The organism is Arthrobacter oryzae, from assembly GCF_037911235.1.
Taxonomy (GTDB): domain Bacteria; phylum Actinomycetota; class Actinomycetes; order Actinomycetales; family Micrococcaceae; genus Arthrobacter; species Arthrobacter oryzae_E.
Map to the genome: position 1 here is coordinate 1 of NZ_JBBLYW010000052.1, position 57,671 is coordinate 57,671.

The following is a 57,671-nucleotide window of genomic DNA, read 5'->3' on the forward strand; positions in this document are numbered from 1 at the left end:
GTCAAGGGCTACGGCCTCGGCCCGCACTTCGAAGGCCGCAACGCCACCCACCAGATGAAAAAACTCACCCTGGACGACCTCAAGTCGTTCCGGGACCACCTGCGCATCCCGATCACGGATGATCAGCTCGAAAACGATCTCTACCAGCCGCCGTACTACCACCCCGGCAACGACGCACCGGAAATCGCCTACATGATGGAGCGACGGGCCGCCCTGGGCGGTTCCGTTCCGGAGCGTCGCAGCAAGCATGACTCCATCACTTTGCCGGACGCGAAGACCTACGAGGTGGCCAAGCGCGGTTCGGGCAAGCAGCAGGCAGCCACCACCATGGCGTTCGTCCGCCTGCTCAAGGACCTCATGCGGGACAAGGAGTTCGGCAAGCACATCGCGCCGATCATCCCCGATGAGGCCCGCACGTTCGGCATGGACGCGTTCTTCCCCACGGCGAAGATCTACAACCCGAAGGGCCAGAACTACCTGTCCGTGGACCGGGACCTGGTCCTGGCCTACAAGGAATCCGCCCAGGGCCAGCTGATCCACCCCGGCATCAACGAAGCCGGCGCCGTCGCAGCCTTCACCGCCGCCGGCACCGCCTACGCCACCCACGGCGTACCGCTGATCCCGGTCTACGTGTTCTACTCCATGTTCGGCTTCCAGCGCACCGGCGACGCCTTCTGGGCCGCCGCGGACCAAATGACCCGCGGCTTCATCATCGGCGCCACCGCAGGACGGACCACCCTCACCGGCGAAGGCCTCCAGCACGCCGACGGCCACTCCCCCATCCTCGCCGCCACCAACCCGGCAGTGGTCACCTACGACCCCGCCTACGGCTACGAAATGGGCCACATCATCCGCGACGGCATCGAACGGATGTACGGCCCGGATTCGACCGACCGCAACCTGATGTACTACATCACGGTCTACAACGAACCCATCACCCAGCCGGCCGAGCCGGAAGAGCTGGACGTTGAAGGCGTGATCAAGGGCATCTACCTGCTGGCACCGGCCAAGATCGACGGCCCCCGCACGCAGATCCTGGCCTCGGGCGTTTCGGTGCCCTGGGCGCTGGATGCCCAGCGGATCCTGGCCGAGGACTGGGGCGTCTCCGCGGACGTCTGGTCCGTCACGTCCTGGAACGAACTGCGCCGCGACGCCATGGCAGCGGAAGAGGAAGCCTTCCTCAACCCCGGCCAGCCGGCGCGGGTGCCGTTCGTCACGGCACAGCTCGAAGGGGCTACTGGCCCCATCGTGGCAGTCACGGACTACATGAAGGCCGTCCCGGACCAGATCCGCCAGTTCCTCCCGAACGAGTTCGCCTCCCTCGGCGCGGACGGATTCGGCTTCTCCGACACCCGCGCCGCAGCCCGCCGCTTCTTCAAGAACGACACCCACTCCATCGTGGTCCGTTCGCTGGAGATGCTGGCCCGCCGCAGCGAAGTGGACGCCCAGGCTCCGATCCAGGCAATTGAGAAGTACCGCCTGCACAACGTGAACGCAGGCTCCACCGGGAACGCCGGCGGCGAATCCTGACGCACCGCCCCTGACCCGGGATATAACGACGGCGGTCCTCACCACAGGTGGGGGCCGCCGTCGTCGTATGCGGACACTGACGCGAGGACTGCGCCGATCTGTGACGCAGCGCAAAGCAGGTTGTAGCCTTTGCACAAATGGAGCTTGGACTGCGCGCACCGTATGCTCGATGCATGGCAGAGCCCACCCCCACTCCCGCAAAGCGCAAGCCGGCCTCGCGCGCCCTGACGCCGGAAAAAGCCCAGACGTTGAAGAAACTCCGGGCAAGTGTGGGCCAGCTGTCCACCACCACCATGCGCGAGCTGGAAAAGTCGCTGCCCTGGTACAGCCGCCTCAGTTCCGACGAGCGGTCAGCGCTCGGGATGGTGGCGCAGAACGGCATCGCCGCTTTCGTGACCTGGTACGAGCGGCCCAGCTCGCCGTCGTGGATCCTTACCGACGTCTTCGGGACCGCACCCACTGAACTGACCCGCTCCATCAGCCTGCAGAAGGCCCTCCAGCTCATCAGGATCGTGGTGGAAGTAGTGGAGGACCAGGTTCCCGTGATCGCTCCGGAGGCGGACCAGCCCGCCCTCCGCGAAGCCGTGCTCCGTTACTCGCGCGAAGTGGCCTTTGCCGCCGCCGACGTCTACGCCCGGGCCGCCGAGTCGAGGGGGTCCTGGGACACCAGGCTGGAGGCCCTGATTGTGGACGCGATCCTGCGGGGCGAGAATACGGATGCCTTGCGGTCCCGCATCGCCGCCCTTGGCTGGAAAGCGCAGGAGCGTTTTACCGTCATGGTGGGCAATTCGCCGTCGGAACCCAGCGCCAGCTACGTGAGCGAGCTGCGCCGGACGGCCGGACGGTTCGCCGAGGACGCCCTGGTGGGAATCCAGGGCGACCGCCTCATCCTGATCCTCGGCGGCGTCCAGGACCGGGAGAGCGCCTACCTGAAGCTCAGCGAGCTTTTCGCCCCCGGCCCTGTGGTCTACGGACCGGAAGCGGGTTCCCTCCTCGAAGCGAGCGGTTCGGCTCAGTCCGCCTTCGCAGGGCTGACGGCGGCGCGCGCGTGGCCCTCCGCGCCGCGCCCGGTAGCTGCTGACGACCTGCTGCCTGAGCGGGTCATTTCCGGGGACGACGCCGCTCGGAGGTCCCTCATCAAGAACATCTACCGGCCGCTGGTTGCCGCGTCCAACGGGCTGGTGGAGACGCTGGGTACCTACCTGGAGCTGGGCCACTCGTTGGAAGCGACGGCCCGCGAGCTCTTCGTGCACGCCAACACCGTCCGTTACCGGCTCAAGCGCGTTTGTGACGTCACCGGCTGGGATCCCCTCCTTCCGCGGGAGGCGTTTGTGCTTCAGGCGGCACTCGTGGTGGGACGGCTTTCCGTTCCGCCGAAGGCCCCCACGGAGCGCCAGCCGTCCCGGAACGGCAACTGAACCGTTGTAGACTTCCTACAAACTGACCCAGTGAGCTTGGTGCATGAATACACCGAGAATCACGCGGTAATTTGGAAAGCTGGATACGTGCTTGCAATCGTCTGCCCTGGACAGGGCTCCCAGACCCATGGTTTTCTGGCCCCTTGGCTGGAACTGCCTCCCGTCGCAGGCCATTTGGCCTCCCTCAGTGAAATAGCAGGCATCGACCTCACCGCACACGGCACCACGTCGGATGAGGAAACCATCAAGGACACGGCGGTGGCACAGCCGCTGATCGTGGCGGCCGGACTGGTGGCCGCAAAGTCGCTGTTCGACGTCGAACTCAGCACTCTTCCCGTGGTCCTCGCTGGTCACTCCGTCGGTGAGATCACGGCGTCGGCGCTTGCCGGTGTCCTGACCGAGACCGAAGCCATGACCTTCGTCCGGGAGCGCGCCAACAGCATGGCTGCGGCCGCTGCCGTCACACCCACTGGCATGAGCGCTGTGGTTGGCGGAGATCCGGCCGAGGTACTCGCGGCCATTGAGGCAGCCGGCGCCACGGCCGCCAACGTCAACGGTGCCGGCCAGACCGTGGCCGCGGGGACGTTCGAACAGCTCAAAGTTCTCGCGGAGAATCCCCCGGCCAAGGCCCGCGTGATTCCGCTGAAAGTCGCCGGAGCCTTCCACACCTCGCACATGTCCCCGGCCGTCGCGGCGCTTAAAGCGCTGCAGCCCTCGCTGCACCCCCGGAACCCGCAGGTGCCGCTGCTGTCCAACTTTGACGGCAAGGAAATTTCCGACGGCGGCGCAGCAGTCGCCAGCCTCATCGCCCAGGTCTCCCGCCCGGTCCGCTGGGACCTCTGCATGGAAACGCTCGTACAGCGCGGCGTCACGGGCGTCATCGAACTCGCACCGGCCGGAACCCTGGCCGGACTCGCCAAGCGGGGCATGCCCGGAGTCAAGACGGTTGCCGTCAAGACTCCGGATGACCTCAGCGCTGCCTTGGCCCTATTCGCAGAACTGGAGGGACAGGCATGAGCGCTCCCGCACTCAAGCAGGCACCGCTGCGGGAACACACCCGCATCCTTGGACTCGGCGCCTACCGGCCCGACGTCATTGTCACCAACGATGATGTCTGCCAGTGGATCGATTCTTCGGACGAATGGATCCGGCAGCGCACGGGCATCGTGACGCGCCACCGGGCCCCTGCGGACGTCAGCGTCATCGACATGGCCGAAGGTGCCGCCCGCGAAGCCCTGGCCAAAGCAGGCATCGAGGCCAGCCAGCTGGGCGCGGTCATCGTCTCCACTGTTACGCACCCTTACGCGACGCCCTCCGCTGCCGCGAGCCTGGCAGACCGCCTTGGCGCAACGCCTGCCCCCGCATTCGACATCTCCGCCGCGTGCGCCGGCTATTGCTACGGCATCGCCCAGGGAGACGCCCTCGTGCGCTCCGGGGCCGCTGACTACGTGCTGGTGGTTGGTGCCGAGAAGCTGTCGGACGTTATCGACAACACCGAACGCACCATTTCGTTCCTGCTTGGCGACGGCGCAGGCGCCGTGGTGATCGGCCCCTCGGACACCCCCGGCATCGGCCCGTCGGTCTGGGGTTCGGACGGCAGCAAGTGGGACGCCATTGGCATGACCCATTCCCTGCTCGATGTCCGCGAACTCGCCCTTGCCGCGAACAAGTCCGGAGCACTGAGCAACGCGGAGGCGGACGTCACAGACGCCGCGATCTGGCCCACCCTGCGCCAGGACGGCCAGACTGTGTTCCGCTGGGCGGTCTGGGAGATGGCCAAGGTGGCCCAGCAGGCCCTCGACGTCGCCGGCATTACGGCGGAAGACCTCGTAGCCTTCATCCCGCACCAGGCCAACATGCGCATCATCGACGAGATGGTCAAGAAGCTCAAGCTCCCCGAGACCGTCAAGGTGGCCCGGGACATCGCCGAGGCCGGAAACACCTCGGCAGCCTCCATTCCGCTTGCCACCCACCGCCTGCTGCAGGAAAACCCGGAACTCAGCGGCGGACTCGCCCTGCAGATCGGATTCGGTGCCGGCCTGGTGTTCGGTGCCCAAGTGATTGTGCTTCCGTAGCCGAACCCTTTACCCACAACTGAATACGTACTGAACAGCACGGATTCGCGAACCAAGCCGTAACCGCGGCTTGACTCATTTCCGGCAGCACCTGCCGGCAACAACAAGAAAAGGAGCCATCAATGGCTAGCAACGAAGAGATCCTGGCCGGCCTGGCTGAAATCGTCAACGAAGAGACCGGCCTCGCCACCGAAGCCGTCGAGCTGGACAAGTCCTTCACCGAGGACCTGGACATCGACTCCATCTCGATGATGACCATCGTGGTCAACGCTGAGGAAAAGTTCGGCGTGCGCATCCCGGACGAAGAGGTCAAGAACCTCAAGACCGTCGGTGACGCTGTCAGCTTCATCTCAAACGCACAGGCCTAGTCCTGGCTCCTGCCGGCAACGGCAGAACCCGGTTGCCGGTCCGGGTCGCTGACCAAGCGTCCCGGACCGGGCACCGCTGAATGACCTCAAGTTTTCCCCACGCATTCCCGGCCAGGCATCCCCCGGATACGGCATGCGCACCGATAGAGAGTGATCCCATGGCACGCAAAGTAGTCATTACCGGTCTGGGTGCCACCACGCCCATTGGCGGCGATGTCCCCACGATGTGGAACAACGCGCTGAAGGGCGTCTCCGGCGCACGCACGCTCGAGGACGACTGGGTAGCCAAGTATGAACTGCCCGTTCATTTCGCAGCCCGCGCCTCCACCCCCGCGCTGGATGTCCTGAGCCGCGTAGAAGCGAAGCGGATGGACCCGTCCACGCAGTTCGGCGTCGTGGCCGCGCGCGAAGCCTGGGCCGACTCCGGTATTACCGAAGTGGACCACGACCGCCTTGCAGTGGCCTTCGCGACGGGCATCGGCGGCGTCTGGACCCTGCTGGACGCCTGGGACACCCTGCGCGAAAAAGGTCCGCGACGCGTCCTGCCCATGACCGTGCCTATGCTGATGCCCAATGGCGTGGCAGCAGCGGTGAGCCTGGACCTTGGTGCCCGTGCCGGTGCCCACACCCCGGTATCCGCCTGCGCATCCGGCACCGAGGCCCTCCACCTCGGCCTGGACCTTATTCGCTCCGGCAAGGCTGACGTCGTGGTTTGCGGCGGAGCCGAAGCGGCGATCCACCCGATGCCGATTGCCGCGTTCGCCGCGATGCAGGCACTTTCCCGCCGCAATGACGATCCCGAGCACGCGTCACGCCCCTACGACACGGGTCGCGACGGTTTCGTCATGGGTGAAGGCGCCGGTGCCCTGGTCATCGAGGCTGAGGAACACGCGCTTGCCCGTGGTGCCCGGATCTACGGCGAACTCGCCGGAACCTCCGTGACTGCCGACGCGTACCACATCACCGCCCCGGACCCCCAGGGCCTGGGTGCCACCCGCGCCCTGAAAGCGGCCATGTTCGACGGCCGCATCCAGGCTGAGGAAGTGGTCCACGTCAACGCGCATGCGACGTCCACTCCGGTGGGCGACAAGCCTGAGTACACTGCCCTTCGCGCCGCCCTGGGATCGCATGTGGACAACGTGGCGGTTTCCGCCACGAAGTCCCAGATGGGCCACCTGCTGGGTGCCTCGGGTGCCGTTGAAGCCGTCCTGACAGTACTGGCCGTCTACGAGCGCAAGGCGCCGGTGACCATCAACCTGGAAAACCAGGATCCGGAGATCCCGCTCGACGTCGTCACCAAGACTGCCCGCGACCTGCCGTCCGGCAACATCGTGGCGCTGAGCAACTCGTTCGGCTTCGGCGGCCACAACGCCGTGATTGCGGTCCGCAGCATCTAGCGTCCGCGCTTGACATCGCAGCATGAGGCCCCTGCCGTCCGGCGGGGGCCTCATGCGTTATGGAGGTTTTTGCGATGCGGCCGGCGGATGGGTTAGCCGTGGAGGGGTTAACCCGTGGCGCTAGCCCACCTGGTGGAGCCACCGCACGGGCGCACCCTCGGCGGCATGCCTGAACGGCTCCAGTTCCTCGTCCCAGGCTTCACCGAGCGCCAGCGACAGCTCGTGGTACACCGCGGAAGGGTCACCGGCACCGGACTCGTAGGCGTAGCGGATCCGGTCTTCAGAGACCATGATGTTTCCGTGCACATCGGTGACCGCGTGGAAGATTCCGAGCTCCGGGGTGTGTGACCATCGTCCGCCATCCACGCCCTGGCTGGGCTCCTCAGTGACTTCATAGCGCAGGTGCGCCCAGCCGCGCAGGGCGGACGCCAGAAGGGCGCCGGTACCCGGGCTGCCGGTCCAGGACAGTTCCGAACGGAACATTCCGGGCGCAGCAGGCTGAGCAGTCCACTCCAGGTCCGTACGCTTGTCCACGACAGACCCGATGGCCCACTCAACGTGGGGGCACAGGGCGGTCGGGGCCGAGTGAACGAACAAGACACCGCGGGTCATTGCAACAGACATTCCATCCTCCATAGCTGTAGGTACGTCTTCCCCAACGACCTCTGCCTGAATGTGTGTCTGCCGCGCCGGGTCCGCGTGCTGCCGGTGGTCCCTGCAAGGCTATGAAATTAGTGCCGGCGCCGCCTGAAACTGCTTGAGGGCGAGCTTCAAGTCAGACTTGAAAGTTGCCGGACATGACTCTTATTGTGCCGTACCCCGCCTAATTACGCCAGTGCAATTCGGCGCGCCGGAGGTGAACAGAAAACTTGCGTGGCCGGCGGAGTGCTCCCCCGCGGCGGCTGGCAGCGGGCGGCGGAGACTTCTTCAGGCGCGGGGATGCGCCTGCTGGTAGCTTCGCCGCAGGCGGTCAACCGAGACGTGGGTGTAGATCTGTGTGGTTGCCAGGCTGCTGTGGCCGAGAATTTCCTGCACGGCCCTGAGATCGGCTCCGCCGTCCAGCAAATGGGTGGCGGCGGAATGACGGAGTGCATGCGGCCCGGTGGCAGCAGTGTCTCCCAGAGCGTCGAGCAGGTCCGTCACCACCGCACGAACCTGCCGCTGGTCCACCCGGCGGCCCCGGGCCCCCAGGAAGAGCGCCGCGCCGCTTCCGTCGACTGCCAGCAGGGGCCGTCCGCGGCGCAGCCAGTCGTCGACGGCGACTGCGGCCGGGAGCCCGTAGGGCACTGTCCGCTCTTTGTTGCCCTTGCCGACTACCCTGAGCGTCCGGCGGTCTGGGTCGAGGTCGTCCACGTCCATGCCCGCCAGTTCTCCGACCCGGACCCCCGTGGCGTAGAGCAACTCCACCATGGCCCGGTTTCGAAGGGCCAGCGGGCCGCCGTCTTCCGCGGCGGCCTTCAGCCCGTCCAGGACGCGGACAACCTGCTGCTGGTGCAGGACGCCCGGCAGGGATTTCTCCCGCTTCGGCGCCTTCAGGCGCAGCGCCGGGTCGGCCTCGAGAAGTTCTTCGCGCACGGCCCAGGCGGTGAAGGACCGGGCCGTGGCAGCGCGCCGCGCCAAGGTGGAACGGGACATGCCCGCCTCACTCTGGACGCCGAGCCAGCGCCGCAGCGTGGAGAGTTCGATCCCTTCGAGGTCGGTGGCGCCGTCCGCTGCCGCAGCCGACAACAGACTGTGGACGTCGGACAGGTAGGCGCGCACGGTGTGCGGGGACCGGGCCCGTTCGCCTTCGAGGTAGCGGCCGAAGCCGTGCGCGGCGCCAGCGAGGGCTGCCGGGAGATCTGGGGTGTCCACGGTCCAACTTTCCCACCATTCGGCCGCCAATCAAGGAACCACGCAGCTTCGGCGTTCAGTTCAGTTCACGAAACCCGCAACCCCTGCCGCCCCCGGGCTGACCGGCAGCAGCCCACTCAGCACGCCTTGCGGGACCTTTTCCAGCCCCCGCGTTCGGATTCGGCCAGCCCCAGCAGTCCCAGCCGGCCGAGTCCTGCCCTGACCGACTCCGCGCTCAGTCCGGCCACCGACGTCAGCTTTTCGACCGAGCTCGTGGACCGCAACGGCAATGCATCGAGCAGGATGAGGTCTTCCAGGGTAAGGCCATCGTGGTCAGCGCGCTTCCCCGCGGCCGGGTCGGCCAGCGATTCGCCGCTGGGCGAGGCGAGTTCGGCGATTTCACCGGCGTCCGTGACGCAGATGGCACCGCCTTCGCGGATCAGCCTGTGGCAACCGGCCGAATTGGCGCTGTGCACGGAGCCGGGGACGGCCCCGACGGCCCTGCCCAGGGTTTCAGCGTGGTGTGCCGTGTTCAGTGCACCGGAGCGCCACCGCGCCTCCACCACGACGGTGACTGACGACAAGGCGGCGATAAGGCGGTTCCGCTGAAGGAACCGGTACCGGGTGGGAGCGGAACCGGGCGGGACCTCCGCCAGGACCGCCCCCTGGTTCGCTACAGTCCTCAGCAGGTCTTCGTTCCCGGACGGATAAAAGCGGTCCACTCCCCCGGCCATGACGGCGATGGTGGGCATGGTGTCCCCGGCGCCCGCCAGCGCAGCCCGGTGGGCATGCGCATCGATCCCGTACGCCCCGCCCGAAACGATAGTGAAGCCTCGTTGGGCCAATGAATAGGCGAGGTCGCCGGTGACGGCAGCGCCGTAGCTTGTGCTGTCGCGGGACCCGACAAGGGCAACAGACTTCGACGCTGCGGGCAGGGGATGCTCCACACCTCGCCACCAAAGGCAAATGGGTTCATGAAGGTCCAGGTCAGCCAGCTGCCCGGGCCATAGTTCGTCGGACGGCATGATCATGCGGCCGCCCAGCCGGTGTATAGTGGCCAGGTCCCGTTCAGGAGACAGGTCTGGGACGCGCGGGGCCCAGCGCTTGAGCGAGGCGTTCATTCCCGGCCAGCTGACGGTGCCGTGCTCCGACAATAACGCGGTGATGTCCTGTTCAAGCTGAGGACCGGACGCCAGCTGGCCGGTGGCGATTCGGAGCGCATCCACTGCGCCGGCGGTTCTTACGAGCGCCAGGCCCACAGCATCCTGCGGCTCCATTAGACGCGACAGGGCGGCCCGCGCAATGCGTTCATGGTCAGTCATCGTTTTCCTTTCAGGCGGCAGCCGAGGCGGCTTGCCGGAGTCCCAGCGCCTGCCCGATGTCGTTGAGGTCCGGGGTGTCACGGCAAGCCAGGTCCGCCAGCGTCCACGCGAGGCGCAGGACGCGGTCGTAGCCGCGGGCAGTAAGGACGCCGCGTTCAAGCGAGTGGTCCAGGATGCGCGTGGTGGGTGCCGCCAGGCGCAGTGCTCCGCGAAGGACACGGCCCGGGACCTGCGAGTTGGTTTCCAGCCCCAAGGGACGGAGTCTTTCCAGCTGGCGCACCCGGGCGTCACGGACCCGGGCGGCGACAGTAGGGGTGTCTTCCTCCGCTCCAGTGCGTCCAAAGTCGGCAAGCGAAACCCGCTCCACCTGCAACTGGATGTCCACCCGGTCCAGCAACGGCCCGGACATCCGGGCCAGGTAGCGGCGCCTCATCATGGGGGTACAGGTGCAGTCCAGACCTTTCCCCGAAGCTTTCCCGCAGGGACAGGGGTTGGCAGCGAGCACCAGTTGGAACCTTGCCGGATAGGCGGCGGTGCCGGCGGACCGGTGGATCACCAGTTCGCCGCTTTCCAACGGTTGCCTGAGCGCATCGAGGACCCGCCGTTCGTATTCCGGAGCCTCGTCAAGAAACAGCACACCACGGTGGGCCCTGGAGGCGGCGCCAGGCCGCGGCAGCCCTGATCCGCCCCCGATGATGGCCGCTGCAGTAGCGCTGTGGTGCGGATTTTCAAACGGCGGCCGGCGCAGGAGCTGCACGGAGGAAGACGGCAGCGCACACAAGGAGTGAATGGCGGTCACTTCCATGGCCTCGGTGTCAGCAAGGTCCGGCAGGAGTCCCGGGAGCCGCTCGGCAAGCATTGTCTTCCCGGCCCCGGGCGGGCCGGACAGCAGCAGATGGTGGGCACCGGCGGCCGCAACTTCGAGTGCCCGCCGCGCCTCGCCCTGGCCGGAGACATCGCACATATCAGGCGCCGCCCCGGCACCGGCTGCAACATCGCCGGCGGAGTCATCGTCTTCTGGTTCGAAGTCCAGGGCGAGCTCCTGCGGATCAGCCCCGAAGTCGCAGGCGAGGCGCGCGAGGGTCCTGTACCCCCGGACCTTGGCGCCCGGCACAAGCATGGCCTCCGCGGCATTTGCCTGCGCCACCACAATGTCCGGGTACCCCGCCTGCACGGCGGCCATTACGGCCGGAAGTATGCCGCGCACCGGCCTGAGCCTGCCGTCGAGGCCCAGTTCGGCGATAAAGACCGTCCGTGCCGTGGAGCGGATGTCATTAGCGGCGCGAAGGACGGCCATGGTGATGGCCAGGTCAAAACCGGACCCTCGTTTTGGCAGCGATGCCGGTATCAGGTTCGCGGTGATCTTACGACGGCTCAACGGAATGCCCGAGTTTTGCGCGGCGGACCGGATCCGTTCCTTGGCTTCGTTCAGTGAGGCGTCCGGCAGGCCAAGAATGACGAAGGCGGGCAGAGTTTGCCCGATGTCAGCTTCGACCTCCACGATGTACCCGTTGAGTCCTACAAGCGCCACTGAATATGTCCTGCCCAGTGCCACTTACCCCACCCCTTTGAGGTGCTCCACCCGCGGCTGGCCGGCGCCGTCGTCCAGCACGGCAACTACGTCGACGCGGCGGAAGGGCATGCGGAGTTCGTGATCGCGACACCATGCCGACGCGAGCCTGTGCAACCGCGCCAGCTTGGCGACGCCGACGGCTTCGAAAGGATGCCCGTAGGCGAGGGATTTGCGCGTTTTCACCTCGGCGATGACCAGCGAATCGCCGTCAAGGGCCACGATGTCTATTTCACCCTCGGAACACCGCCAGTTGCGGTCCACGATCCGCATGCCCTGTGATTCCAGATATCCGGCAGCTAGTTCTTCCCCGCGCCGGCCAAGCAAGTCTTTGGCTCTCATTCTTACCTCCGCAACCAGCCTGCGCGACGGGCGGAGACAGGCATACCGGCGGAGGGCGCTATGTGTGAAACCCCGGCAAACAGATGCTGTGGAGGAGAAGTTGCCCCATGGCGGAAGCCGCTTGGCCAGGGTTGCGCATCTCAGGCAGTGCGCAGACCGCTTCAGCGGACGCGAGACCCCGCCGCATCGCGGTAAGCCGTCGGAACAGAACCAGGAATCAATCCCTCACAGCAACCTCAGGCGACTGCGTCATGCGCCTGCGCTAGTTGCCCAGGTCCACATCCTTCGGAAGGGCCAGTTCCTCGTTGCGGGGCAGCTCTTCCACGTTGACGTCTTTGAAGGTGATCACCCGCACGCTCTTGACGAAACGGGCGGAGCGGTAGACATCCCACACCCAGGCGTCCTGGAGCGTGAGGTCAAAGTAGACTTCGCCGTCGGCGCTGCGCGCCTGCAGGTCCACATGGTTGGCAAGATAGAAACGCCGTTCGGTCTCGACTACGTAGCTGAACAGCCCGACGACGTCACGGTATTCGCGGTAGAGCTGCAGCTCCATGTCGGTTTCATAGTTCTCAAGATCCTCGGCACTCATGGTTCCATCTTGCACTATTCAGCGCGGCACCGCGGCCAGGTCAGGGAACACACGTCAGAGAATCTGCCAGCTGACCCGGTGGTAGGGCGTGGGCCCTGCGGCCTGGAGGGCCTCTTTGTGTAACGCCGTGCCGTAGCCTTTGTTTTCATTCCAGCCGAAGGAGGGGTATTCCTCGTGCAGCGTCCGCATCAGCCGGTCCCGTTCCACCTTGGCCAGAATGCTGGCGGCGGCCACGCTCAGGCACTGCATGTCCGCCTTGACGAGGGTGTGCACCGGCGCGTCGCAGCCGGGCCCGGCCGGAGCGTCGTCGAAGAGGGAGGGCTGAGTCTCCGGTGATAGCCAGTTGTGGCTGCCGTCGAGCAGCACCACGTCCGGCGTGATGCCGGACGCCAGGATCTGGAACCAGGCCCGCGTCCCCGCAGTCCGCAGGGCAGCGATGATGCCCATTGCATCGATTTCGCCCGCGGAGGCGTGCCCTACCGCCGACGCGATGCTCCAGCTCCGTACCAGGGGCTCCAGCCGCTCCCGGTCCGATTCCTTCAGGAGCTTGCTGTCGCGGACGTCGTCGAGCAGCACCGGCCGGCTCAGGTCCACGACGGCGATTCCGACGGTCACAGGCCCCGCGATGGCTCCCCGGCCGACCTCGTCGATGCCGGCCAGCAGCCTGGCACCGGAGCCGAGGAACCGGTGCTCGTAGTCGAGGGTTGGTGCAATGGACATCTATTTCCCAGTCGGTGCAGGAACGTCCCGGAACACGTCCGGATAATTGCCAAGCGCTGTCAGCCGGTTGAGGGGCCAGGCGATGACAGCCGCCTTGCCCTCGATGTCCGGCATATCGATAAAGCCGCCGTTGCTGTCCTGATGGGCCCGGGAATCGGCCGAGTGGTTCCGGTTGTCCCCCATGACCCAGATCTTTCCTTCCGGGACGACGACGTCGAAATTGCGGAGGTCGGGCACCTCGGCGGGGTTGACGTAAGTCTCGTCCACCGCCTTGCCGTTGATGGTGAGTTTGCCCCCGGCGTCGCAGCAGACCACGTGGTCACCGGGGAGGCCAACCACTCGCTTCACCAGGTGCTGCTCCGAATTGTCCGGAAGGAGTCCGACGAAAGTCAGGCCGTCCTGGACCCATGTGAACGGCCCGTCCGCTTTCTCCGGCGAGGGCACCAGCCATCCCTTGGTGTCCTTGAAGACCACCACATCACCGCGCTCGAGGGCAAAGGGCTCCGGCACGAGCAGGTTGACGAAGATGCGGTCGTTCACGTCGAGCGTGTTAACCATGGATTCGGAGGGGATATAGAACGCCCGGAACAGGAATGTCTTGATCAGGAAGGACAGGACCACGGCGATGGCCACCACCGTGAGCACCTCCTTGACCCAGAGGTACAAGGGGCCGTGGGCCTTGCCTTCTTTGGCCGGCTTTGACGGCCCGGCCTTGGAATGGGCGCCGTGCGAACCGACAACCCGGCCGTCAGTGCGGTGAGCTCCGTCCGCGGCAGTTCCCGCGAACTCGCCTCCGGCGGGGTTTTGTACCGCGGAGTCCCGTCCTGTGTGGTCGCCGCCGGTGTAATCACGTCCCGTGGAGGCACGCTTGAGCGGATCAGGAGTCCGGGGGTCGCTCTCGGGCATCTACTGTCCGTCCTTAGTTGTCGTGCTGGTTTCTGCGGGCCGAGGTACGTCCGCAAATCTGTCGAGTGGCCAGATGACCTGGACCGGCCTGCCGATCACCCGGTCCACGGGCACCATGCCGCCACCCGGCGCGCCGAGCAGGCTGCGGGAGTCGGCGGACATGGACCGGTGGTCTCCTAGCAACCATAACCGTCCGGCCGGAACGATCACATTGAACTTGTGTTTGCTCGCAACGTCTCCGTTATAGAGGTATGGTTCCTCAAGCGCCTGACCGTTCACTGTGAGCCGCTGCCGGTCATCGCAGCAGACAACATGATCGCCGGGCAACCCGATAACCCGCTTTATGTAGGTTGTATCACTGCCTGTAATGCCAAGCCAGTGGCCTGCCGCCGCGGCGGCGTCCTGCAGTGGCCCGTTGCCGCTGTTGAGCGGGGCGAACGTCCCGCGGCCGTCGAAAACCACAACGTCGCCGCGCCGGACCGGCTCGGACCGGAAGTCGGTGCGCGAGACCAGGATCCTGTCGCCTGCCCCGAAGAGAGGCTCCATCGAAGCGGACGGAATGTAGTACACGTCCAGCCAGAGGGCGCGGACCAGACCGCTGATGAGCAGGGCCAGCGCGACGGCCAGGAACGCAAAACGCCAGCCCAGTTTCCTGGGCTGGCGTTCTGACTGGTCCATGATCCGTATCCTGTGGCGCTGTTGCGGAAAGCTCCGGCGCGGGCCGGATCCGGGTTCTGGACCCGCCGTGGAAGTCCGGAGGACTTACTTGGCGGTGCTGAAGTCGCGCTTTTCCTTGATCTTCGCAGCCTTACCACGCAGTGCACGCATGTAGTAGAGCTTGGCGCGGCGGACGTCACCCTTGGTGACGACCTCGATCTTGTCGATGATCGGGGAGTGCACCGGGAAGGTACGCTCTACGCCGACACCGAAGGAGACCTTGCGGACGGTGAAGGTTTCGCGGATGCCGTCGCCCTGGCGGCCCAGGACGAAGCCCTGGAAGACCTGGACACGGGAGTTCTTGCCTTCGATGATGTTCACGTGAACCTTGAGGGTGTCACCCGCGCGGAACTGCGGAACATCGGTGCGCAGCGAAGCTGCATCTACGGTATCGAGGATATGCATTGATCCACTCCTGGTGAACGCCACAGGTCATCCACTTTGGGTCACGGCGGCCAAGCCCGGGACGCGCCCGGAAATCACCGCCGAAAGTTTCTGATCCGGCACCATCACTGATTGAAAGTACCGGGGTGCCGGGCTGTTGGTAGCGCTCCCCCTGTGGCAGGTGCGCACCCAGCAGGCACAAGGACTAATTTTGCCACATCCGGAGGATTCCGGCTAATCCGGACCCCCGGTGCCAGCCCCCGGACGGCCCGGCGTCAGCGTGCTTCCCGCGTGCCGTTCCCGTCCGCCTGCGGGCGGAGCCGGAGGTGACCGTCGACGACGTCGTACCCCAGGTCCCCGAGCGCGGTGCGGTCCGCGCGGGGAAGACTTCCGGCGTCGAAGACCTCAAGGAGGTCGGGGCGCCGTTCCGCTGTCCTGCGGTACTGCTGGTGGCGGCGCCACTGGGCAATCTTGCCGTGGTTGCCGCTCAACAGCACCGGCGGAACTTCACGGTCGCGCCAGGTGGAGGGCTTGGTGTAGACCGGGTATTCCAGCAGGCCGTCCGCGTGTGATTCCTCGACGAGGGATTCGGGGTTTCCAACGACACCCGGAAGGAGCCGGACGATGGCTTCCGTCATGGCCAGCACGGCCACTTCTCCGCCGTTGAGGACGTAGTCCCCCAGGCTCATGGGCCGGACGGTGAAATGCTCTTCGGCCCACTCGATGACCCGCTCGTCAATGCCCTCATACCGGCCGCAGGCGAAGACCAGCTGATCCTCCTCCGCCAGTTCATGCGCCAGCGCCTGGGTGAAGCGCTCCCCCGCCGGGGACGGGACAATCAGTACCGGCTTGCGGCCAGCAGCGCCGCCTTCGGCCGCGGCCACCGAACCCAGTGCCTGCGCCCATGGTTCCGCCTTCATCACCATTCCGGCTCCGCCGCCGTACGGGGTGTCATCCACAGTGCGGTGCTTGTCGGTGGTGAACTCCCGGAGGTCGTGGACGTTCAAGTCCAGGATGCCGTCCTGGCGGGCCTTCCCGATCAGGGAAAGTTCCAGGGGCGCAAGGTACTCCGGGAAGATGCTGACGACGTCGATCCTCATTTAGGCGTTGTCTCCGGCGTCGTCGACATTGATGTCGAACAGCCCGGGGGGCGGCGTGACCAGGAGGTACTTCTCGCCGACGTTGACCTCAGGCACGATCTCCTCGACGAAGGGGATCAGGATCTCCTTGCCGTCCGGCGCCTCCACCTCGATGAGGTCCTGGACCGGAAGGGTGCGGAGCCCGGTGACCTTGCCGACGACGGCGTCGCCAACGCGGACGTCGAGGCCGACCAGCTCGTGTTCGTACCAGCCCTCGTCGTCGTCCTCGTCGAGCTCTTCGGTCTCGATGAAAAGTTTGGCGCCGCGCAGGGCTTCTGCCTGGTTGCGCGTCTCCACGCCCTCAAAGCCCAGCAGCAGGATGTCCTTGTTCCAGCGGGCACTGTCCACGGTCAGCGCGCCCACCGACGCAGGCTCAACCACAAACTCCGTGCCCGGAACGAACCGGTCCTCCGGCGCGTCGGTCAGGACCTGGACGGTCACCTCTCCGCGGATGCCGTGCGGTTTGCCGATTCGTGCCACCTGAAGCTGCATCTGTTCCTCTGTTCCGGAGTAGTTCTGTTCTGGTTCTGCTGCGGCTGGTTCTACTGCGCAGGTCATGCAGGGGGTCAGTCCCTTCGGCGGTTTCCCGCTGAAAACAGTCCGGCCCCTCCACCATTATCTGGTGAAGGGGCCGGACCCTGAGGCAGGTATTGCGGGAGCGTTTACCGGCGGCGGTCGGTGTCGACGACGTCGACCCTGACCTGTTCGCCACCGGCCAGCGCAGCCACGACAGTGCGCAATGCGCGTGCCGTGCGGCCCTGACGTCCGATCACCCGTCCGAGGTCGTCCTGGTGAACGCGCACCTCGAGGGTGTCCCCGCGGCGGTTGTTCTTGGCGCTGACCTTGACGTCCTCGGGACTGTCAACGATCCCGCGGACGAGGTGTTCGAGCGCTTCTGCCAGCAATTTACTCAGCCTCGGTGGTCTCTGCTTCAGCTTCGGTGGAAGCTTCGGCTGCCTCGTCCTTCTTGGCCTTCTTGGTGATGGCTTCCGGGATGATCACAGAACCCTTTTCCGGGGTAACGAAGGCTTCCTTCGGAGCTTTGGTCTTCAGGGTGCCTTCCTGGCCCGGCAGGCCCTTGAACTTCTGCCAGTCACCGGTGATCTTGAGGATCGCGGCAACCTGCTCGGACGGCTGTGCGCCGACGCCGAGCCAGTACTGGGCACGGTCCGTGTCGACCTCGATGTACGAGGGCTCTTCGGTGGGGTGGTACTTGCCGATCTCTTCAATCGCACGGCCGTCACGCTTGGAGCGTGCGTCCATGACAACGATGCGGTAGTACGGTGCGCGCATCTTACCGAAGCGCTTAAGGCGAATCTTTACGGCCACTTTTGTGGTCACTCCTGTTTCTGGAACGAGTTCGAACCCGGCGTTCTGCACCCGTGGGGCGGGCCGTACTTGGGGGTTCTAAAAGGACAAGATCCGGACGCGGAGAGAGGGGCCACGCAGATCGAGTACCTGTTCATTGTGCCAGATCAGCGCCCGGATTTCGACTTGACACACGCCGGTGAGGTCAGGAGGACCAGACGTACAGGCCCGTCCGGTCGCCCGGATCCACACTGCCGGCCATCCGGGCAAGCCGCTGCACATAGCCGAGGGCCTCATCGGTACCAAAAGGCATGTCCTCCTCCGCCGCCCACCTGGCCGCAACGTCCTCGAGGACATTGCCCTCGCCTTCGGTCTCGTAGCTCAGGAGTTCCGCGAGCGCCCGCACCATGGCCGCCGGCACGCCGAGGAGCGAATCACTGGCCACATCCACCATGGCCAGTTCGTAGTCCGCGCCGGAAGCATGTACCGCCGCTCCGGCCAGGTCGCCCAGCTGCTCGATTTCGAAATCGCTGATGTCCGGAATCCGCAGGGCGTCCGGGGCCGCGGGCCCGCCGGCGTCGAGGACCCCCGCGCGCTTGAGTGCCTCATCGTGCGTGGCAACAAAGATCTCGGTGAAACCCATGGAAATCGTCCTCATTCCGTCGGCGGTGTGATGGTCCTGCCGGGCAGCTTCGCAGCCGCCCCGGCCTTCCGGCTTCAGCCTAGCCCAGAAGGACGAGCAGCCCGGCGCAGCTTCAGCGGACCGCGACGCGGATCCGGTTGCGCCACGGATCGTCGAACCGCAGCTCGGCTCCGGTGTGGTGCGACGCCACGCCGGCAACCCGCAAACGGTCGGCGAGCGCGCCGACGTCGTCCGTTCCGGGCACTTCGATCAGGACTTCGCCCAGCCCGAGCGTGTCCCGGCGGGGCCCGGCGCCCCTGCTGTTCCAGACGTTCATCGCCATGTGGTGGTGGTACCCGCCGGCCGACACAAAAAGGGCCTGCCCGTGCCATCCTGCTGTCTTCTCGAACCCGAGGGTGCCCACGTAGAAGTCATGCGCCGACTGCACGTCCCCCACCTGGAGGTGGACATGCCCGACGCCGGCGCCGGACTCGCGCTGCCCGCTCACCGCTTCCTCGGTCAGGAAGTCCTGCAGGAACCGCTGCGGCGGCAGGGCAAGGCTGTCCATGACCACATTGGCACCCTCCCAGGACCAGGCCTCACGCGGGCGGTCCCAGTAAAGCTCGATGCCGTTGCCCTCGGGGTCGTTGAAGTAGAAGGCCTCGCTGACGAGATGGTCGGCGCTTCCCGTGAACAGCCGGGGTTCGTACCGGGCAGCGGAGGCCACCGTGGCCGCGAGCGACGGGCGGTCCTCGAAGAGCAGGGCAGTGTGGAACAGCCCGGCTTCGCCCTTGGCCGGGAGGTTCAGCCCCGGGGCCGGCGCCAGGTGGACCAGGGGCTTTGCGCGCCGGCCCAGGTACACGCCGCCGTCCTGCTCGGCCACGACCTCCAGCCCGAGCGCCCGCTGGTAATAGTCCGTCATCAGCTTCATGTCGCCCACCTTGAGCATCACCGTGCCCATGGCAAGCTCGGCGGGCAGGACGTCCTTGCTGCTGGATTCTGTGGTCATGGCGACTCCCAAACTCCCGAAACATTGCCGCCGGTGCCCGGCGACGCTTACATAGAGTTAAATTACTTGAAGCTTCAATTTATTCCTAACGGAGCTGCCGGCCCCGAAGGACGACGTGCTTGAGGTCCCGCAGCGTTGCCGGATTGATCCTGGGATCCATGTCGCACAGGACGACGTCGGCACTGGCACCTTCGGTAATGCCGTCCGCTCCCAACCACTCCCGGGCGGCCCACGACGCAGCGGCCAGGGCCGCCGTCGCCGGCAGGCCGGCGGTGTGGAGCGCGTGGATTTCGTCCACGATCCGGCCATGGCTGATAACGCTGCCGGCGTCCGTCCCGGCGTAGATTTGCACCCCTGCCTCGAAGGCTTCCACGATCCGTTCGTTCCTGCGCTGCCACAGTGCGCGCATGTGTGCTGCGTACACCGGAAACTTCGCTTCTGCCCGGGACGCAATATCCGGGAACGTCGCAATATTGATGAGCGTGGGCACAATCGGGACCCGCTGGTCCACAAACCGGGGTATGTGCCGCGGCAGGAGGCCGGTTCCGTGTTCGATGCAGTCGATCCCGGCGTCGAGCATGTCATCCAGGGTGTCCTCGGCGAAACAGTGCGCTGTCACCCTGGCCCCTCCATCGTGCGCAGCACGGACAGCGTCCCGCACCGCGGCGGCGGGGAACGACGGCGCGAGGTCGCCGGCGTCGCGGTCGATCCAGTCCCCCACAAGCTTGACCCAGCCATCACCCGCACGGGCCTGCTTCCGCACCGCTTCGACCAGGCCGTCCGGCTCCACTTCGACGGCAAAGCCCCGCAGGTAGCGCCCGGTCCTGGCGATATGGCGGCCGGCCCGGATGATCCGGGGCAGCTCCGGGCGCTGCTGGAGCCAGCGCGTGTCGTGGACGGCACCGGCATCACGGACCAGCAGGGTTCCCGCGTTCCGGTCCGTGACGGCCTGCTCCTCGGCCAAGGAATCCGCAACGTCGCCGGCGGGCCCAAGCCCGATGTGGCAGTGGGCATCCACCAGGCCGGGAAGGACCCAGCCGTCAAGCACCACGTCCGGCGGAGCGGCCGGCCGGCTGAACGTCAGCCGGCCGTCCACAGCCCAGAGCCCCCGCCGTTCCTGGTCCGGGGCCGCGAGCACGGTCCCGCTGAATTCAATGACGCCACGCATGCCTCAAGCCTAGACCGCAGTCCACCCGCCGCTGATGTGACCGCCATGTGACACGGACCCGTCCCGGCCCTGTGGTAGCTTCGTCTACGACCACACGGGTGCCCTTGCAGGGGCTGAGATCGGGCTGACGCAGCCTGCGACCGTTGAACCTGTCCGGGTAATGCCGGCGAAGGAAGTGAGTATTCCGTGAATACACCAGAAACACAGCTCTCCCCTGCCCAAAATGAAACGCAGTCCCTGAAGTCGCATTCGTTGGCATTCATCGTCGACGAAGCAACCGGGATCCGCGTGCCGGTGACCGAGATTGCCCTGGAGGACTCGCCCGGCGGGGCAGCAAACCCGCCGTTCCGGGTATACCGGACCGCCGGCCCGGGAAGCGATCCGGTGGTGGGGCTCGAACCGTTCAGGACCCGTTGGCTTGAAGCCAGGGACGACACCGAGCCGTACAGCGGCCGGGAGCGCAACCTGCTCGACGACGGCAAGTCGGCCGTGCGCCGGGGCGCCGCCTCCGCGGAGTGGAAGGGCGCGCAGCCGGTGCCCCGCCGCGCGGTCGAGGGCAGAACCGTCACCCAGATGCATTACGCCCGGCAGGGTGTGGTGACCCCAGAGATGCAGTTCGTGGCCCTCCGCGAAAACTGCGACGTGGAGCTGGTGCGGAGTGAGGTGGCCGCGGGCCGCGCCATCATCCCCAACAACATCAACCATCCGGAGTCCGAGCCGATGATCATCGGCAAAGCCTTCCTGGTGAAGATCAATGCCAACATCGGCAACTCGGCCGTTACGAGCTCCATCGCCGAGGAAGTGGACAAACTGCAGTGGGCCACCCAGTGGGGTGCCGACACAGTGATGGACCTGTCCACCGGTGACGACATCCACACCACCCGGGAATGGATCATCCGCAACTCCCCCGTGCCGATCGGCACCGTTCCCATCTACCAGGCCCTGGAGAAGGTCAACGGCGAAGCCAACAAACTCACCTGGGAGATTTTCCGCGACACCGTGATCGAGCAGTGCGAGCAGGGGGTGGACTACATGACCATCCACGCCGGAGTCCTTCTCCGCTACGTGCCCCTGACGGCCAACCGGGTCACCGGCATCGTCTCCCGCGGCGGGTCCATCATGGCCGGCTGGTGCCTGGCCCACCATCAGGAAAACTTCCTGTATACGCACTTCGACGAGCTGTGCGAGATCTTCGCCAAGTACGACGTCGCGTTCTCTCTGGGTGACGGGCTGCGGCCCGGTGCGACGGCGGACGCGAACGACGCCGCCCAGTTCGCCGAGCTGGATACCCTGGCTGAACTGACGCAGCGCGCCTGGGAATTCGACGTGCAGGTGATGGTGGAGGGGCCGGGCCACGTGCCGTTCCATCTGGTCCGTGAAAACGTGGAACGCCAGCAGGAACTGTGCAAGGGCGCACCGTTCTATACGCTGGGGCCGTTGGTAACGGACATCGCCCCGGGCTACGACCACATCACGTCCGCCATCGGCGCCACGGAAATCGCCCGCTACGGCACGGCCATGCTCTGCTACGTCACGCCCAAGGAACACCTCGGGCTGCCGAACAAGGACGACGTGAAAACCGGCGTGATCACCTACAAGATCGCCGCCCACGCGGCAGACCTCGCCAAGGGCCACCCGGGCGCGCATGAACGTGACGACGCATTGTCCAAGGCCCGGTTCGAATTCCGCTGGCGGGACCAGTTTGCATTGTCGCTGGACCCGGTCACTGCGGAAGCCTTCCACGATGAGACGCTGCCCGCTGAACCGGCAAAAACTGCGCATTTCTGTTCCATGTGCGGGCCCAAGTTCTGTTCGATGCGGATCAGCCAGGACATCAGGGACGAATACGGTTCAGCCGAGGCCCAGACTGCCCTCGCCGAGATGGCGGCAGGCATGCGGGAAAAGAGCGACGAATTTCTGGCAGCCGGCGGAAAAGTCTATCTTCCGGAGCTGCAGCTAAGACGCGTGTGAGTGCTGACGTCGGCTGACTTCTGCGATGAACGACCGGATGAACCGGTCTCCCTCCGCCGAGTCCTGGGGCCGGTGTCCTCCCGCGGCAACGCGGTGCAGGGCACCGGTTTCGCGCAGGTAGCCGGCGATCTCCTCGTAGAGCGGCTCCCAGCCGCCGGTGAGGACAAGCGTGGGGACACCCGGCACGATCTCCAGCGGTGCCTCCCACGTGGGCGCCTGCAGCCGGAGCCGGCGGGCGGCATTGAGCGCCTCCGGTGTGGAAGGCCCGTCACTGTGCACGGAAAAGGCGCGCCGGACGAATTCCCGCTGAAAGTCGTCGTCGCCGAGCTGGTGCCGCACATCGAACAGCGGCTGCATGAGGGTGCGGTGGGCGGCAGTCGCGGGCAGTTCAGCGGTCAGGGAGAGGCAGGCGGGCTCCACGAGGGTCAGGGATTGCACCAGGTCCGGGCGCTCCACGGCCGCCATCATGGCCGCGATGGCACCTTGGGCATGGGCCACCACGTGACCGCCGGAAGCCCCGCGGCCGCCGTCGGCCAAAGCCCCCAGCACGATCCGGGCGTCGGCGTAAAAGTCCGACTCGAGGGGTTCTGCCGAAGCGTCAAACCCGTGGCGGCGCAGAAATAGAGCGTCGTAGGCCAGAGCCATGCCGTGCTGCTTGGGCCACGCGGCGGACCCGAAAGCCCCCGAACCGTGGACGAACACTACGCGCTGCTTAAACATGCCCCAACCCTATGGCAAACTACGCCGCCAGGAACTACTTGCTCCCGCCGAGGAACTTGTCGAAGCCTTTGGGCAGGTTGAGCTGGGACGGATCAAAGTCCGCGCCCTGCTGACCGAAGGCGGCCCCGGTGGGAAGTGCCTTGCCGGCGTTGGCGCGCCGTGCCTCGGCTTCACGGAGCTCCTGGGCAGCCTTGGCCGGGTTTCCGGACTTCGCCTTCTTCTTGGGCGCGTTCTTGGCCCCGCCCTTGCGGGCTCCTCCACCGCCGCCCATGCCCGGCATTCCCGGCATGCCGGGCATCCCGCCGCCCGCCGCCATTTTCTTCATCATCTTCTGCGCCTGGGCAAACCGCTCCAGCAGGCCGTTGACGTCGGACACGTGCATGCCCGAGCCCTTGGCAATGCGTGCCCGGCGTGATCCGTTGATGATCTTGGGGGCAACGCGCTCGTGCGGGGTCATGGAACGGACAATCGCTTCCACCCGGTCGATTTCGCGTTCATCGAACTGCTCCAGCTGCTGGCGGATGTTCTGCGCACCGGGCATCATCATGAGCATTTTCTTCATGGAGCCCATGTTGCGGATCTGCTGCATCTGGGCCAGGAAGTCATCAAGGGTGAAGTCTTCCTGGTCGGCGAACTTCTTCGCCATCCGGGCCGCTTCGTCCTTGTCCCACGACTTTTCGGCCTGCTCGATCAGGGTGAGGACGTCACCCATGTCGAGGATGCGGGACGCCATGCGGTCCGGGTGGAACAGCTCAAAGTCGTCAACGCCTTCGCCCGTGGAGGCGAACATGACGGGCTTGCCGGTGACCGACGCGACGGAGAGCGCGGCACCGCCGCGGGCGTCGCCGTCGAGCTTGGAAAGGACGATGCCGGTGAAGTTGACACCCTCATCGAACGCGAGCGCCGTGTTCACGGCATCCTGGCCGATCATGGAGTCAATGACGAAGAGCACTTCGTTCGGGACGATCGCCCGGCGGATCTGGCGCGCCTGCTCCATCATGTCGGCGTCCACGCCGAGCCGTCCGGCGGTATCCACGATGACGACGTCGTGCAGCTTCTGGCGCGCCTCCTCGACACCGGCACGGGCTACGGCAACGGGATCGCCGGCCGGGTGTTCCAGTTCAGTGGACGTGGCCCCCGGGTGCGGGGCGAAAACGGGCACGCCGGCGCGCTGGCCCACAACCTGGAGCTGCGTCACGGCGTTGGGCCGCTGAAGGTCGCAGGCCACAAGCATGGGGCTGTGGCCCTGGGACTTCAGCCATTTGGAGAGCTTGCCCGCGAGGGTGGTCTTGCCGGCGCCCTGCAGGCCCGCGAGCATGATGATGGTGGGCCCGGTCTTGGCGAGGCGGATGCGCCGGGTTTCGCCGCCGAGGATCTCAACGAGCTCCTCGTTGACGATTTTGACGATCTGCTGGCTGGGGTTCAAGGCACCGGAAACCTCGGCGCCGAGGGAGCGTTCGCGCACCCGGCCGGTGAATTCGCGCACGACGGGCACGGCAACGTCAGCGTCCAGGAGGGCCCGACGGATCTCGCGGACCGTGGCGTCTACGTCCGCCTCGGTGAGGCGGCCCTTGCCGCGGAGATTCTTGAAGGTTGCTGTCAACCGGTCAGAGAGTGAATTGAACACGCGCCGTGCACTTCTTTCAGTGGATGATCGGGACTCGACTATCTAGGGTACCAAGTCAGCCCTTCAAGATGGCATGCTGGCAGGATGGCCACCCGAACAACTGTAAAAACCCTGCTCATCCTTGGTGCGTCCGGGGACCTGACCGGCCGGCTTCTCCTGCCGGGACTCGCCCGGCTCGCTGCGAAAGGGCGCGCCGACGGGCTGACGCTCGTGGGCGCGGGATCGGATCTCTGGTCCCAGGAACAATGGCTGGAACGCGTTGAGACGGCCTTTGCCGACTCCAACTCGCAGGCGGACACCGCCGGCAAGCGCGAGCTCAAGCAGATCGCCGGAACAACCCGGTACCACCAGCTGGACGTGACAGCCGGCGGAGGGCTGGCCTCCCTGCTGTCCGGCCTCGAGGCACCCGTGGCCGTGTACTTCGCCCTTCCGCCCCACGTCAGCCAGAAGGCCTGCGAGGTGCTGGCACCGGAGGAGGTGCCCGCCGGGACGCGGCTGGTGATGGAAAAGCCGTTCGGATCCAGTGAAGAGTCCGCCCGGCACCTTAACGAGACCCTGGCGGCCCTGGTCCCGGAAGACCACATCCACCGGGTTGACCACTTCCTCGGCAAGGCGACCGTACTCAACATCCTGGGCCTTCGCTTTGCAAACACCTTTTTGGAGCCGGTCTGGAACCGCGAGTACATCGAAAAGGTGGAGGTCATTTTTGACGAGGATCTCGCCCTGGAAGGCCGGGCCCGCTACTACGACTCCGCCGGCGCCCTCCGGGACATGATCCAGAGCCACCTGCTGCAGATCATGGCGCTGATGGCGATTGAGCCGCCGGCGTCCGTGGACGAGCGTGACCTCAGGGACGCTGTGGCCACGCTCCTGCGCGCCAGCAGCATCAAGGCGCCCTACCGTTCAAGCACGCGGCGTGCGCGGTACACGGCCGGATCCATCGACGGGCGGAAGGTCCCGGACTATGCCAAGGAGGCGGGGGTCGACGCGTCCCGGAACACGGAGACCCTGGCCGAGGTGCAGGTGGATATCGACAACTGGCGCTGGCAGGGTGTCCCCTTCATCCTCCGTTCCGGCAAGGCGCTCGGGGCGAAACGCAAGGAAGCAGTGGTCACCTTCAAGCCGGTGCCGCACCTGCCCAAGGGCTTCACCGGCGTCGACTCGCCCAATCAGCTCCGCATCGGGTTCGGTCCGGACACACTGCAGTTCGACGTCGACGTCAACGGCCCGGGCAACGTCCTGAGCCTTGACCGGGCCACCCTGAACGCCGAGCTCAGCGCTTCCGACCTGCTCCCGTACGGGGAAGTGCTCGAGGGCGTCCTGACCGGTGATCCGCTGCTGTCCGTGCGGGCGGACACTGCGGAGGACTGCTGGCGGATCATCGAGCCGGTGATCAAGGCGTGGGAACGCGGCAGCGTGCCGCTGGAGGAATATGCGGCCGGATCATCGGGCCCCGACGGCTGGCCGGCCTAGTCACTGCAGGCAACACCTCACTGCACGCAATGTCTCACTGCACGCAATAACTCACTGCACGCAAAAGCGGGCCGGCACCCTTAGGTACCGGCCCGCTCCTGCGTTCGCTTGGGTTAGATGGCGGCCGAGCCGCGTTCTCCCGTGCGTACTCTTACGGCTTCGAAAACGTCCACCGTCCAGACCTTGCCGTCGCCGGCGCGCCCTGTGTTGGAGCTGGCGATGATGACATCCAGGATGTCATCCGCCTGTTCGTCCGTGGCCAGGACCTCAACGCGGATCTTGGGAAGCAGGTCCACATTGTACTCAGCCCCGCGGTACACCTCCGTGTAACCCCGCTGCCTGCCGTATCCGCTGGCTGCGCTGACCGTGAGGCCCTGCACACCGTAGGATTCGAGCCCCTCCCGGATGGAGTCGAGCTTTTCCGGCCGGACGATTGCTGTGATTAGTTTCATGCCCCCACACTTTCCTTACCTGTTGCTGCGTCGGTCTTCTTGCCGTCTTCGGCTACCGAAGCGGACTCTTCGCCCTGCTTGCCGGTGATCAGTTCATGCAGCGGCTGGAAGCTCCCGCCGTGGCCGCCGACGCCGAATTCGTAGGCAGTTTCTGCATGCAGGCTCAGGTCCACGCCCACAACTTCCTGTTCCTGGGAGACGCGGAAGCCCATGGTCTTGTGGATGGCCAGTGCGATCAGGGTGGTCAGGATGGCCGAATAGGCGATGGCGATGCCGGCCGCTGCGAGCTGGGCCCACAGCTGGGTGAGTCCGCCGCCGTAGAACAGGCCGCCGCCGACACCTTCAACAGGGAGGGCAATGAAACCAAGCGCCACGGTGCCGATGATGCCCGAAACGAGGTGGACACCGACAACATCCAGTGAGTCATCGAAGCCCCAGCGGAACTTCAGTCCGACTGCCAGGGCCGAAGCCATGCCGGCGACGAGGCCGAGGCCGAGTGCACCGACGGGGCTGACGTTTGCGCACGCCGGGGTGATGGCAACCAGGCCGGCGACAACACCGGAGGCAGCGCCCAGGGACGTGGGGTGGCCGTCGCGCACACGTTCGGTGATCAGCCAGCCGAGCATGGCAGCTGCAGGAGCGGCAAGGGTGTTGACCCAGATCAGGCCGCCCTGTTCCGCCGTGGTGGCTGCGCCGCCATTGAAGCCGAACCAGCCGAACCAGAGAATGGCTGCGCCGAGCATCACGAACGGGACGTTGTGCGGGCGGTGGTTCGGGTCCTTGCCGAAGCCCTTGCGGTTGCCGATGATCAGAACGAGAATCAGGGCGGCCACACCGGCGTTGATGTGAACCACGGTGCCGCCGGCGAAGTCGATGGCCGGGCCGAGGGCCTGGCCCACTGCGCCTTCAGGGCCGAAGAGTCCTCCGCCCCAGACCATGTACGCGATGGGGCAGTAGACCAGCGTGACCCAGACAGGGACGAATACGGTCCATGCGCCGAACTTTGCGCGGTCCGCGATGGCGCCGCTGATCAGCGCCACTGTGATGATGGCGAAGGTGGCTGCGTAGCCGACCTTGATGAGACCGTCCGGAGCGGTGATGCCCTCGAGTCCGAACGTTGCGAACGGGTTCCCGACGATCTGCATGAAGCCTTCGCCGGAGCTCATGGATGCGCCCCAGAGTACCCAAACCACACCGACCATGCCGATGGAGATGAAGCTCATCATCATCATGTTCAGTGCGGCCTTCGCACGCGTCATGCCGCCGTAGAAAAATGCCAGCCCTGGTGTCATGAACAGCACAAGTGCCGCCGCAACCATGAGCCATACGTGACCTGCGGTAAGTTCCATGGTGCACGTCCTCCCTTGCCTAGATGCTTAGTTGATCCCGCGGAATCTTCCGCTTGCCCAACGCCTTTTTGCGTTCTTAGACGATTTTTGCCGGGCCGTGTTTCGCCGGCGGAGGAATTAGATGTCCGGGTTGTTACAAGAACCTCCCGGAAGTAAATGGTGCATATCCTGCTTGTTACGGATATGTTTCACCCGTCCCAAACCGCACTTCAAACACCCTGCAAGGACAACGGCACCATGACCGATCGTTTCCGCCCCGGCAAGGCCTTGCCCCGCCGGAATGGCGGCCAAACCGACCGCCCGGACGTGGCAGTACAGCCTTCCGCCACCCGGCTCCCCCGCGACATTAAGGTGATGCTGGCCGCCGCGTTCCTGATCGCGCTGGGTTTCGGGCTGGTGGCGCCGGTACTGCCCCAGTTCGCCACCACGTTCGACGTCGGGGCCACGGCTGCCGCTGTGATCGTGAGCATATTTGCGTTCATGCGGCTGCTGTTCGCACCTGCCGGCGGAGCCCTGATCGTGAAGTTGGGCGAACGCCCCGTGTATGTGGCCGGCCTGCTGATCGTCGCTGCCTCAACGGCGGCATGCGCCTTCGCCCAGGACTACTGGCAGCTGCTGATTTTCCGGGGCCTGGGCGGCGCGGGCTCGGTGATGTTCACGGTCGCGTCCATGGCGCTCGTAGTGCGGCTTGCGCCGCCGGAGAGCCGCGGCCGGGTGTCAGGCGCCTACGCCTCCGCCTTCCTCATCGGCAACGTCTGCGGGCCGATCGTGGGCGGCATGCTTGCCGGCTTCGGCCTTCGCATCCCGTTCCTGGCGTACGCGGCTGCGCTGGTCCTGGCGGCGCTTGTGGTTCAGACCCAGCTAAGCCACGTCCCCGGGAAGTCGCGGAAGGACGGGAACCTGGAGCCGGCGATGGGCCTGGGCGAGGCTTTGCGTGACAGCGCGTACCGGGCCGGCCTGTTCTCCAGCTTCGCCAACGGCTGGGCGACCTTCGGTGTACGCATGGCCACCGTTCCGCTTTTTGCTGTGGCGGCGCTCGGCGCAGGACCGGCTGCGGCCGGCTGGGCGCTGGCTGTCTTCGCCGGCGGCAACGCTGCGGCGCTGACGGTCTCGGGGAAACTGGCTGACACTCTGGGCCGCAAGCCCCTGTTGATCGCCGGCCTCGTCCTGACCGGTGTGGCGACGGCGGGCATCGGACTTACCACGGACATGCCGTGGTTCCTGGCGGCGTCCGCCGTCGCCGGAATCGGTTCCGGCCTGCTGGGGCCGGCCCAGCAGGCCGCCATCGCGGATGTGATCGGCAACGGACGCTCCGGCGGCCGGGTGCTGGCGGTCTTCCAGATGATGTCCGACGCCGGAGCCATCGTAGGGCCTGTCCTCGCCGGTCTCCTTGCGGACCGGCTTGGGTACGGCTGGGCCTTTGGCGTGACCGGAGGCGTGCTTATTGTGGCTGCTGCCGGCTGGCTTTTCGCGCGGGAGACGTTCCAGCGGCCTGCAGCTCAGCAAGCTGCCTAGTTCTGCGCCTGCCCGTCCTGCAATCTGCTAGTTCAGCAGCGCGTCCACAAACGCCTCGGCATCGAACGGCGCAAGGTCGTCCGCGCCTTCACCCAGCCCGATCAACTTGACCGGAACCCCCAGCGTTTTCTGGATGGCGACCACGATGCCGCCCTTGGCCGTACCGTCAAGTTTGGTAAGCACGATGCCGGTGATGTTGACTACCTCGGAAAACACGCGCGCCTGGTTCAGTCCGTTCTGTCCGGTAGTGGCGTCCAGCACCAGCAGGACCTCGTCCACTTCGGCCAGCTTCTCGATGACGCGCTTGACCTTGCCGAGCTCGTCCATCAGGCCCACTTTGTTTTGGAGCCGGCCGGCCGTATCGATCATCACGACGTCGACTTCCTGGTCGATGCCTGCCTTGACCGCCTCATAGGCGACCGACGCGGGATCTGCGCCGTCGACGTCGGACTTCACAGTGGGAACGCCGACGCGCTGGCCCCACGTGGCAAGCTGCTCCGCTGCGGCCGCACGGAACGTGTCCGCGGCGCCCAGCAGGACGTCCTTGTCCTCGGCCACGAGGACGCGCGCCAGCTTGCCCACGGTGGTGGTCTTGCCCACGCCGTTGACACCAACCACCATCATGACCGATGGCTTGTCGGCGTGACGTTCTGTGCGGAGGCTGCGGTCCATCGTCGGGTCCACGAGCTTGATCAGCTCCTCGCGCAGCAGGGCCTTGACCTGCTCCGGAGTCCGTGTCCCCAGCACTTTGACCCGCTCCCGGAGGGCATCGACCAGCTGCATGGTCGGCTCGGTGCCAAGGTCCGCCAGAAGGAGGGTCTCTTCGACCTCGTCCCAGACGTCTTCATCAATCTTGTCGCTGGACAGGAGCGCGAGCAGGCCCTTGCCGAGGATGTTGTTGGACCTCACCAGGCGTTCGCGGAGCCTGGTCAGCCGTCCGGCAACGGGCAGCGGTGTCTCCACGGCAATGGTTTCAAGCCCCGCCGCGTCATCAGGGACCTCGGCGGTCTCCAGTCCCTCAAGGCCGACTTCGCCGGGCGCTGTACGCGCGGGTGTCACACCCGGGCGGTCCTCCACCAGGGTTCCGCCCCCGCCGCGGACGGGCTCGACGGGATCGTTGGCGTCGCGGGTGCCCGGGTACTTCGTGATGTTCCGGCGGGTCTTCAGGAGGACCGGGATCAGTCCGCCAACGACCACCAGGGCAGCGAGGATGGCAAGGATTATGGGGAGGATGTCATTCACTCCCCTAGCTTCTCACACACGTTTCACACATGTGTCACACATGAAATGCTGCTTCCTGGGCCGCTATACGTCTGCGCCGAGGCGCTGGCTGATGACCGTTGACACGCCGTCGCCCCGCATGGTGACGCCGTACAGCGCGTCGGCAACCTCCATGGTCCGCTTTTGGTGCGTGATGACGATCAGCTGGCTGGACTCGCGGAGCTCCTCGAAGATCGTAATGAGCCGGCCCAGGTTGGTGTCATCCAGGGCGGCCTCCACTTCGTCCATGACATAGAACGGCGACGGCCTCGCCTTGAAGATGGCCACGAGCAGGGCCACCGCGGTCAGCGAGCGCTCGCCCCCGGACAGCAGTGAGAGTCGCTTGATCTTCTTGCCGGCCGGACGGGCCTCCACCTCAATGCCCGTGGTGAGCATGTCTGAGGGGTCGGTCAGGACGAGCCGGCCCTCACCGCCAGGAAAGAGCCGGGCGAAAACGCGGACGAACTGCGCCGAGGTGTCCGCGAAGGCTTCGGCGAACACCTTCTGCACACGGTCGTCCACTTCCTTGATGATGTCCAGCAGGTCCTTGCGGCTGGACTTGAGGTCTTCAAGCTGGCTGCTGAGGAACTGGTGCCGTTCCTCCAGGGCTGCGAACTCCTCGAGTGCCAGCGGGTTCACCCGTCCCAGGGAGGAGAGGTCCCGCTCGGCTTTGCGGAGCCGTTTTTCCTGCTCGTCCCGGATGAAGGGCTTGCCTTCGGGGATCGGCCTGCCGTCGTCGTCCACCGGCGTTCGCAGGGCCGCCCACTTGTCGCCGGACTCCCCGGCGGGCACGGGCACCGGCTGGTCCGGACCATAGTCCGCCACCAGCTGCTCCGGCGACAAGCCGAGCTCCTCGACCGAACGCAACTCGAGGGCTTCGATCCGCAGCCGCTGCTGGGTGCGGGCCAGCTCATCGCGGTGCACCGAATCCGTCAGTTCCGCCAACTCACGGCTGAGGGCGTCGTTTTGCGACCGTATCTCCATCAGTTCGCGATCCCTGAGCTCCCGCTCTTCCTCCGCAAGGTCCCGCGCGCGGAGGGCGAGTTCCACGGAGACGTCCAGGAACGCGATGACATGCTCCGCCGCCGCCGAAACAGCCGCAGCCCGGCCGGCCTGGACCCGGCGGCGGCGGGCACGCCGCGCAGCTTCTTCCCGCGCCCGGCGCTCGGCCGCCGCTGCCCGTTCCAATGACAGGGCCCTGTTGCGAGTGGCGGTCAGTTGTTCTTCGGCACTCCGCAGCGAAAGCCTGGCCTCCATCTCGGCAGCCCGTGCCGCCGACGCCGCCAGCGCCAGCTCGTCACGGAGCTCCGCCGAGGGCTCCTCATCCGCGGGCGCCTGCCGGGCAGCGTCGAGGCGCGCGGCCGCAGCTTCGAGGACCTCCTGCTCGGCCACGATGTTTGCCTCGGCCCTGGCCAGCGAGGCGTTCAGCCTGTCGCTCTCCCCCACTGCACTCCGCAGCACCGAGTTCAGATGGCCCAGCCGTTCCGCTACGGCCGCCAGGCGTGCATCGGATTCGTGCAGCCGGTCCAAGGCGGCGTCCGCGCGTTCCTGCGCCTCGGCCTTTCGCGCCTGGGCGGAGGCGAGCGCAAACCGGTTCCGCTCAAGATCGGCGCCGACCGCGGCGAGCCGCGTTTCGGCGTCGTCGACGGCGGCCTGCACTTCCAGGAGCGACGGTGCACTCGCGGAGCCGCCCCGGACGGTGAAGGCTGTGAAGACGTCACCCGCCCTTGTTACCACCGTCAGCCCGGGCTGCGCACTGATGAGCTCCGATGCTGCCGCAAGGTCCTCAACAACCGCGGTGGCCTCCAGCAACCTGTCCAGGAGTTTGTCCAGCAGCGGGCCCGCCGCGGAATTGTCCGCGTCCGGAACGGACGGGAACACGCTCAGCCCGGCTTCAGAAGCAGTGACAAGGTCCGTGGCCCAGCGGGCACCTGCAGGAAGGGGAGGCCGAGCCGGCGCTGCGGCCAGTGACTCCGTGGCGTGTTGCCCGGACGAGGCTGCCAGCAGCAGCGAGGCGAGGCCGGCGTCGTCGTCCTTGAGCAACTGCAGAGCTTCGACGGCAGTGCCGGCGCCGCTAACTACGACGGCGTCCGAGGAATTCCCCAGGGCGGCGGCGATCGCCGCTTCATAGCCGGATTCAACCGTGAGCATCGACGCCAGCGGCCCTATGATCCCGGGCAACCCCGAGTCGGCCACGCGGCCCGACCCGTCCTTGCGGTTGAGCCCAAGCTGCAGTGCGTCACGCCGGGCAAGCAGCGAGTCGCGTTCCCGTTCCCCCTCGCGTTCGGCGGATTTCAGCGCTTCAATGTCCGCGAGGACGGCGTCCAGGGAAGCGCTGGCGTCCTCGTAATCAGCGTCCAGTGATTCTTCGCCGTCCTCGACGCCCGCGACCTGCGATTCCAGTGCCGTGAACTCGCTCTGGGCACGGCGTCGGCGCTCATCCCCGGCGGCCTGGGATTCCCGGAGCCGGCCGAGTTCCGATTGTGCGGCCTCAACGCGTGACCGTGCGGCACCCACCTGGCCGGCCAGCTTGGCCAGCCCTTCGCGGCGGTCAGCCGCTGCGCGGAGAACGGCGGCCAGCCTTTTGTCTTCCGCACTCGCAGCACTTTCGGCGTCCTGCTTGGCTGCCGTGGCGGCGTCCAGCGCGGTGCGGTTCTGCAGGATCCCCTCTTCAAGGGCCGCCTGTTCTTCGCGGACCCTGGCAGCATTTCTTTCCAGCTGTTCCGGGTCACGTCCGGAGTCCGGTACCTCGTCCGCAGCACCCAGCAGCCGGCGCCGTTCCTCCGCAAGCGAGCCGAGGGAGCGGAACTTTTCCCGACCCGACGAGAGCTGGTACCAGGTGTCCCGGGCGGCATTGAGTTTTGGAGTGGCCTCGGCCGAGAGCTGTTCCAGCGCCGCCTGCCGCCGGCGTCCGTTCCCCAGAGCCTGCTCAACAACAACCCGGCGCTCCTTCAGGGCGGATTCATCAGCCACGTCCTTGGCCAGGGCAGACTGCAACCGGACGAGGTCGTCGGCTAGCAGCCGGGCCCGCGCATCCCGGACTTCGAACTGGACGCTTTGGGCCCGGCGGGCCACTTCCGCCTGCTTGCCCAGCGGTGTCAGCTGGCGCCGGATTTCACTGGTGAGGTCGCTCAGCCTCTGCAGGTTGGCCTGCATCGCCTCCAGCTTCCGGACAGTTTTTTCCTTGCGCCGGCGGTGTTTGAGGATGCCTGCCGCCTCTTCGATGAAGCCGCGCCGGTCCTCCGGGGTGGCGTGCAAAACCTTGTCCAGCTGCCCCTGTCCTACGATCACGTGCATCTCCCGGCCAAGGCCTGAATCAGAGAGCAGTTCCTGGATGTCCAGGAGGCGGCAGCCTGCACCATTGATGGCGTACTCGGACCCGCCCGTGCGGAAAAGCGTCCGTGAGATGGTCACTTCGCTGTATTCAATGGGCAGTGCACCGTCAGTGTTGTCGATGGTCAACGAGACGTGGGCCCGGCCCAGCGGCGGGCGGCCGGATGTGCCCGCAAAGATGACGTCCTCCATCTTGCCGCCGCGCAGGGTCTTGGCGCCCTGTTCGCCCATGACCCAGGCCAGGGCGTCCACAACATTGGATTTGCCGGAGCCGTTCGGACCGACCACTGCAGTGACGCCCGGCTCAAAGTCGAACGTCGTGGCTGACGCGAACGATTTGAATCCGCGGACGGTCAGGCTCTTGAGGTGCAAGGTGTTTCGGATCTCCTGAGTGGCTGAGGTGCTGAGTGGCTGAGGTGCTGAAGTGGCTGAAGCTGCTGGTTCCTGCCTCAAATCTACTGGGTGGCAACGACAAAACCCGGATTTGGGCCTCTTGCGGCCATCAGGCCCTTGTCACCCCCACTAAGTGCCCCTAGACTCGCCGCTAGAGGTTGCTTAACGCTGCGCGATCCGGTGGTCTCACGCCGGATTGACTTGGCAGGATCCAGCGGAGCTGGGACGGCCGTGATGCAGTGAGGGGCGTTATCACGGCAACCTCTTGTTGGACAACTGAATATCTTGGTTTGGCTGCGCCGGGGGGCGGCATGCAGGGCAGTGCACGAAGCACCGCCTGAATCCGCAACTGCGCACTCACTCCAGGAGTTCACATGTCCGTATCCTCAGCCGACGGCACGCTCAAGGCCTTCAAGAAGGTCATCTTCCTGCTGGCGTTGGCCATGGTGGCCGCGCTCCTGCCAGCTGCAGCACCGGCCGAGCTTCTTCCGCTCGCCTACGCCGCGGATCCCTGTGCCCCGGTGGTGAACGCGATTGCATGTGAAAACTCCAAGCCCGGAAGCCCTCCGTCAGAATGGGACATCTCCGGCGCCGGCGAATCGAGCATCCAGGGATATGCCACCGAGATCAGCGTCAACGCCGGCCAGGCCATCAAGTTCAAGGTCGACACCAACGCGTCCAGTTACACGATCGCCGTCTACCGGACCGGCTGGTACCAAGGGTTGGGTGCCCGCAAGATCGCCGACGTCACGCCAGTCGCTGGACGGCAGTCACAACCCCAGTGCCGATCCGACGTGGCCACCGAACTTTATGACTGCGGCACGTGGGCAGTGTCGGCCACGTGGCAGGTCCCGGCCACGGCCGTTTCCGGCGTCTATGTTGCCCTGCTGACCCGGCCGGACACTGGCGGCCAAAGCCATATCACCTTCATTGTGCGTTCCGACGGCAGCCATTCCGACGTGGTTTTCCAGACATCCGACACAACGTGGCAGGCCTACAACACCTATGGCGGAGCTGACTTCTACCAGGGCGCGGTCAACGGCAGGGCCTACAAGATCAGCTACAACAGGCCATTCGCCACCCGAGGTGAGTCATCGGGCCGGGACTTCTACTTCGGCAACGAGTACCCGCTGGTGCGTTTCCTGGAGAAGAACGGCTACGACGTCAGCTACATCAGCGGCGTCGACACGCACCGGAACGGCGCGCAGCTCCTCAACCACAAAGTGTTCCTCTCCGTAGGCCACGACGAATACTGGTCCGGTCCCCAGCGGGCCAATGTGGAAGCCGCACGCGACGCCGGCGTGAACCTCCAGTTCCTGTCCGGTAATGAGATGTATTGGCGGACGCGCTACGAACCGTCCCAGGTCGACGGGACCGCTTACCGGACCATCACCTCCTACAAGGAGACCTGGTCCAACGGCAAAATTGATCCAAGCACCGAATGGACCGGAACGTGGCGTGATCCCAGGTACGCCTCCCAGGCCAACGGCGGTGGATTGCCTGAAAATAGTGTGACCGGGACCCTGTACGTGTCCAATTACACGGATCTCCCCATCACCGTCAGCGCCGCAGAAGGCAAGTCACGTCTCTGGCGGAACACGTCCCTTGCGTCCCTGGCCACGGGAGCCTCTGCCCAGCTGGCGCCCCACACAGTGGGCTATGAGTCCAACGAAGACCTTGACAACGGGTTCAGGCCCGCGGGGTTGATCAGATTGTCGACGACAACCGGCCCGACGCCGGAGTATCTCCAGGACTTCGGGAATACGGTGAAACCCGGAACCACCACCCACAACACCACGTTGTATCGCGCGCCGGGCGGTGCGCTGGTTTTTTCGGCCGGCACGGTCCAGTGGACGTGGGGCCTGGACCAGGAGCACGACGGAGCCGGCGCTCCCGCGGATCCACGGATGCAACAGGCCCAGATCAACCTGCTGGCCGACATGGGCGCCCAGCCCGGGACGCGTGATACCGCATTGGCCGCGGCAACTCCGAGTAGCGATACGGCGGCGCCAACAGCCGCCATCTCCGCCCCCGCCGAAGGTGCCACCATTGCACACGGCAGCAGCGTCACGGTTTCCGGTTCCGCCAGCGACGCCGGCGGCATCGTGGCCGGCGTCGAAATCTCCACGGACGGAGGTGACACGTGGCATCCTGCCCAGGGGAAACAGAGCTGGACGTACACGTATATCCAGAAGGGGCTCAGCACGGCCAGCATCAAGGTGCGGGCAGTGGATGACAGCGCCAACATCGGCACCGCCGCAACGCGAAACCTGCAGCTTGCCGGGCCGTACACGGTGTTCGGCCAGCAGGTTCCTGCCGTCACGGATTCCCAGGACGGCGGCGCCTACGAACTCGGTATGAAGATCACGCCGAGCGTGGACGGTTTCATCACCGGAGTCCGTTTCTACAAAAGCACGGCTAATACGGGGACCCACACCGGTTCTCTGTGGAACGCATCCGGACAGCGTCTTGCCACCGCCACCTTCACCTCGGAGACGGCCTCGGGGTGGCAGAAAGTGCAGTTCAGCCAGCTGGTGGCAGTCACGGCAGGCCAAAAATACACGGTGTCCTACACCGCACCCAGAGGCCACTACGCCACCAGGGAGTACCAGTGGGCCAGCTTCGGGTTCACCGAACCGCCGCTGACAGTTGCGGGAGGATTCGGCACTGAACCGGCAGGCGTTTATGGCAGCCCCGATGCGTTCCCGCAGAACAGCTTCGGCAACGGCAACTATTTCGTCGATGCCGTGTTCGACACCGTGGACAGCACCCCGCTGACCGCTTCGGGACAGTGGCCGCTGGGAGGATCGTCCAGCGTCCCGCAGGCCACAACGGTCGGAGCCGTCTTTTCCAAGCCGGTGACGGTGTCGAGCGTGCAGTTTACGCTGAAGGCGGCCGACGGCACTACTGTTGCAGGCACAACCGGTTACGACTCAACCACACGCAAGGTGACGTTTACGCCGGGCGCCGCCCTCGCGCTGGCCACCACGTACACCGTGACGCTCAGCGGCACTGCCACCAGCGGCGGCACCCTGACGGCCGGGGGGACGTGGTCGTTCACCACGGTGGTATCGCCGCCATCTCCGGGAAGCTGCCCGTGCAGCTTCTACGATGATTCGGTCCTCCCCGGAATCCAGGAGATCAGGGACGGCGTCCCGCTGACCCTGGGCATCCGCTTCTCCAGCACGGCCGACGGCACCGTCACGGGCATCCGTTTCTACAAGTCAGCCGGCAACACGGGAACCCATACCGGCACGTTGTTCACCGCCTCCGGGCAGCAGCTGGCAACGGTTACGTTCGCCAATGAGAGCACCGAGGGCTGGCAGACAGCGTATTTCAACCAGCCGGTGGGGATGTCCGCAAACACTGAGTACATCATGGCCTACAAGACGTCGACAGGAGCCTACTCCGCGACGGTGAACGGCTTCGGCCCGGGGCTGGCCGTGGGCAACCTGCGGGCAAACACCGATGCCGGCGCCTATTCGTACAGCAGCGACTTCCCGAACGTCCGCTCCACGGCGAGCTACCTGGTGGATGTCGTCGTCCAATACCCGGAACCGGCATTTGTGGCGGGCGCCCAAACACCGCTTCCCGGTTCATCCAGCGTTCCGCTGGACACGGCGGTTGCCGCGACACTCTCCAAGCCGGCCACGGCAGCGAGTGTCCAACTCACGCTGGCAGGTCCGGGGGGCACGAACATCCCCGGGGCCACGAACTACGACCCTGCCACGGGCAAGGTGACCTTCACGCCGTCGGCACAACTGGCGGCCGCCACCAGCTACACGGCCACGCTGACGGCAACCTCCACAACGAACCAACCTCTCAGCGCCGGCGGAACCTGGACTTTCACCACCGTGCCGCTCCCCCGGACCGACGGGGCCTGCCCCTGCACGCTGTACCAGGACACGGTGACCCCGTCGGTCCTGGAAATCAACGACGGAGCCCCGCTGGCCCTGGGCGTACGGTTCGCGAGCTCCACGAGCGGACAGGTAACGGGCATCCGCTTCTACAAATCCGCCGGGAACACCGGAACGCACACCGGAAGCCTGTTCAGCATTACCGGCCAGCAGCTCGCCACCGTCACGTTCACGGCCGAGTCCACTGCCGGCTGGCAGACGGCAACGTTCAGCCAGCCCGTAGCCATCGCCGCCGACACCGAATACGTGGCAGCCTACAAGTCGCCGACGGGCATCTATTCGGCCACTCCGGGCGGGTTCACCTCCGGCTTTACCAGCGGACCGTTGCGCACGGCTGCGGACTCCGGCGGGTTCTCCTACAGCGGCGACTTCCCGGGGTCGTCGTCCAGCTCCAGCTACCTCGTGGACTTGGTCTTCCAGGCGTCGGGAGTGGCGCCACCGCCTTCGGCGGAGCCATTGACCGTAACTGCCCAGTCGCCGGCGCCAAATTCCACCGCCGTGGCGCTCGACGTCCGGCCCAGCCTGACGCTGTCCTCGGCCGTGCAGCCTGGTGGTACGCTCGCCCTCGCTGCCGGCGGGACCAACATCGCGGGGACTTCGGCGTTGTCCGCGGACGGCCGTACAGTGACATTTACTCCGGCCCAACAGCTGCCGGCCGGCACTGTCATCACGGCGAGCGCGGCCAACGTCGTCTCTCTTGCCGGCGCACCGCTTGCACCCACGTCGTGGCAGTTCACGACCCTCACTCCCGCGCCTCCCGTCCAGTCCCTCTTTGCGTCCTTGCTGCCGCAGGTCGCAGCGTCGACGGACGTCCGGGCCGTTGAGCTCGGCGTGGCATTCAGATCTTCCGTTGCCGGGTCAGCCACTGCCATCCGCTTCTACAAAGACACAGCTAATACGGGCACGCACACAGGTTCCCTCTGGACGGCCTCGGGCGTGCGGCTGGCCAAGGTGACGTTCACGAACGAAACGGCCACCGGATGGCAGACCGCTGCCCTTCCAACTCCAATAGCCCTGACTGTGGGCACCAACTACATCGTGTCCTACAACGCACCGGCGGGCCGGTACTCCTATACGCCGAACTTCTTCACGAAGGCGTGGACCAGCGGTGCGCTAACCGCCAGGGCAAACAACAACGGGCTGTACCGGTTTGGTTCCGGAACGGCGGTGCCCAACCAGTCGAGCAACGCGACGAACTACTTCGTGGACGTTGTGTTCGCGCCACGCTAGCCGGAGGCACGGCCGGCGAGCCATCGGCTTTGCCAAATCGGGTCCGAGTTAGCGAACCACTGACGGCGACCAGGCGTGCTCTATGTACAGGGAGGCGCGCGCGGAAGGATCAGCCCTGATCTGCCAGATGTCACTATCGCCCTCGGAGCCTTCCCGGGGAAGCCCGTACAGCAGCGTTGCGTCATCGAGCCATTCGATCTGGTCGTCAACGCTGCGGGGTTCTGACAGAACTGTTTCGTGTCCGCTTGCAAGGTCCAGGACGGCAACCTTCCAATGCGCGGCCAAGGGAGCGCCGATGTTCTTCTTGTACGCAACACGGGTACCGTCGGGCGACACCGACGGGCATTCGACGCCGTCGTGGACAGCGGTCAGCGTCCTGGCTCCAATGCTCCCCTTGACCAGCCAAATGCGCCCTGACGATGCCGCCGTGGCATAGAACGCATCAGCATCACCGGGCACGAAGGACACCCCCCAGACATTGCGGTCCACCGCCGTCACCTGCGCTCCGTTGACCATGAGCGCGAAACCTTCCAGGCTTCCGGTTCCGGCGCCACCACCGTCAGTCCGGCTGATGGACGTCTCCGTTGAAAAACCCGAGGCACCGTAAGAATGGCCGGAGACAAACACCGTGGTGGAGACCAGCGAACCATCAGGACTCAACCGTGTGCGGCTGGGTATGCCCGGCAAGGCCCAACGGCCGGTGGGCTTCCACTCCCTGTCCAGCAGCAGTGCCTCGAAGTTGGTCACCAGCCCGCGGTTTGTCTTCAGGCAAACGAGGTTCCCGGCTGTGCCGTAAACCCTGTCGCAGGCTTCGGGCGCCAGAAACCGTTGGCCGGAGGGCGCCGCCAGCGGGACGGTGCCGGCCATGCCGTAACCCTGTCCCGGTGCCGTATTGCGGAACAGGACAAATGACCCCTCCGGCAGGGCGCTGCCGGAAGCCACGCTGACAGCGGAGGCGGCCGAGCGGCTGTCCTGGTAGCGCTGGAAGGCCACAGCTGCATAAGAACCGGAAACCCCCAGCACGACCACCGTGATCGCCAGCAGGACCATCCATCGCTTCCGGCCGCCCTCGGGAATCAAGCGGGAAGCCTTTCGCGTGTGCCTGCCCGCAGGATCAGCAGGGAAGCCGGTACGGCGACGGCGAGGCAGCAGCCCACCACCACCATTGCCGTTGATGGACCGAGGGCGAACCACAGGACACCAAAGCCGGCCGAAGCGGCCATGCGGCTCAGGGCCACCACGGTCTGGGCCGCGCCAATGCCCGTGGCCAGCTTCTCCGGCGGTGTGAGCTGGCTTGCCAGGGCCGCGAGCACGCCATCGGTGGCGGCGTAGAAAGCTCCGAGCAGGACCAGGCACGCCAGCGTGGGTCCGAATCCGCCGAGCGGCGCCGCAGCGAGGAGGTAGCACAGCAGGAGGGCCACATGCCCGGCCACGAAGACCTTCGCCTTCCCCCAGCGGTCCGCCAACCTGCCGAGCGGGATCGCAAGGACCAGGAACACGACGTTCGTGCCCACATACAGAAGCGGAAACCACTGGACGGCAAAGGCGTCCCGGTCCTGCAGGACGAGATAAATGAATCCGTCACCCACGGTCAGGACTCCCAAAAGGCCCGCGGCGACGAGCAGCCTGCCAAGCCCGGGCTCCCGCAAAAGGCTCCAGCGAAAGACAAAGATCGGGCCGGGACGCCGTTCCGGCGCAGACTTCTCCGGGTTTCCCGTTTTCAGGTTGGGCACCAGCAGCGCGAGGGCGGCGACACCGATCACCGCAAACGCGAGGGAGACAACGAAAAGGGTGCCATAGCCGTTGGGGATGAGCATGAGGATGAAGAACGCCAGCAACGGTCCGCTCGCAGCGCCGATGTTGTCCAGCATCCGGTGTACGCCGAAGTGGCGCGCCAGGTACTCAGGTTGGGCGGACACTGTAATAAGGGCGTCCCGCGGTGCCGTACGGATGCCCTTGCCGATCCTGTCACCGGTAACGATCGCCGCCAGCGCCCAGAAGCCGCCGGCGAAGAGAAAGCCGATCCTGGCCACCATGGAGAGGCCATAACCTGCGAGAGCTATGCGTTTTGGATGCCCGCTGCGGTCCGCTGCCCATCCTGCGGCGATCCGGACAACAGCGCTGGCACCCTGGTTGATTCCATCAAGGATCCCGAAGGCAATGGCGGACAGGCCGAGGAATCCGGTGATGTAGAGGGGAAGGACGGCGGACACTGATTCGGAGGAGACATCGGTCAACATGCTCACGACGCCGAGCCAGAGGATAACGGGCGACAGGCGGAATGCCGGCCGAGTCACCGCGGGCTTGCCTGATGCAGGTTGTGCATCCTTCTTCCCGCCGTTCCGATCGGAGACCGAGATGTACATGGCCGCTACCCTGCCGTCGCGTGAAGGCTGCCGAGCAACATGAAACGGGTGCTGCCCGTGCCCGTCGTCGAGGTGGTCAGGGTCACCGAATCGGCGCCCCTGACGAAGCGGACCGAGCGCTGTCCCTCCGCGGCCGGAGCGGCCTCTGACCAGAAGTTGAGCGGTGCCAGCTTCTGCTGGAAATGGCCCACCACCGAGTCCTGGCTGGCCGCCGAGATAGCATCCGCCGTCACTTGGAGGACGCTATCAGCCGCGGATACACCCGTGGACACCACCACGGTCCCGTCCGGGAACCGGAGGGGTTCCTCGGGGAATCCGGCCACGATCTTGCCTTGGGCGGAAGCTGTCGGCGGCAGCGGCATGCTGACCAGTGCCGTCTGCGGGGAGGGCAGCGGAAGCCCGGCGGGCGCCGCTGCCACAGGGGGAAGAACTTCCTGCAACCCGGAGGCGGGTGCAGGGCTTCCCGTTGAATCCCCTGTTCCAGGAGCTGGCCCGTTCCCGGCGCCTGCCGTGGTTCCCGGGGTAGCTATTGTCCCAGCGGGCGGAACTCCCGGCGGTTCAGAACCGCCAGTGCCGCCCAGGCCCGGGGAGACGGTGCCTGACGGACCAGCCGAGCTTGAGCCCGGGGTTCCCGCCAGCTGATCGAACACCACGGCAGTGCCCCCAAGCGCCGCCGCTATGGTCACCCCCGCGATGACAAGCCGCTTCGCTATCATTTGGGCCCCCGCCTCCCGTTCAGGCGTTGAACACCAACGCGCCTGCGACTCCGGCAGCCTCGACTGCCCTTGGCACAGTCTGGCACCGGAAAAGACAGCTTCGGTAGAGTGGCGGTACCTGCTTTTCCTCGCTCACCACCGGCCGTTGCGGGGACGCGGCTGGCAGACGGGGCAGGTGTAGGAAGACCGGTTCATGAACTGTTCGCGCTTCATAAGGCTCACTAACCCTGCAGCAGCGCAGCGCTTACACTCCTGGTTTTCCCGACCATAGGCGTTAAGGGACCGGTCAAAGTACCCGGAAGCGCCGTTGACGTTGACGTAGAGGGAATCAAAGCTGGTTCCGCCGGCAGCGAGGGCGTCCAGCATGACCTCGCGGGCGGCGTCGAGAACCCTCATCGCCTCGGCGCGGCGGAGCGTGTCGGTGGGCCGTGCGTAGTGGAGTCGTGCCCGCCACAGGGCCTCGTCCGCGTAGATGTTGCCGATGCCGGAGACCAGTCCCTGGTCCAGGAGCGCCCTTTTAAGCCCCGTCCGCCGGAGCCGAAGCCGGCGGTAAAAAGAATCGAAGGAAAAATGCGGGTCCAGGGGGTCCCGGGCAATGTGGGAGGCCTCTTCTGCGATGAATGGCGCCGGGAGCTCGCCTAAGCCGCCGGGTCCGCCGTCGGAAGTCGGCACCAGAGATGTGACGAACAGCCCGCCGAAGATGCGTTGGTCCACGAATCTGAGCTGTTCCGGCATGCCGTCTACCGGGCTGAGCCGCAGGCGGATCTTCAGGTGCTTTTCGTCCGGAACGCCGGAATCCTGCATCAGCAGCTGTCCGCTCATGCCCAGGTGAGCCATGAGGGCCACAGCCGGCCCCCCGGATCCGGCACTCCCGGCGCCGTCACGGCCGGGCCCTTCCGCCTCCTCGAGCGGGAGCCAGAGGAACTTCCCGCGGCGCACCACGTCAAGGACCCGGGCGCCTTGGAGGTTGCCGGCAAAGTCTTCGGCACCGAGTGCGTGCCGGCGGATGGAGCGCGGGTCCAGGACGTCAACGGAGGTGATTGTCCTGCCGCGGACCCAGCTCACCAGGCCGCGGCGGACAACTTCGACTTCCGGCAGTTCGGGCACGGAAACCTAGAGACCGGCTTCGGATTCCGCCGGGAGGCTCGCGGTACCGCTAGCCGATAGCTTCCGCCAGGCATCGGCGGCAGCTTCCTGCTCGGCTTCCTTTTTGGAGCGTCCGGCACCCTGCCCGTAATCGGTTCCGCCGATGCGAAGCACGGCAACGAAGGTGCGCGCGTGGTCCGGGCCTGAGCCCTCCACTGCGTAGTAGATACTGCCCAGCTGGCGGCTGGCCGCCAGCTCCTGGATGCTGGTTTTCCAGTCGGTACCTGCACCCAGCGCGGCGGCATCCTGAAGCAGCGGACCGATCAGCCGCATGACGAGCTGACGGGCCGTCTCGATGTCGTTGGACACGTAGGTGGCACCAATGAGCGCTTCCATGGTGTCGGCAAGGATCGATGCCTTGTTCTTACCGTCGGTGAGCTTTTCGCCCTGTCCCAGGTAGATGTAGTCACCGATGCCAAGGCTCCGGCCGATTCCGGCAAGTGCCCTGGTGCTCACCACGGCTGAACGCCGCTTCGCGAGGTCACCCTCAGGCAAGGCAGGGTTGTCGCGGTACAGGGCGTCGGTCACGGAGAAGCCCAGGATGGAATCCCCCAGGAACTCAAGGCGCTCGTTGGTGGGTATGCCGCCGTTTTCGTAGGCATACGAACGATGTGTCAGAGCAAGACGAAGCGTCCCGGCGTCAATAGAGACACCGAGACGCTTCAAAAGCTCTTCAGTTGAAGACGTCATGTTCAGCCAGTGGGCCGATTAGACGTCCGCGACCTTGCGGCCCTTGTACTCAAGGAACAGCGCAGTGCCAGCCGAGTCGGTAACGACCTTTGCCTGGTGCGGCAGGCTGTAGGTAACCTGGCCGTTCTCGACAGTCTTCACCAGGTGGGGGGCAGTTGCCTTCCACTGGGAGCGGCGGGCGCGGGTATTCGAGCGAGACATTTTCCGCTTCGGGACAGCCACGGCTAACTCATTTCTCTCTAGAAAAACACTTACAAATCAATTTTGCCGGTCAGGCTTAGCCAAGTCAGCTAGGGCAGCCCAGCGAGGATCTACGACCTCGTGGTGATGCCCCGGCTCGTCTTCCAGGCGTATTCCGCATTCGGAACAAAGGCCCTGGCAGTCTTCCCGGCACACCGGCTGGAACGGCAGCATGGTTACAACTGCGTCCCGCAACACCGGCTCAAGATCGATTAAATCGTGCTCGATTCGATATTGCTCTTCTTCGTCTTCTTCACCGGAGAACTGGGCGTCCTCGTAGAAGAAAAGTTCTTGCACATTGACCTCAAGGTCATACGCAAGGGGATCCAGGCATCGGCCGCACTCGCCGGTTACTTCGACGTGGACGGTTCCTGATACCAGAATTCCTTCGTGTACGGCCTCCAGCCGCAGATCCAGCTCGACATCCGAGCCTTCCTGCACGCCAATGAGTGCCACACCAAGATCCCTTGGTGCGGGTACATGTTCCGTCAGTGTCCGCATACTCCCCGGACTGCGTCCGAGGTCCTTGACGTCGAACGCCAAGGGCGAACTAGCATCTCGTTTAATGAGAACTCCTGTTGAACATATGACCGACGTACTATCTTAGCCTGATCTTCCGGACGGACTCAAACCGGCTGAAAGGCGCGCGGTTCAGCACCGCGGGACAAGCAGGGAATGGGCCGCAAAACCGGCAGGGCCGTTGCGTACCGGTCAAGCCTACCCTCTGCCGGGCTGTTCCGGAGACGACCCGCCCGCCAGCAGGCGTTTCAGTACCGACCGGGGCACATAGTCCGACACGCTGCCGCCCAGGGTGAAGACTTCCTTAATGAGCGTTGACGACAGGTGGAGGTAGTGGCCCTCGGTGGGAAGGAAGACCGTTTCCACACCGCTGAGCTGCCGGTTCATGGTTGCCATCGGGAGCTCGTAGTCGAAGTCCGACGAGGAGCGAAGGCCCTTCACAATTGCGGACACACCCCGCTGCCTGCAGTATTCGGCCAGCAGGCCCTCCCCCACCGGCTCCACCACGATGCCGCGCAGCGACGCAAGGGTCTCGCGTGCCATGTCGATCCGCTCCTCCAACGTGAAGCGGTACTTCTTGTTGTAGTTCGTGGACACCGCCACAATGACCTCGTCAAAGAGCCCGGCTGCCCTGGCGATGACTTCCAGGTGGCCGTTGTGGATGGGATCGAAGGAGCCTGGGCATACGGCGCGTCTCATGTTCCGAACCTACCGCATCCGCGGAGCGGGATAACATGACTGGATGCCCGAGTCGAACATTCCCTTCACCGTTGCAGGGGGCGTGGTTCTTGTCACCGGCGCCGCTACGGGCATGGGCCGGCTGCACGCCCTCCGCGCTGCCCGGGAAGGTGCCGCGGTGGTGGTCCTGTGGGATGTGGACGGCGGCGGATTGGAAGACGTTGCTCGCGAGGTCGCCGCGCTCGGTGCCCGTGCCGTACCCCGGCAGGTGGACCTCGCGGACCGGGCAGCCATCGCGGAGGCCGCGCGGGAGTGCAAGGCGGAAGGCGCCCTGGCGCTCCTTATTAACAATGCGGGAATCGTGCGCGGTGCCCTGTTTTGGGACCACCGGCCAGGACCTGATATCGCATTGACCATGGACGTCAACGCGCTGGCGCCGATGTATGTCACCCTTGCGTTCCTTCCGGACATGATGGCCGACGGCGGGCGCCCGCGCCGCATCCTGAACGTCGCCTCTGCCGCCGGTACGGTGTCAAACCCGCGGATGAGTGTCTACGCCGCATCCAAGTGGGCCGTGGTGGGCTGGAGCGACTCACTGCGGATCGAACTGGAGCAGGAGGGCTACCGGCATCTCCGGGTCACAACGTTCTGCCCCAGTTATATCTCCACGGGTATGTTCGCGGGTGTCCGCGGCCCGTTGCTCACTCCGCTCATGACTCCGGATGACGCGGTCCGCCGGGCCTGGCGGGCGATGGCGGCGGGCCGCCCGCTGTTGATTGCTCCCGCGATGGCCAACCTTGGAAAAGTCCTGCGCGGAATCCTCCCGGTCCGGGCATGGGACTTCATCGGCGGACGGATCTTCCGGATCTACGCGGGCATGGAAAAATTCACCGGGCGGGCCGAAAACCCCGTAACCAACCGACAGGCAGGCAAACAGTGACCACAACAGTTCCGGCACCGTGGCAGCGGGCAGCGTCGGGAGCCAACCTGCTGGCACCCAACGGCACGCTGGGTGTCACGATCTTCGAGGAGATGACCACCCTCGCGGTCCGTACCGGCGCCATCAACCTTGGCCAGGGCTTCCCGGACGAGGACGGCCCGGCGGAGATCAAAGCGGCGGCACAGGCGGCGATCGCCTCCGGCGCAAACCAGTACGCCCCGGGCAAGGGCATCTTTCCTCTCAGGGAGGCCATTTCAGCCCACCAGCATCGGTTCTACGGACTGGCGCCGGACCCGGAGACGGAGATCATCGTGACCACCGGCGCTACCGAAGCCATCGCGGCCTCGTTGCTGGCCCTGGTGGAGCACGGCGACGAGGTGCTTACCTTCGAACCGTTCTACGACTCCTACGGCGCCGTGATCGGGCTGGCCGGAGCCACGCATGTGACTGCTCCGCTGCTCGCCCCGGATTTCATGCCGGACATGGCGGCCCTGGAAGCAGCCTTCAGCAGCCGCACCAAAGTGGTGCTCATCAACAACCCGCACAACCCCACCGGCGCGGTTTTTCCGCGTGAAGTGCTTCAGCGTGTCGTCGAACTTGCCGCAAGGCACGACGCCGTAATCATCACCGATGAGGTGTACGAGCACCTGACGTTCGGGGAACCGCACATCCCCGTGGCCACCCTTCCGGGGGCTGCCGGCCGGACCGTCACCATATCCTCCGCAGGCAAGACGTTCTCCTTCACCGGTTGGAAGATCGGCTGGCTCAGCGGACCGGAACACCTTGTGTCCGCCATCAGGACCGTGAAGCAGTTCCTGAGCTACAGCTCCGGCACGCCGTTCCAGGGCGCCATCGCCGTCGGGCTCGCCCTTCCGGACGACTTCTACACGGGAATCTCCGAAACCCTCAGGCGCAAGCGCGACATCCTCAGCGAGGGGCTGAAGGCCGCCGGCCTGGACGTCTTCACGCCACAGGGAACCTACTTCGTGAATGTGGACACTGCTCCCCTGGGAATCTACGATTCCGTGGATCTGGCCCGGAGGCTTCCGGACCTCGTGGGCGTCGCCGCGATTCCGGTGCCCGTCTTCTGCCACCCCGAAGGGGCTGAACGGACCCGCAGCCTGCTCCGCTTCGCCTTCTGCAAGAAGACGGAAGTCCTCGAAGAGGCGGCATCACGGCTCGCGACGCTCCGCGACAGGCTGTGACGGTGCCTGCACGGTCCGCGGCAGGGACCCGTTTCCTCCGGACCACCGGCAAGCACGCAACGATTGAGCCGGACTCCTTCACCGAAGGGGCCTACGTGCTGAGCATCGGCGGGGCAGAGCAGTCCCACGTGAACCTCGCCGAGCCGGGCGAAATATTCTACGAGTACCTCCGCCGGATCGGCCACGTGGTGGATCTGGCCGCCCCGGCCGGCGAGCCCGTCAACGCACTTCATCTCGGTGCGGGGGCGCTAACGCTTGCCCGCTACATCCAGGCAACCCGACCCGGGTCCGTACAGTACGCCGTGGAGCTCGAGCGCGAACTGCTGGACTTCGTCCTGCAGCAACTGCCGATGCCGGCCGGAACGGTGCTGCACACCCTGATCGGCGACGCCCGGGACGCTTTGGCGGAACTGCCGGCGGAACTGCGTTTCGACGTCGTGATCCTGGATATCTTCTCCGGGCCGGAAGCCCCGGAGCACATCGCGTGCACCGGGTTCTACGAGGAGGCCGCGGCCAGGCTGACACCGAGCGGCGTGCTGATCGTCAACGTGGGCGATGAACCGGGGCTGACGCTGGTCCGGAGCCAGGTGGCAGCGTTGCGGCAGGCCATGAACGGCGTCGCCGCGTTCGCGGAGTCCGGCATGTTCGCCGGCCGGCATCCCGGCAACATCATCCTTACCGGCACCCAGGGTCCGTGGCCTGCGGAATGGACCGAAGAACTGGCAGCACGTGGCCCGCACCCGGCGAGGGTGCTGGCCGGAGTGGACCTCGACGCGCTCTCCGGGTAGTCAGCTTCCCCCGCCGACGGGTTCGGCGAACCACAGCTTGGTTTCACCGTATTTCTTCTCAGCGAACCGTTCCAGCGACGCCGGCCACACCGGCTCCGGGCTGCGGGAGGACCGCTCCACAACCACGACGGCGCCCTCCGCCAGGTAGGGCGACAACTCTTCCAGCACCCCGGCCATGGCGGGCTCATCCAGCGGATACGGCGGATCCAGGAAAGCGAGGTCCCAGAGGGTGCCCGGCACGGTCCTCTCAAGGAAGGACTCCACCCGTGAGCGGTGGACCGACACCACTTTGCGTCCCACTGCCCCGTTGACGAGGTCCGCATTGCGCTGGCAGACCTCGCTCGCTTTGCCGTCGAACTCCACGAGGTCAACGGTCTCCGCCCCCCGGCTGGCGCTTTCCACGCCCAGCGCGCCGGAGCCCGCATAGAGGTCCAGGACGCGGGCGCCCGCCACCACGTTGAAGGCCTCAAGCCGTGAAAAGAGTGCCTCCTTGACCCGGTCAGTGGTGGGGCGGGTCATGGAACCGGGGACGCTGGCGAGCGGCATTCCCCCGCCGGCGCCCGCGATGATGCGGCTCATATGAGCGCCGTCCTGCCGCTTGCAGCCCTTCGCCAACTACTAGCCACGCTCAAGGAATGCCTCCTTCTCAGGGTTCAAATACTCTTCGATTGCCTCGGCAAGCGCGGAGTGGTCGGCCAGGTCCGGATCCCGGGCCACAATCTGCTGCGCATCCTGGCGCGCCTTCGCAATGACAGCCTCGTGTTCCAGAACGCGCAGCAGCTTCAGCGCGGACCGCCCGCCGGACTGCGAGGCACCGAGGATATCGCCCTCGCGCCGCAGCTTCAGGTCCTCCTGCGACAACTCGAAGCCGTCGGTCGTGGCTGCCACGGCGTCCAGCCGGCGGCGGCTGGGATGGCCGGGTTCCAGGGTGGTCACCAGCAGGCAGGTGCCGGGCAATCCGCCCCGGCCCACCCGTCCGCGAAGCTGGTGCAGCTGGGAAATGCCGAACCTGTCGGCGTCCAGGATGACCATCAGCGTGGCGTTGTGGACATCGACGCCCACTTCGATCACGGTGGTGGACACCAGCAGCTTCGTTTCATTCGCCGTAAACGCCGCCATGGTTGCGGACTTCAGGACCGGATCCTGCCTGCCGTGCAGCGGCGCCAGGGCAACGCCGGCCAACGCCGGTTCATCCTGGAGGTGTTCGACGACGGCTGTGACGGACGCGAGCTCCCGGGCCGGTCCGTCGCCTTCCAGGTCTGCGGCTGACGGCTCCGCTTCCCCGGGGCTGAAGTCGCCGTCGTCGTCCTCTCCGATCTTGGGGCACACCACGTAGACCTGGTGGCCGGCATCGATCTCTTCCCGGGACCGGGACCAGATGCGGCCTGCCCAGCCCGGATTCTCGGCGAGTCCCACCACATGCGTGGTGATCGGGGCACGGCCGGCGGGGAGTTCGTCCAGCACTGATGTTTCGAGGTCCCCGAACACGGTCATGGCCACCGTCCTCGGAATGGGCGTGGCAGTCATGACCAGCAGGTGCGGCGGTTTGCTGGCCTTCGCCCGGAGGGCGTCGCGCTGCTCCACTCCGAACCGGTGCTGCTCATCGACGACGATCAGCCCGAGATCGTAAAACGAGACGTTGTCACTCAGCAGCGCGTGCGTCCCGATCACGATCCCGGCAGTGCCTGACGCCGCGTCCAGCATGGCCTGCTTGCGGGCAGCGGTGGGCATGGAACCGGTGAGCAGCGTGACCTGGACCGAGTCGGGACCTGATCCGCCCAAAAGGCCGTCGCGCGACAACGGACCGAGCGTCCGCCGGATGGATTCGTAGTGCTGCGCAGCCAAAACCTCCGTGGGCGCCAGGAGGGCGGCCTGTCCCCCTGCGTCAACCACCTGAAGCATGGCGCGCAGGGCAACGATGGTCTTGCCGGACCCCACCTCGCCCTGAAGGAGCCGGTTCATAGGGCTGTCCTGTGAGAGCTCCTCCGCGAGGGTCTTGCCGACGGCGGCCTGTCCGGCGGTGAGGGTAAACGGCAGCTGGCGGTCGAATGCCGTCAGCAGTCCGCCAGCGACCGGCCGGCGGGCGGTGGCTTCCTCGGCCGCCAGCTGGGCACGCCGCCGCGCGAGCGCGGACTGCAGCACGAGGGCCTCCTGGTACCTGAAGCGGTCCCGTGCCCGCTGCCAGTCGCCGGGCACCTGCGGAGCGTGGATGAGGCGGTAGGCCTGGGCGGCCGGAAGGAACTTCTCCCGCGCCGAGACCTCTGCCGGCAGGGGGTCGTCCAGGCGGTCGAGGTCAACGGTGTCCAGCAGGGTGGAGATCACTTTCTGGATGGACCAGCTGGTGAGCTTGGCTGTGGCCGGGTAGACCGGGATGGGCATGGCGGCCAGCTTCTCCGGATCCATGCCGGGGGTGTCCGGGTCCTCGTCCAGCAGTTGGAAGTCAGGATTGGTGAGGCTCAGGCTGCCGCCGTACCGGGTGACCTTCCCGGAGAAAATGGCCCGCCGCCCCGGCAGCAGCTCCGCCTTGGCACGGAATCCGTTGAAAAAGCTGACTTTCAGGGTGCCGGCGTCATCCGTGATGACGACGTCGGTCAGGGTGCCTCGGCGTGCACGCATGGCCCGCGTGCTGCTGGACACGACGCGTGCGATCAGGGTGACCTCTTCATCCAGCGGAACCTCGCTGATGGGCGTCAGCTCGCCGCGGTTGAGGTACCGGCGCGGAAAGTAGTTGAGGAGGCCGCCAACGGTGGTGATGCCGAGGTGTTTCTCAATGACGGCTGCGGACCGTTTGCCGATGCGGCGTTCCAGGCCCAGTTCCAGCTCAGCGTTCATGTCTGCCGGGGTCCCGCGGCAGGGCAAGCTGGCTGACCGAAATTTCCGTGGGCTCCCCGAGGGAGCCAATCAGTGCGACGGCCGGTTCGGGTGACGGGACGTGGACGTGAACGCGCCAGCGGTACTTTCCGTCGGCGTCCGTGGCGCCACCCACCTGGCTCATGATCACCGAATCGCCCATCTCGTCCAGCCGCTGGCGCAGCGTGGCCGCATCCAGGGGCGAGAGGCTGATGGTGCACATGACCTCCACGCCGTCGTCGTCGGGCATGTCTGTGTGGATGTGGGGATCCTGGACGTTGTAGCCGTGCAGGCCGTCCAGCATTTCGCTTTGAAGTTCTTCGCCGAGCACCGCCGAACGCAGGCAGTCCAGGATGAGGAGCATCCCCACCCCGCCGGCGTCCACCACGTGGGCCTCGTGCAGGGCTGCCAACTGGTCCTCGGTCCGGACCACTGCGTCGAGGGCAGCCTCGACCGCGGCATCCAGGGCAAGCCCCAGCACATGGTTGCTGTCGTCCCCGTTCTGGTCGGCGTCCACTCCGGCGGCAGCCCGCGCTGCCGCCTCCATGACCGAGAGCATGGTCCCCGGAACGGGATCGCTCAGGGCAGACCAGGCCCGGATCTGGGCCCGGTTGAGGGCCGCCGCCAGCAGCGGTGAGCTGAGGCGGGTGTGACCGGCCAAAGGCTCCGCAGCAGCGCACAAAAACACCGAGAACAACGTTCCCGAGTTGCCGCGGGCCTGTTCCATCGCGGCCTGCCCGGCCAAGGCAAGCACGGCCCCGACGTCCTGCTGGCCCGGAGTCGCACCGGACTGGTACGCAGACCCGGCGTCAGGTGGACTGCTGAGGGCCTGCGCCGCGGCCCGGACCGTCAGGTACAGGTTGGTGCCGGTGTCGCCGTCCGCCACCGGAAAAATATTGATGGCGTTGAGGCGGTCGCTGTGGTTCCCGAGCGCTGTTTCGGCCTTGCCCAACCACCGCTTCATCGCTTGCGCGTTGGCGGCAATCTTAGTCTGCAAAGTGATCCCATCCCACGGTGTCCGCGGGCCGGCCCGCTATCTTCACGCCCGTGCTTTCCGTTGGTGCAAGGGCTTCTACTGAGCCTATCGCAGCGAAACCCCGAGGCAGCTGAACGTCCGCCGGGAATGTGGCAAGGAGTCCATGGTCTTCGCCGCCGCCGAGCACCCAGTCCATGGGGTCCCCGTCCACCGCGTCTGCGGCCGCGGCCAGCGGCTCCGTGAGCTGCTTCAGCGCAGCGGGATCGAGGTCCAGGACGACGCCGCTGGCGGCGGCCAGCCGCCCGCCGTCGCGGATCAGGCCATCCGATATATCCATCATGGACGAGGCCCCGGCGGCGAGTGCTGCCGGACCCGCAGCCAGCGGCGGCAGCGGCCTGCATTGCCTGTCCATGATGGTCCGCAGTTCCGGCGTCAACAGCTCAACGCCAACCTCGGACTCAAGCAGGGCAAGACCGGCCGCGGCGTGCCCGGCCGTTCCTGCCAGGGCGACGGTATGGCCGGGGCGGGCACCCGAGCGCAGCACCGGCTCCCGCCCGTCCAGGGTGCCCAGGATGGCCACTGTCACGGCCAATTCGCGGCCCCGGCCCAGGTCCCCTCCGGCCACGGAACACCCTGCGGCCCCAAGGTCGCGAATGGCATGCGATAGTCCGTCCGCGAAATCTTCCACCCAGGAAACGGGCGTCTCCGGCGGCAGGGTCAGGCTCACCACCATGGAGGTGGACCGCGCACCCATGGCGTTGATGTCGCTGAGGTTCTGCGCCGCGGCCTTCCAGCCGACGTCGAAGCCCGTGGTCCGGTATCCGTTGCGCCATAGCAGCCGGAAATCCTGGTCCACCACCTGGGTATCAATGCTCACCACCGTCCGACCGTCCGGGGCTGCCACAATGGCGGCGTCGTCCCCGGGGCCGAGCAGGAGCGCCGTAGTGTCCGCGGGGCCGTTGTTCAGGCGCGGGAAGATCCTGGCCAGGAGTCGGGATTCGGAAAGTCCGGCGACGGTGAGGTGAGATTCAGGCACACCACTACGCTACAGTCCGGGACTGACATCCAGCCGGGATAGGCTTAAAGAATGCACCAGCTCCGCACCCCGGTCTCCATCCGTTCGCTTCTCCTGCCGGCAACGGCGGCGGCGGTGCTGGCCGTCAGCGGATGCGCTCCGGTGGTGGATGTGGCACCGGCCAAGGATGCGGCCAATCCTGCCTGCGCCCCGATGATGGTGGCCCTGCCGGACACTATGGGTGATGCGGGGCTGCGGAAAACCAACAGCCAGGCAACCGCTGCCTGGGGCGATCCGTCCAAGGTGATCCTGCGCTGCGGGGTCAATGTTCCCGGACCCACCACCGACCGTTGCGTCAGCGTCAACGGCATTGACTGGGTCATCAAGGAAGGCGACCCGGTATGGACGCTGACAACCTTCGGCCGCGAACCGGCCACGGAGATCCTCATGGACCCGGACCAGATCAGTTCCGCCACCGTGCTGGCTGAACTCTCGGCCGCGGCCGGGAAGATCAGGGCCACCAGGAACTGTGTGGGCCAGGAAGAGCTGCAGAACCTGCCCACCGGACAATAGCCGCGACGCGACTGCGGCGGCTGGCCGCGACGGCGGTTAGCGGAGCCCGGTCTTCCGGTTCAGCGCCAGGTAGATCAGTTCATCAATGAGGTCCGCGTAGCCCAGCCCCGAAGCAGCCCACATCTGCGGGTACATGCTTTTCGGCGTGAAGCCGGGCATGGTGTTGATCTCGTTGATGATCAGTTCGCCGTCCGGAGTGTAGAAGAAGTCCACCCGGCTCAGGCCTTCGGCCCCGACAGCGTCGAAGGCAGCAGCGGACAGCTCGCGGACCCGGGCAATTGCCTCATCGGGGATGTCGGCCGGGCAGCTCAGCGAGGCGGCGTCGTCCTCCACGTATTTTGCATTGAAGTCATAGAACTCGTGCTCCCCCGCCGCCACGGCGATCTCTCCCGGCATGGAGGTCCGCGGAGGTTCCGTGCCGCGTCCTTCGAGCACGGCGCATTCAATTTCGCGCCCGACTATTCCGGCTTCGATCACCAGTTTGAGGTCGTGCTCGCGGGCCGCTTCAATGGCCGCGTCCAGGCCTTCCAGGGAATCCACCTTGGAGATGCCCATGGAGGATCCTGCCCGGGCAGGCTTGACGAACACGGGGTAGCCCAACAGGTCAACGCGTTTGCGGACGGACTCGGGGTCCGTGATCCACTGGCGGTCCGTCACTGCGATGTAGGGCCCCACCTGCAGGCCGGCGGCTTCGAAGACCACCTTCATGTAGTGCTTGTCCATCCCGACGGCGGAGGCCAGGACGCCGGCACCCACGTAGCGGGTGTCCGAAAGTTCAAGCAGCCCCTGGATGGTGCCGTCTTCCCCGAACGGGCCGTGGAGCAGCGGGAAGACAACGTCCACGGTGCCGAGTTCCTGCGGAACCTCATTCGGTGAGGCCACGATCAGCTGGTGTTCCCCGCCGATTTCGGCGAGCGTTACCGTCCGGGCCGACGGCGCCACTTCGGGAAGCGAGGAGGCCGAAAGCGACCATTGCCGGGTGTCCCCCGACGCCAGCACCCACTGGCCGGTCTTGGCGATGCCGATGGGGATGACATCGTACTTGTCGTAGTCGATGGCACCCAGCACGCCCGCTGCCGTCACGCAACTGACGGCGTGCTCGCTGGAACGGCCCCCAAACAATACGGCGACCCGGGGTTTGGCGTTGCCGGACCCGGCGGGCTTGTTCACTTGTTCTTCCAACACGGTCAGTAATCGCCTTCGGATTTCAGGTCCCGGGCCAGCAGCAGCGGTCCCAGTTCGTCAACGGACAATTTTCCGGCCAGCACCGCAACCACAGCCGCAGTGATGGGCATCTCGACGCCGAGCTTTCCGGCGAGTTCATGCACGGCCTGGCCGGACTTGATCCCTTCGGCCGTCTGGGTCATTTCCGCGGTCACCTGTTCCAGCGTCAGCCCCTTGCCCAGAAGGCGTCCGGCAGTGTGGTTCCGGGACAGCGGCGAGGAGCAGGTGGCCACAAGGTCACCCAGGCCGGCCAAACCGGCCATGGTCTGCGCTTCCCCGCCAAGGGCCAGGGCAAGCCTGGACGTTTCCGCAAGGCCGCGGGTAATGACGGATGCCTTGGTGTTGTCGCCCATGCTCTTGCCTTCGCAGATACCCACAGCGAGTGCGATGATGTTCTTGACGATGCCGCCGATTTCCACCCCGACGACGTCGGTGGTGGTGTACGGGCGGAAATACGGTGCAGTGCAGCTGCGGGCGATCCACGAAGCCACTTCGGCGTCCGAACAGGCCACCACCGACGCGGTGGGTTCCTCGCGGGCAATTTCCATGGCCAGGTTCGGTCCGGAAACCACCGCAATCCGGTCCGCTTTGATGCCCAGTTCCTCGCAGATGACCTCGCTCATGCGGGCATCCGAACTGAGCTCCAGGCCCTTCATGAGGGAGACCACGAAGGCGTCCTGCGATATCAAGGGCCGCCATTCACGCAGCTGCAGCCGCAGGGACTGGGCCGGAACCGCCAATACCACCAGCTCGGCCCCCGCGAGCACTTCCGCCACGTCAGTGGACGCGGTGATGCTGTGCGGCAGGTCAATGTCCTTGAGGTACTGCGGGTTCCGGTGCGTGGTGTTGATCTGCTCGACAACCTCGCTGCGCCGTCCCCAGAGCCGGATGCTCCGCTGAACACCGGATGCCATGGCCGCATCGGCGAGGATCTTGGCAAAGGTGGTGCCCCAGGAGCCGGCGCCGAGGACGGCGACGGACGTCGCTGAGCCCGCTGCGGTCTGGTCAGGGGTCATGTGCCGGACCCATCGATGATGCGTCCGTGTGTGCTCTGGTTGTGGGAGGCCGGATCCCAACGCTCGGCCGGGGGCTGCTCCGACCGCAGGGTCGCCAGCAGCGCGGTGATGGCATCCATGATGACGGCGGTGGCGGCCGTCAGCGTGGCCTTGTCCAGCGGCCGGCCCTCAAATGCGCTCAGGTCCACGGGCTCGCCCACAAGGACCCTGGAGGTCCGCCGGGGGAACAGGTGGAAGCGCTTGGCATAACGCGGGAAGACGTGGTGGGCTCCCCAGTGGGCCATGGGGACCACGGGAATGCCGCTCTCCAGTGCCATCCTGGCTGCGCCCGTGTGCCCCTTCATGGGCCACAGCCCGGGGTCCCGGGTCAGGGTGCCTTCGGGGTAGATGATGATCGCACCGCCTTCGTCCACCACTTCCCGGGCGACGTTCAGCGAACGGTTGGCACCCGCCGTCGAGCGTTCCACCGGGATCTGTTTGGTGGCGCGCAGCACGAACCCAAGGACCGGAACTTTGAAGAGGCCGCCCTTGGCAAGGAAATGCGGCATCCGCTTCTGGTTGTACAGCATGTGCCCGATGACCAGCGGGTCGATCTCCGTGCAGTGGTTGGGCGCGGCGATGAAGCCGCCCGCCGGAAGCTTTTCCAGCCCTTCCCACTTCTTGTTCATGAGCACGTTCATCACGGGCCTGACGATCCCGGCGACGATGACAAAGGTGATGCGGCTCTTGGCCGTTTCCTTCACTGGGACCCCGTTACTTGGCTGAGGTGATGTCGAAATCGGCGCCCAGGCCGGCGAGCTTCTCGGTGAAACGCTCATAGCCGCGGTTGATGATGTCGATTCCGGTCACCCGGGACGTGCCGGTGGCGGCGAGTGCGGCGATGAGGTGGCTGAAACCGCCCCGGAGGTCCGGGACGTCGATGTCAGTGCCTTTGAGCTGCGTGGGTCCCGAGATGACGGCCGAGTGCAGGAAGTTGCGCTGGCCGAAGCGGCACGGCACGCTGCCGAGGCATTCCCGGTGCACCTGGATGTTGGCGCCCATCCGGATGAGCGCGTCCGTGAAGCCGAAACGG

53 protein-coding genes and 1 riboswitch (1 of these 54 running past the window's edge) are annotated in these 57,671 nt (G+C 65.9%); of the genes, 14 read left to right on the top strand and 39 right to left on the bottom strand.

Annotated features, from left to right (window positions below):
- The 6 genes from WMN78_RS14880 to fabF all read left to right on the top strand — a co-directional run.
- Positions 1-1,530: transketolase-like TK C-terminal-containing protein (locus WMN78_RS14880; RefSeq protein ID WP_425341156.1), on the top strand; the 1,530-nt coding region annotated here is incomplete at its 5' end.
- Between the two features lie 173 nt (positions 1,531-1,703).
- Positions 1,704-2,948 (top strand): helix-turn-helix domain-containing protein, encoded by a 1,245-nt coding sequence (locus WMN78_RS14885; protein WP_340534521.1) that lies wholly within the window; start codon positions 1,704-1,706, stop codon positions 2,946-2,948.
- Between the two features lie 87 nt (positions 2,949-3,035).
- A complete protein-coding gene (locus WMN78_RS14890; protein ID WP_340534522.1) occupies positions 3,036-3,965 on the top strand; it encodes an ACP S-malonyltransferase in 930 nt (309 codons plus the stop codon).
- Complete coding sequence (locus tag WMN78_RS14895; RefSeq protein WP_340534523.1) at positions 3,962-5,023, top strand: beta-ketoacyl-ACP synthase III; 1,062 nt, start codon at positions 3,962-3,964, stop codon at positions 5,021-5,023. Before WMN78_RS14890 ends, WMN78_RS14895 begins: the two co-directional genes overlap by 4 nt.
- Positions 5,024-5,145: 122 nt before the next feature.
- Positions 5,146-5,391, top strand: a complete 246-nt coding sequence (locus tag WMN78_RS14900; protein ID WP_214840220.1) for an acyl carrier protein — start codon at positions 5,146-5,148, stop codon at positions 5,389-5,391.
- A 158-nt stretch (positions 5,392-5,549) separates the two neighbouring features.
- Entirely contained in the window at positions 5,550-6,788 is a 1,239-nt protein-coding gene (gene fabF, locus WMN78_RS14905; RefSeq protein ID WP_340534524.1) for a beta-ketoacyl-ACP synthase II, read from the top strand.
- A gap of 120 nt (positions 6,789-6,908) precedes the next feature.
- Here the strand turns inward: fabF and WMN78_RS14910 are convergent, their stop codons facing one another.
- From WMN78_RS14910 to WMN78_RS14990, 17 genes are all read right to left on the bottom strand, one after another.
- The gene (locus WMN78_RS14910) at positions 6,909-7,412 is read right to left on the bottom strand and encodes a DUF3145 domain-containing protein (RefSeq protein WP_011692312.1); all 504 of its coding nucleotides are present in this window, start codon (positions 7,410-7,412) and stop codon (positions 6,909-6,911) included.
- Positions 7,413-7,715: 303 nt separating this feature from the next.
- The gene (locus tag WMN78_RS14915) at positions 7,716-8,642 is read right to left on the bottom strand and encodes a tyrosine recombinase XerC (RefSeq protein WP_340534525.1); all 927 of its coding nucleotides are present in this window, start codon (positions 8,640-8,642) and stop codon (positions 7,716-7,718) included.
- A 116-nt stretch (positions 8,643-8,758) separates the two neighbouring features.
- Positions 8,759-9,943 (bottom strand): DNA-processing protein DprA, encoded by a 1,185-nt coding sequence (gene dprA / locus WMN78_RS14920; protein ID WP_340534526.1) that lies wholly within the window; start codon positions 9,941-9,943, stop codon positions 8,759-8,761.
- 10 nt (positions 9,944-9,953) lie between these two features.
- A complete protein-coding gene (locus WMN78_RS14925; protein WP_340534527.1) occupies positions 9,954-11,498 on the bottom strand; it encodes a YifB family Mg chelatase-like AAA ATPase in 1,545 nt (514 codons plus the stop codon).
- Positions 11,499-11,855 (bottom strand): YraN family protein, encoded by a 357-nt coding sequence (locus tag WMN78_RS14930; RefSeq protein WP_340534528.1) that lies wholly within the window; start codon positions 11,853-11,855, stop codon positions 11,499-11,501.
- A 262-nt stretch (positions 11,856-12,117) separates the two neighbouring features.
- Positions 12,118-12,444 (bottom strand): DUF2469 domain-containing protein, encoded by a 327-nt coding sequence (locus WMN78_RS14935; protein WP_003806068.1) that lies wholly within the window; start codon positions 12,442-12,444, stop codon positions 12,118-12,120.
- A gap of 54 nt (positions 12,445-12,498) precedes the next feature.
- Positions 12,499-13,164 carry a ribonuclease HII gene (locus WMN78_RS14940; RefSeq protein WP_340534529.1) on the bottom strand — a complete coding sequence of 222 codons (666 nt, stop codon included), beginning with the start codon at positions 13,162-13,164 and terminating at the stop codon, positions 12,499-12,501.
- Positions 13,165-14,070 carry a signal peptidase I gene (gene lepB / locus WMN78_RS14945; protein ID WP_340534530.1) on the bottom strand — a complete coding sequence of 302 codons (906 nt, stop codon included), beginning with the start codon at positions 14,068-14,070 and terminating at the stop codon, positions 13,165-13,167. It abuts the gene before it with no gap.
- Positions 14,071-14,748 (bottom strand): signal peptidase I, encoded by a 678-nt coding sequence (gene lepB, locus WMN78_RS14950; protein WP_340534531.1) that lies wholly within the window; start codon positions 14,746-14,748, stop codon positions 14,071-14,073.
- Positions 14,749-14,832: 84 nt separating this feature from the next.
- Positions 14,833-15,192 (bottom strand): 50S ribosomal protein L19, encoded by a 360-nt coding sequence (rplS, locus tag WMN78_RS14955; protein ID WP_011692321.1) that lies wholly within the window; start codon positions 15,190-15,192, stop codon positions 14,833-14,835.
- Positions 15,193-15,446: 254 nt separating this feature from the next.
- On the bottom strand, positions 15,447-16,271 hold the full coding sequence (gene trmD / locus WMN78_RS14960; protein WP_340534532.1) for a tRNA (guanosine(37)-N1)-methyltransferase TrmD: 825 nt from the start codon (positions 16,269-16,271) through the stop codon (positions 15,447-15,449).
- Complete coding sequence (rimM, locus tag WMN78_RS14965; RefSeq protein WP_340534605.1) at positions 16,272-16,802, bottom strand: ribosome maturation factor RimM; 531 nt, start codon at positions 16,800-16,802, stop codon at positions 16,272-16,274.
- A gap of 170 nt (positions 16,803-16,972) precedes the next feature.
- Positions 16,973-17,215 carry an RNA-binding protein gene (locus WMN78_RS14970; RefSeq protein ID WP_011692324.1) on the bottom strand — a complete coding sequence of 81 codons (243 nt, stop codon included), beginning with the start codon at positions 17,213-17,215 and terminating at the stop codon, positions 16,973-16,975.
- A 1-nt stretch (position 17,216) separates the two neighbouring features.
- Positions 17,217-17,639, bottom strand: coding sequence for a 30S ribosomal protein S16 (gene rpsP, locus WMN78_RS14975; protein WP_305941371.1), 423 nt, complete (start codon positions 17,637-17,639; stop codon positions 17,217-17,219).
- A 184-nt stretch (positions 17,640-17,823) separates the two neighbouring features.
- Positions 17,824-18,261 (bottom strand): hypothetical protein, encoded by a 438-nt coding sequence (locus tag WMN78_RS14980; protein WP_340534533.1) that lies wholly within the window; start codon positions 18,259-18,261, stop codon positions 17,824-17,826.
- A 112-nt stretch (positions 18,262-18,373) separates the two neighbouring features.
- On the bottom strand, positions 18,374-19,249 hold the full coding sequence (locus WMN78_RS14985) for a VOC family protein (RefSeq protein ID WP_340534534.1): 876 nt from the start codon (positions 19,247-19,249) through the stop codon (positions 18,374-18,376).
- A gap of 85 nt (positions 19,250-19,334) precedes the next feature.
- Positions 19,335-20,417 carry an amidohydrolase family protein gene (locus tag WMN78_RS14990; RefSeq protein ID WP_340534535.1) on the bottom strand — a complete coding sequence of 361 codons (1,083 nt, stop codon included), beginning with the start codon at positions 20,415-20,417 and terminating at the stop codon, positions 19,335-19,337.
- 84 nt (positions 20,418-20,501) lie between these two features.
- Positions 20,502-20,609, top strand: a riboswitch (TPP riboswitch).
- On the opposite strand from WMN78_RS14990, the gene thiC reads away from it, so the two are divergent.
- Entirely contained in the window at positions 20,604-22,388 is a 1,785-nt protein-coding gene (thiC, locus tag WMN78_RS14995; RefSeq protein ID WP_340534536.1) for a phosphomethylpyrimidine synthase ThiC, read from the top strand. It overlaps the preceding riboswitch by 6 nt.
- Here thiC and WMN78_RS15000 read toward each other — a convergent pair.
- Together WMN78_RS15000 and ffh are read right to left on the bottom strand one after the other, a co-directional pair.
- Positions 22,374-23,108 (bottom strand): alpha/beta fold hydrolase, encoded by a 735-nt coding sequence (locus WMN78_RS15000; RefSeq protein WP_340534537.1) that lies wholly within the window; start codon positions 23,106-23,108, stop codon positions 22,374-22,376. The genes thiC and WMN78_RS15000 overlap by 15 nt on opposite strands.
- A gap of 34 nt (positions 23,109-23,142) precedes the next feature.
- The gene (gene ffh, locus WMN78_RS15005) at positions 23,143-24,735 is read right to left on the bottom strand and encodes a signal recognition particle protein (RefSeq protein ID WP_340534538.1); all 1,593 of its coding nucleotides are present in this window, start codon (positions 24,733-24,735) and stop codon (positions 23,143-23,145) included.
- An 84-nt stretch (positions 24,736-24,819) separates the two neighbouring features.
- On the opposite strand from ffh, the gene WMN78_RS15010 reads away from it, so the two are divergent.
- On the top strand, positions 24,820-26,208 hold the full coding sequence (locus tag WMN78_RS15010; protein ID WP_340534539.1) for a glucose-6-phosphate dehydrogenase: 1,389 nt from the start codon (positions 24,820-24,822) through the stop codon (positions 26,206-26,208).
- A gap of 113 nt (positions 26,209-26,321) precedes the next feature.
- On the opposite strand, the gene WMN78_RS15015 is transcribed toward WMN78_RS15010, so the two are convergent.
- Complete coding sequence (locus tag WMN78_RS15015) at positions 26,322-26,660, bottom strand: P-II family nitrogen regulator (RefSeq protein ID WP_011692333.1); 339 nt, start codon at positions 26,658-26,660, stop codon at positions 26,322-26,324.
- Positions 26,657-28,009, bottom strand: a complete 1,353-nt coding sequence (locus WMN78_RS15020; RefSeq protein WP_340534540.1) for an ammonium transporter — start codon at positions 28,007-28,009, stop codon at positions 26,657-26,659. The genes WMN78_RS15015 and WMN78_RS15020 overlap by 4 nt, the downstream gene beginning before the upstream one ends.
- Positions 28,010-28,363: 354 nt before the next feature.
- Between WMN78_RS15020 and WMN78_RS15025 the strand changes: the two genes are divergently transcribed.
- Positions 28,364-29,524, top strand: coding sequence for an MFS transporter (locus WMN78_RS15025; RefSeq protein WP_425341158.1), 1,161 nt, complete (start codon positions 28,364-28,366; stop codon positions 29,522-29,524).
- Positions 29,525-29,551: 27 nt separating this feature from the next.
- Here WMN78_RS15025 and ftsY read toward each other — a convergent pair whose 3' ends face one another.
- Together ftsY and smc are read right to left on the bottom strand one after the other, a co-directional pair.
- A complete protein-coding gene (gene ftsY, locus WMN78_RS15030; protein WP_340534542.1) occupies positions 29,552-30,766 on the bottom strand; it encodes a signal recognition particle-docking protein FtsY in 1,215 nt (404 codons plus the stop codon).
- A gap of 63 nt (positions 30,767-30,829) precedes the next feature.
- Positions 30,830-34,489 (bottom strand): chromosome segregation protein SMC, encoded by a 3,660-nt coding sequence (smc, locus tag WMN78_RS15035; RefSeq protein WP_340534543.1) that lies wholly within the window; start codon positions 34,487-34,489, stop codon positions 30,830-30,832.
- A 395-nt stretch (positions 34,490-34,884) separates the two neighbouring features.
- Here smc and WMN78_RS15040 point away from each other — a divergent pair, with 395 nt between their 5' ends.
- Entirely contained in the window at positions 34,885-39,657 is a 4,773-nt protein-coding gene (locus WMN78_RS15040) for a DUF4082 domain-containing protein (RefSeq protein WP_340534544.1), read from the top strand.
- A gap of 48 nt (positions 39,658-39,705) precedes the next feature.
- Here WMN78_RS15040 and WMN78_RS15045 read toward each other — a convergent pair whose 3' ends face one another.
- The 8 genes from WMN78_RS15045 to coaD form a co-directional block, all read right to left on the bottom strand.
- Positions 39,706-40,707, bottom strand: coding sequence for a hypothetical protein (locus WMN78_RS15045; RefSeq protein ID WP_425341159.1), 1,002 nt, complete (start codon positions 40,705-40,707; stop codon positions 39,706-39,708).
- 26 nt (positions 40,708-40,733) lie between these two features.
- On the bottom strand, positions 40,734-42,023 hold the full coding sequence (locus tag WMN78_RS15050) for an MFS transporter (RefSeq protein WP_340534546.1): 1,290 nt from the start codon (positions 42,021-42,023) through the stop codon (positions 40,734-40,736).
- A gap of 5 nt (positions 42,024-42,028) precedes the next feature.
- Entirely contained in the window at positions 42,029-42,442 is a 414-nt protein-coding gene (locus tag WMN78_RS15055) for a hypothetical protein (RefSeq protein ID WP_340534547.1), read from the bottom strand.
- A gap of 429 nt (positions 42,443-42,871) precedes the next feature.
- Positions 42,872-43,846 carry a bifunctional DNA-formamidopyrimidine glycosylase/DNA-(apurinic or apyrimidinic site) lyase gene (mutM, locus tag WMN78_RS15060; protein WP_340534548.1) on the bottom strand — a complete coding sequence of 325 codons (975 nt, stop codon included), beginning with the start codon at positions 43,844-43,846 and terminating at the stop codon, positions 42,872-42,874.
- Between the two features lie 6 nt (positions 43,847-43,852).
- Positions 43,853-44,575: a ribonuclease III gene (rnc, locus tag WMN78_RS15065; protein ID WP_340534549.1), complete on the bottom strand. Its 723-nt coding sequence runs from the start codon at positions 44,573-44,575 to the stop codon at positions 43,853-43,855.
- Between the two features lie 18 nt (positions 44,576-44,593).
- The gene (gene rpmF, locus WMN78_RS15070) at positions 44,594-44,797 is read right to left on the bottom strand and encodes a 50S ribosomal protein L32 (RefSeq protein WP_009356569.1); all 204 of its coding nucleotides are present in this window, start codon (positions 44,795-44,797) and stop codon (positions 44,594-44,596) included.
- A gap of 36 nt (positions 44,798-44,833) precedes the next feature.
- Positions 44,834-45,358: a DUF177 domain-containing protein gene (locus WMN78_RS15075; protein ID WP_340534550.1), complete on the bottom strand. Its 525-nt coding sequence runs from the start codon at positions 45,356-45,358 to the stop codon at positions 44,834-44,836.
- A 174-nt stretch (positions 45,359-45,532) separates the two neighbouring features.
- The gene (gene coaD, locus WMN78_RS15080) at positions 45,533-46,033 is read right to left on the bottom strand and encodes a pantetheine-phosphate adenylyltransferase (protein WP_340534551.1); all 501 of its coding nucleotides are present in this window, start codon (positions 46,031-46,033) and stop codon (positions 45,533-45,535) included.
- A 43-nt stretch (positions 46,034-46,076) separates the two neighbouring features.
- Between coaD and WMN78_RS15085 the strand changes: the two genes are divergently transcribed.
- From WMN78_RS15085 to WMN78_RS15095, 3 genes are read left to right on the top strand one after another with little or no spacing between them, the layout of a single operon-like run.
- Positions 46,077-46,952, top strand: coding sequence for an SDR family NAD(P)-dependent oxidoreductase (locus WMN78_RS15085; RefSeq protein WP_340534552.1), 876 nt, complete (start codon positions 46,077-46,079; stop codon positions 46,950-46,952).
- On the top strand, positions 46,949-48,157 hold the full coding sequence (locus WMN78_RS15090; protein WP_340534553.1) for an aminotransferase class I/II-fold pyridoxal phosphate-dependent enzyme: 1,209 nt from the start codon (positions 46,949-46,951) through the stop codon (positions 48,155-48,157). Before WMN78_RS15085 ends, WMN78_RS15090 begins: the two co-directional genes overlap by 4 nt.
- A gap of 2 nt (positions 48,158-48,159) precedes the next feature.
- Positions 48,160-48,945 (top strand): fused MFS/spermidine synthase, encoded by a 786-nt coding sequence (locus WMN78_RS15095; protein ID WP_340534554.1) that lies wholly within the window; start codon positions 48,160-48,162, stop codon positions 48,943-48,945.
- Here the strand turns inward: WMN78_RS15095 and rsmD are convergent, their stop codons facing one another.
- The 4 genes from rsmD to WMN78_RS15115 are packed head-to-tail and all read right to left on the bottom strand — an operon-like array spanning position 48,946 to position 53,807.
- Positions 48,946-49,524, bottom strand: coding sequence for a 16S rRNA (guanine(966)-N(2))-methyltransferase RsmD (gene rsmD / locus WMN78_RS15100; protein WP_340534555.1), 579 nt, complete (start codon positions 49,522-49,524; stop codon positions 48,946-48,948).
- A gap of 39 nt (positions 49,525-49,563) precedes the next feature.
- Entirely contained in the window at positions 49,564-51,777 is a 2,214-nt protein-coding gene (locus WMN78_RS15105) for an ATP-dependent DNA helicase RecG (protein WP_340534556.1), read from the bottom strand.
- Positions 51,767-52,759 carry a DAK2 domain-containing protein gene (locus WMN78_RS15110; RefSeq protein ID WP_340534557.1) on the bottom strand — a complete coding sequence of 331 codons (993 nt, stop codon included), beginning with the start codon at positions 52,757-52,759 and terminating at the stop codon, positions 51,767-51,769. The genes WMN78_RS15105 and WMN78_RS15110 overlap by 11 nt, the downstream gene beginning before the upstream one ends.
- 22 nt (positions 52,760-52,781) lie before the next feature.
- The gene (locus WMN78_RS15115) at positions 52,782-53,807 is read right to left on the bottom strand and encodes a thiamine-phosphate kinase (protein ID WP_340534558.1); all 1,026 of its coding nucleotides are present in this window, start codon (positions 53,805-53,807) and stop codon (positions 52,782-52,784) included.
- 51 nt (positions 53,808-53,858) lie between these two features.
- On the opposite strand from WMN78_RS15115, the gene WMN78_RS15120 reads away from it, so the two are divergent.
- On the top strand, positions 53,859-54,359 hold the full coding sequence (locus WMN78_RS15120) for a DUF3515 domain-containing protein (RefSeq protein ID WP_340534559.1): 501 nt from the start codon (positions 53,859-53,861) through the stop codon (positions 54,357-54,359).
- A 36-nt stretch (positions 54,360-54,395) separates the two neighbouring features.
- Here WMN78_RS15120 and WMN78_RS15125 read toward each other — a convergent pair whose 3' ends face one another.
- The 4 genes in view from WMN78_RS15125 to murA are tightly spaced (at most 10 nt apart) and all read right to left on the bottom strand, a layout consistent with a single transcriptional unit that may run on beyond the window.
- Positions 54,396-55,544, bottom strand: coding sequence for a D-alanine--D-alanine ligase family protein (locus tag WMN78_RS15125; protein WP_340534560.1), 1,149 nt, complete (start codon positions 55,542-55,544; stop codon positions 54,396-54,398).
- Between the two features lie 2 nt (positions 55,545-55,546).
- A complete protein-coding gene (locus WMN78_RS15130; protein ID WP_340534561.1) occupies positions 55,547-56,599 on the bottom strand; it encodes an NAD(P)H-dependent glycerol-3-phosphate dehydrogenase in 1,053 nt (350 codons plus the stop codon).
- Entirely contained in the window at positions 56,596-57,342 is a 747-nt protein-coding gene (locus tag WMN78_RS15135) for a lysophospholipid acyltransferase family protein (RefSeq protein WP_340534562.1), read from the bottom strand. Before WMN78_RS15135 ends, WMN78_RS15130 begins: the two co-directional genes overlap by 4 nt.
- A 10-nt stretch (positions 57,343-57,352) precedes the next feature.
- Positions 57,353-57,671 carry the 3' end of a UDP-N-acetylglucosamine 1-carboxyvinyltransferase gene (gene murA / locus WMN78_RS15140; protein ID WP_028271630.1) on the bottom strand. Its footprint extends 1,007 nt past the window's final position, so only the last 319 of its 1,326 coding nucleotides appear in the window; its start codon lies off the right edge, out of view; the stop codon is at positions 57,353-57,355.

Bases quoted from the DNA above. Each gene is read 5' to 3' on its own strand.
- WMN78_RS14885 (WP_340534521.1), top strand. From the start codon at position 1,704: ATGGCAGAGCCCACCCCCACTCCCGCAAAGCGCAAGCCGGCCTCGCGC.
- WMN78_RS14895 (WP_340534523.1), top strand. From the start codon at position 3,962: ATGAGCGCTCCCGCACTCAAGCAGGCACCGCTGCGGGAACACACCCGC.
- WMN78_RS14900 (WP_214840220.1), top strand. From the start codon at position 5,146: ATGGCTAGCAACGAAGAGATCCTGGCCGGCCTGGCTGAAATCGTCAAC.
- fabF (WP_340534524.1), top strand. From the start codon at position 5,550: ATGGCACGCAAAGTAGTCATTACCGGTCTGGGTGCCACCACGCCCATT.
- WMN78_RS14910 (WP_011692312.1), bottom strand. From the start codon at position 7,412: ATGTCTGTTGCAATGACCCGCGGTGTCTTGTTCGTTCACTCGGCCCCG.
- dprA (WP_340534526.1), bottom strand. From the start codon at position 9,943: ATGACTGACCATGAACGCATTGCGCGGGCCGCCCTGTCGCGTCTAATG.
- WMN78_RS14930 (WP_340534528.1), bottom strand. From the start codon at position 11,855: ATGAGAGCCAAAGACTTGCTTGGCCGGCGCGGGGAAGAACTAGCTGCC.
- WMN78_RS14935 (WP_003806068.1), bottom strand. From the start codon at position 12,444: ATGAGTGCCGAGGATCTTGAGAACTATGAAACCGACATGGAGCTGCAG.
- WMN78_RS14940 (WP_340534529.1), bottom strand. From the start codon at position 13,164: ATGTCCATTGCACCAACCCTCGACTACGAGCACCGGTTCCTCGGCTCC.
- lepB (WP_340534530.1), bottom strand. From the start codon at position 14,070: ATGCCCGAGAGCGACCCCCGGACTCCTGATCCGCTCAAGCGTGCCTCC.
- lepB (WP_340534531.1), bottom strand. From the start codon at position 14,748: ATGGACCAGTCAGAACGCCAGCCCAGGAAACTGGGCTGGCGTTTTGCG.
- rplS (WP_011692321.1), bottom strand. From the start codon at position 15,192: ATGCATATCCTCGATACCGTAGATGCAGCTTCGCTGCGCACCGATGTT.
- trmD (WP_340534532.1), bottom strand. From the start codon at position 16,271: ATGAGGATCGACGTCGTCAGCATCTTCCCGGAGTACCTTGCGCCCCTG.
- rimM (WP_340534605.1), bottom strand. From the start codon at position 16,802: ATGCAGCTTCAGGTGGCACGAATCGGCAAACCGCACGGCATCCGCGGA.
- WMN78_RS14980 (WP_340534533.1), bottom strand. From the start codon at position 18,261: ATGGGTTTCACCGAGATCTTTGTTGCCACGCACGATGAGGCACTCAAG.
- WMN78_RS14985 (WP_340534534.1), bottom strand. From the start codon at position 19,249: ATGACCACAGAATCCAGCAGCAAGGACGTCCTGCCCGCCGAGCTTGCC.
- WMN78_RS14990 (WP_340534535.1), bottom strand. From the start codon at position 20,417: ATGCGTGGCGTCATTGAATTCAGCGGGACCGTGCTCGCGGCCCCGGAC.
- WMN78_RS15000 (WP_340534537.1), bottom strand. From the start codon at position 23,108: ATGTTTAAGCAGCGCGTAGTGTTCGTCCACGGTTCGGGGGCTTTCGGG.
- WMN78_RS15010 (WP_340534539.1), top strand. From the start codon at position 24,820: ATGGCCACCCGAACAACTGTAAAAACCCTGCTCATCCTTGGTGCGTCC.
- WMN78_RS15015 (WP_011692333.1), bottom strand. From the start codon at position 26,660: ATGAAACTAATCACAGCAATCGTCCGGCCGGAAAAGCTCGACTCCATC.
- WMN78_RS15020 (WP_340534540.1), bottom strand. From the start codon at position 28,009: ATGGAACTTACCGCAGGTCACGTATGGCTCATGGTTGCGGCGGCACTT.
- WMN78_RS15025 (WP_425341158.1), top strand. From the start codon at position 28,364: ATGCTGGCCGCCGCGTTCCTGATCGCGCTGGGTTTCGGGCTGGTGGCG.
- WMN78_RS15040 (WP_340534544.1), top strand. From the start codon at position 34,885: ATGTCCGTATCCTCAGCCGACGGCACGCTCAAGGCCTTCAAGAAGGTC.
- WMN78_RS15045 (WP_425341159.1), bottom strand. From the start codon at position 40,707: ATGGTCCTGCTGGCGATCACGGTGGTCGTGCTGGGGGTTTCCGGTTCT.
- WMN78_RS15050 (WP_340534546.1), bottom strand. From the start codon at position 42,023: ATGTACATCTCGGTCTCCGATCGGAACGGCGGGAAGAAGGATGCACAA.
- rnc (WP_340534549.1), bottom strand. From the start codon at position 44,575: ATGACGTCTTCAACTGAAGAGCTTTTGAAGCGTCTCGGTGTCTCTATT.
- coaD (WP_340534551.1), bottom strand. From the start codon at position 46,033: ATGAGACGCGCCGTATGCCCAGGCTCCTTCGATCCCATCCACAACGGC.
- WMN78_RS15085 (WP_340534552.1), top strand. From the start codon at position 46,077: ATGCCCGAGTCGAACATTCCCTTCACCGTTGCAGGGGGCGTGGTTCTT.
- rsmD (WP_340534555.1), bottom strand. From the start codon at position 49,524: ATGAGCCGCATCATCGCGGGCGCCGGCGGGGGAATGCCGCTCGCCAGC.
- WMN78_RS15105 (WP_340534556.1), bottom strand. From the start codon at position 51,777: ATGAACGCTGAGCTGGAACTGGGCCTGGAACGCCGCATCGGCAAACGG.
- WMN78_RS15110 (WP_340534557.1), bottom strand. From the start codon at position 52,759: ATGAAGCGGTGGTTGGGCAAGGCCGAAACAGCGCTCGGGAACCACAGC.
- WMN78_RS15120 (WP_340534559.1), top strand. From the start codon at position 53,859: ATGCACCAGCTCCGCACCCCGGTCTCCATCCGTTCGCTTCTCCTGCCG.
- WMN78_RS15130 (WP_340534561.1), bottom strand. From the start codon at position 56,599: ATGACCCCTGACCAGACCGCAGCGGGCTCAGCGACGTCCGTCGCCGTC.